Annotated in this window: 53 protein-coding genes (2 of these 53 only partly in view); 21 read left to right on the top strand and 32 right to left on the bottom strand. The window is 64.4% G+C overall.

Annotated elements, in window-relative coordinates; all coding sequences use genetic code 11:
* The 14 genes from EBS11_RS04010 to EBS11_RS04075 all read right to left on the bottom strand — a co-directional run.
* Positions 1–919, bottom strand: the 5' portion of a protein-coding gene (locus EBS11_RS04010; protein ID WP_290600738.1) for a peptidoglycan DD-metalloendopeptidase family protein. The gene continues 2 nt to the left of window position 1, outside the view; only the first 919 of its 921 coding nucleotides appear in the window; its start codon is at positions 917–919; its stop codon straddles the left edge of the window (only 1 of its three bases is visible, at position 1).
* A gap of 42 nt (positions 920–961) precedes the next feature.
* Positions 962–1,852 carry a protein-L-isoaspartate(D-aspartate) O-methyltransferase gene (locus tag EBS11_RS04015; protein ID WP_290600739.1) on the bottom strand — a complete coding sequence of 297 codons (891 nt, stop codon included), beginning with the start codon at positions 1,850–1,852 and terminating at the stop codon, positions 962–964.
* Positions 1,849–2,586 (bottom strand): 5'/3'-nucleotidase SurE, encoded by a 738-nt coding sequence (gene surE / locus EBS11_RS04020; RefSeq protein ID WP_290600740.1) that lies wholly within the window; start codon positions 2,584–2,586, stop codon positions 1,849–1,851. Before surE ends, EBS11_RS04015 begins: the two co-directional genes overlap by 4 nt.
* Positions 2,587–2,680: 94 nt before the next feature.
* Positions 2,681–5,140, bottom strand: coding sequence for a tetratricopeptide repeat protein (locus EBS11_RS04025; RefSeq protein WP_290600741.1), 2,460 nt, complete (start codon positions 5,138–5,140; stop codon positions 2,681–2,683).
* Positions 5,141–5,159: 19 nt separating this feature from the next.
* Positions 5,160–5,765 (bottom strand): toll/interleukin-1 receptor domain-containing protein, encoded by a 606-nt coding sequence (locus tag EBS11_RS04030; protein WP_290600743.1) that lies wholly within the window; start codon positions 5,763–5,765, stop codon positions 5,160–5,162.
* 265 nt (positions 5,766–6,030) lie between these two features.
* A complete protein-coding gene (locus tag EBS11_RS04035) occupies positions 6,031–8,055 on the bottom strand; it encodes an ATP-dependent DNA helicase (RefSeq protein ID WP_290600744.1) in 2,025 nt (674 codons plus the stop codon).
* A 62-nt stretch (positions 8,056–8,117) separates the two neighbouring features.
* The gene (locus EBS11_RS04040) at positions 8,118–8,318 is read right to left on the bottom strand and encodes a DUF465 domain-containing protein (RefSeq protein WP_010399897.1); all 201 of its coding nucleotides are present in this window, start codon (positions 8,316–8,318) and stop codon (positions 8,118–8,120) included.
* Positions 8,319–8,462: 144 nt separating this feature from the next.
* The gene (locus tag EBS11_RS04045) at positions 8,463–9,176 is read right to left on the bottom strand and encodes a hypothetical protein (RefSeq protein WP_290600746.1); all 714 of its coding nucleotides are present in this window, start codon (positions 9,174–9,176) and stop codon (positions 8,463–8,465) included.
* 19 nt (positions 9,177–9,195) lie between these two features.
* Positions 9,196–10,293, bottom strand: a complete 1,098-nt coding sequence (gene zapE, locus EBS11_RS04050) for a cell division protein ZapE (RefSeq protein ID WP_290600747.1) — start codon at positions 10,291–10,293, stop codon at positions 9,196–9,198.
* Between the two features lie 92 nt (positions 10,294–10,385).
* On the bottom strand, positions 10,386–11,816 hold the full coding sequence (gene lpdA / locus EBS11_RS04055; RefSeq protein WP_290600748.1) for a dihydrolipoyl dehydrogenase: 1,431 nt from the start codon (positions 11,814–11,816) through the stop codon (positions 10,386–10,388).
* Positions 11,806–12,177, bottom strand: coding sequence for a PspC domain-containing protein (locus EBS11_RS04060; RefSeq protein ID WP_290600750.1), 372 nt, complete (start codon positions 12,175–12,177; stop codon positions 11,806–11,808). Before EBS11_RS04060 ends, lpdA begins: the two co-directional genes overlap by 11 nt.
* A 93-nt stretch (positions 12,178–12,270) precedes the next feature.
* Positions 12,271–13,527, bottom strand: coding sequence for a 2-oxoglutarate dehydrogenase complex dihydrolipoyllysine-residue succinyltransferase (gene odhB / locus EBS11_RS04065; RefSeq protein WP_290600751.1), 1,257 nt, complete (start codon positions 13,525–13,527; stop codon positions 12,271–12,273).
* Between the two features lie 116 nt (positions 13,528–13,643).
* Entirely contained in the window at positions 13,644–16,496 is a 2,853-nt protein-coding gene (locus EBS11_RS04070; RefSeq protein WP_290600753.1) for a 2-oxoglutarate dehydrogenase E1 component, read from the bottom strand.
* 256 nt (positions 16,497–16,752) lie between these two features.
* The gene (locus EBS11_RS04075; RefSeq protein ID WP_290600754.1) at positions 16,753–17,727 is read right to left on the bottom strand and encodes a LysR family transcriptional regulator; all 975 of its coding nucleotides are present in this window, start codon (positions 17,725–17,727) and stop codon (positions 16,753–16,755) included.
* Between the two features lie 115 nt (positions 17,728–17,842).
* Here EBS11_RS04075 and EBS11_RS04080 point away from each other — a divergent pair, with 115 nt between their 5' ends.
* A complete protein-coding gene (locus tag EBS11_RS04080) occupies positions 17,843–18,298 on the top strand; it encodes a hypothetical protein (protein ID WP_290600756.1) in 456 nt (151 codons plus the stop codon).
* Between the two features lie 12 nt (positions 18,299–18,310).
* Here the strand turns inward: EBS11_RS04080 and EBS11_RS04085 are convergent, their stop codons facing one another.
* From EBS11_RS04085 to EBS11_RS04125, 9 genes are all read right to left on the bottom strand, one after another.
* Positions 18,311–18,850, bottom strand: a complete 540-nt coding sequence (locus EBS11_RS04085; protein WP_290600758.1) for an NAD(P)H-dependent oxidoreductase — start codon at positions 18,848–18,850, stop codon at positions 18,311–18,313.
* A gap of 223 nt (positions 18,851–19,073) precedes the next feature.
* Complete coding sequence (locus tag EBS11_RS04090; protein ID WP_290600759.1) at positions 19,074–19,415, bottom strand: helix-turn-helix domain-containing protein; 342 nt, start codon at positions 19,413–19,415, stop codon at positions 19,074–19,076.
* Positions 19,416–19,568: 153 nt separating this feature from the next.
* A complete protein-coding gene (gltA, locus tag EBS11_RS04095; RefSeq protein WP_092795232.1) occupies positions 19,569–20,873 on the bottom strand; it encodes a citrate synthase in 1,305 nt (434 codons plus the stop codon).
* Between the two features lie 122 nt (positions 20,874–20,995).
* Positions 20,996–21,277, bottom strand: coding sequence for a succinate dehydrogenase assembly factor 2 (locus EBS11_RS04100; protein ID WP_034752073.1), 282 nt, complete (start codon positions 21,275–21,277; stop codon positions 20,996–20,998).
* A gap of 117 nt (positions 21,278–21,394) precedes the next feature.
* Positions 21,395–22,105: a succinate dehydrogenase iron-sulfur subunit gene (locus tag EBS11_RS04105; protein ID WP_034752075.1), complete on the bottom strand. Its 711-nt coding sequence runs from the start codon at positions 22,103–22,105 to the stop codon at positions 21,395–21,397.
* Positions 22,106–22,114: 9 nt separating this feature from the next.
* The gene (sdhA, locus tag EBS11_RS04110; RefSeq protein ID WP_152281129.1) at positions 22,115–23,896 is read right to left on the bottom strand and encodes a succinate dehydrogenase flavoprotein subunit; all 1,782 of its coding nucleotides are present in this window, start codon (positions 23,894–23,896) and stop codon (positions 22,115–22,117) included.
* A gap of 2 nt (positions 23,897–23,898) precedes the next feature.
* Positions 23,899–24,264, bottom strand: coding sequence for a succinate dehydrogenase, hydrophobic membrane anchor protein (gene sdhD, locus EBS11_RS04115; protein WP_102121570.1), 366 nt, complete (start codon positions 24,262–24,264; stop codon positions 23,899–23,901).
* Between the two features lie 2 nt (positions 24,265–24,266).
* Positions 24,267–24,689, bottom strand: coding sequence for a succinate dehydrogenase, cytochrome b556 subunit (gene sdhC / locus EBS11_RS04120; RefSeq protein ID WP_086146039.1), 423 nt, complete (start codon positions 24,687–24,689; stop codon positions 24,267–24,269).
* 305 nt (positions 24,690–24,994) lie between these two features.
* On the bottom strand, positions 24,995–25,879 hold the full coding sequence (locus tag EBS11_RS04125; protein ID WP_290600767.1) for a GntR family transcriptional regulator: 885 nt from the start codon (positions 25,877–25,879) through the stop codon (positions 24,995–24,997).
* Between the two features lie 305 nt (positions 25,880–26,184).
* Between EBS11_RS04125 and EBS11_RS04130 the strand changes: the two genes are divergently transcribed.
* From EBS11_RS04130 to EBS11_RS04150, 5 genes are all read left to right on the top strand, one after another.
* Positions 26,185–27,174, top strand: a complete 990-nt coding sequence (locus EBS11_RS04130) for a malate dehydrogenase (RefSeq protein WP_290600768.1) — start codon at positions 26,185–26,187, stop codon at positions 27,172–27,174.
* 112 nt (positions 27,175–27,286) lie between these two features.
* Entirely contained in the window at positions 27,287–28,285 is a 999-nt protein-coding gene (locus tag EBS11_RS04135; protein WP_290600770.1) for an aldolase/citrate lyase family protein, read from the top strand.
* Positions 28,286–28,298: 13 nt separating this feature from the next.
* On the top strand, positions 28,299–28,862 hold the full coding sequence (locus EBS11_RS04140) for a hypothetical protein (RefSeq protein ID WP_290600772.1): 564 nt from the start codon (positions 28,299–28,301) through the stop codon (positions 28,860–28,862).
* Between the two features lie 88 nt (positions 28,863–28,950).
* Positions 28,951–31,671, top strand: coding sequence for an aconitate hydratase AcnA (gene acnA / locus EBS11_RS04145; RefSeq protein WP_290600774.1), 2,721 nt, complete (start codon positions 28,951–28,953; stop codon positions 31,669–31,671).
* A 213-nt stretch (positions 31,672–31,884) separates the two neighbouring features.
* Complete coding sequence (locus tag EBS11_RS04150; RefSeq protein WP_290600776.1) at positions 31,885–33,138, top strand: DUF2863 family protein; 1,254 nt, start codon at positions 31,885–31,887, stop codon at positions 33,136–33,138.
* A gap of 132 nt (positions 33,139–33,270) precedes the next feature.
* On the opposite strand, the gene EBS11_RS04155 is transcribed toward EBS11_RS04150, so the two are convergent.
* Both EBS11_RS04155 and EBS11_RS04160 read right to left on the bottom strand, forming a co-directional pair.
* The gene (locus EBS11_RS04155) at positions 33,271–33,735 is read right to left on the bottom strand and encodes a CYTH domain-containing protein (protein WP_290600778.1); all 465 of its coding nucleotides are present in this window, start codon (positions 33,733–33,735) and stop codon (positions 33,271–33,273) included.
* Positions 33,736–33,747: 12 nt separating this feature from the next.
* Positions 33,748–34,869 carry a M14-type cytosolic carboxypeptidase gene (locus EBS11_RS04160; protein ID WP_290600780.1) on the bottom strand — a complete coding sequence of 374 codons (1,122 nt, stop codon included), beginning with the start codon at positions 34,867–34,869 and terminating at the stop codon, positions 33,748–33,750.
* 298 nt (positions 34,870–35,167) lie between these two features.
* Here EBS11_RS04160 and EBS11_RS04165 point away from each other — a divergent pair, with 298 nt between their 5' ends.
* The gene (locus EBS11_RS04165) at positions 35,168–35,830 is read left to right on the top strand and encodes a TetR/AcrR family transcriptional regulator (protein WP_290600781.1); all 663 of its coding nucleotides are present in this window, start codon (positions 35,168–35,170) and stop codon (positions 35,828–35,830) included.
* 96 nt (positions 35,831–35,926) lie between these two features.
* Positions 35,927–36,298 (top strand): hypothetical protein, encoded by a 372-nt coding sequence (locus tag EBS11_RS04170; RefSeq protein ID WP_290600782.1) that lies wholly within the window; start codon positions 35,927–35,929, stop codon positions 36,296–36,298.
* 75 nt (positions 36,299–36,373) lie between these two features.
* On the opposite strand, the gene EBS11_RS04175 is transcribed toward EBS11_RS04170, so the two are convergent.
* Positions 36,374–37,870 (bottom strand): succinate CoA transferase, encoded by a 1,497-nt coding sequence (locus EBS11_RS04175; RefSeq protein WP_290600783.1) that lies wholly within the window; start codon positions 37,868–37,870, stop codon positions 36,374–36,376.
* Between the two features lie 161 nt (positions 37,871–38,031).
* On the opposite strand from EBS11_RS04175, the gene EBS11_RS04180 reads away from it, so the two are divergent.
* Positions 38,032–38,925: a LysR substrate-binding domain-containing protein gene (locus tag EBS11_RS04180; protein WP_290600784.1), complete on the top strand. Its 894-nt coding sequence runs from the start codon at positions 38,032–38,034 to the stop codon at positions 38,923–38,925.
* Positions 38,926–38,977: 52 nt separating this feature from the next.
* On the opposite strand, the gene fucP is transcribed toward EBS11_RS04180, so the two are convergent.
* Positions 38,978–40,279: an L-fucose:H+ symporter permease gene (gene fucP, locus EBS11_RS04185; protein WP_290600786.1), complete on the bottom strand. Its 1,302-nt coding sequence runs from the start codon at positions 40,277–40,279 to the stop codon at positions 38,978–38,980.
* Between the two features lie 107 nt (positions 40,280–40,386).
* Here fucP and EBS11_RS04190 point away from each other — a divergent pair, with 107 nt between their 5' ends.
* The 3 genes from EBS11_RS04190 to EBS11_RS04200 all read left to right on the top strand — a co-directional run bounded on the left by EBS11_RS04190 (position 40,387) and on the right by EBS11_RS04200 (position 41,589).
* The gene (locus tag EBS11_RS04190) at positions 40,387–40,620 is read left to right on the top strand and encodes a hypothetical protein (protein WP_290600787.1); all 234 of its coding nucleotides are present in this window, start codon (positions 40,387–40,389) and stop codon (positions 40,618–40,620) included.
* A 153-nt stretch (positions 40,621–40,773) separates the two neighbouring features.
* Complete coding sequence (locus tag EBS11_RS04195) at positions 40,774–40,950, top strand: DUF3563 family protein (RefSeq protein WP_290600862.1); 177 nt, start codon at positions 40,774–40,776, stop codon at positions 40,948–40,950.
* 111 nt (positions 40,951–41,061) lie between these two features.
* A complete protein-coding gene (locus tag EBS11_RS04200) occupies positions 41,062–41,589 on the top strand; it encodes an NADPH-dependent FMN reductase (RefSeq protein WP_290600788.1) in 528 nt (175 codons plus the stop codon).
* 60 nt (positions 41,590–41,649) lie between these two features.
* Here EBS11_RS04200 and EBS11_RS04205 read toward each other — a convergent pair whose 3' ends face one another.
* From EBS11_RS04205 to EBS11_RS04220, 4 genes are all read right to left on the bottom strand, one after another.
* Positions 41,650–43,356, bottom strand: coding sequence for a lactate permease LctP family transporter (locus EBS11_RS04205; protein WP_290600790.1), 1,707 nt, complete (start codon positions 43,354–43,356; stop codon positions 41,650–41,652).
* A gap of 93 nt (positions 43,357–43,449) precedes the next feature.
* The gene (locus EBS11_RS04210) at positions 43,450–44,895 is read right to left on the bottom strand and encodes a LutB/LldF family L-lactate oxidation iron-sulfur protein (RefSeq protein ID WP_290600791.1); all 1,446 of its coding nucleotides are present in this window, start codon (positions 44,893–44,895) and stop codon (positions 43,450–43,452) included.
* Positions 44,892–45,608 carry an LUD domain-containing protein gene (locus EBS11_RS04215; protein WP_290600792.1) on the bottom strand — a complete coding sequence of 239 codons (717 nt, stop codon included), beginning with the start codon at positions 45,606–45,608 and terminating at the stop codon, positions 44,892–44,894. Before EBS11_RS04215 ends, EBS11_RS04210 begins: the two co-directional genes overlap by 4 nt.
* The gene (locus EBS11_RS04220; RefSeq protein ID WP_290600793.1) at positions 45,605–46,408 is read right to left on the bottom strand and encodes a (Fe-S)-binding protein; all 804 of its coding nucleotides are present in this window, start codon (positions 46,406–46,408) and stop codon (positions 45,605–45,607) included. The genes EBS11_RS04215 and EBS11_RS04220 overlap by 4 nt, the downstream gene beginning before the upstream one ends.
* 147 nt (positions 46,409–46,555) lie before the next feature.
* On the opposite strand from EBS11_RS04220, the gene EBS11_RS04225 reads away from it, so the two are divergent.
* The 9 genes from EBS11_RS04225 to EBS11_RS04265 all read left to right on the top strand — a co-directional run bounded on the left by EBS11_RS04225 (position 46,556) and on the right by EBS11_RS04265 (position 55,097).
* Positions 46,556–47,254, top strand: a complete 699-nt coding sequence (locus EBS11_RS04225; RefSeq protein ID WP_290600794.1) for a FadR/GntR family transcriptional regulator — start codon at positions 46,556–46,558, stop codon at positions 47,252–47,254.
* A gap of 96 nt (positions 47,255–47,350) precedes the next feature.
* On the top strand, positions 47,351–47,773 hold the full coding sequence (locus EBS11_RS04230) for a hypothetical protein (RefSeq protein WP_290600795.1): 423 nt from the start codon (positions 47,351–47,353) through the stop codon (positions 47,771–47,773).
* A 258-nt stretch (positions 47,774–48,031) separates the two neighbouring features.
* Positions 48,032–48,814 (top strand): TorF family putative porin, encoded by a 783-nt coding sequence (locus tag EBS11_RS04235; protein WP_290600796.1) that lies wholly within the window; start codon positions 48,032–48,034, stop codon positions 48,812–48,814.
* Positions 48,815–48,871: 57 nt separating this feature from the next.
* Positions 48,872–50,965, top strand: coding sequence for a methyl-accepting chemotaxis protein (locus EBS11_RS04240; protein WP_290600797.1), 2,094 nt, complete (start codon positions 48,872–48,874; stop codon positions 50,963–50,965).
* Between the two features lie 299 nt (positions 50,966–51,264).
* Positions 51,265–51,798, top strand: a complete 534-nt coding sequence (locus tag EBS11_RS04245; RefSeq protein WP_290600798.1) for a hypothetical protein — start codon at positions 51,265–51,267, stop codon at positions 51,796–51,798.
* 144 nt (positions 51,799–51,942) lie between these two features.
* The gene (locus EBS11_RS04250) at positions 51,943–52,971 is read left to right on the top strand and encodes an acyl-CoA dehydrogenase (protein ID WP_290600799.1); all 1,029 of its coding nucleotides are present in this window, start codon (positions 51,943–51,945) and stop codon (positions 52,969–52,971) included.
* A gap of 1 nt (position 52,972) precedes the next feature.
* Positions 52,973–53,743 (top strand): PIG-L family deacetylase, encoded by a 771-nt coding sequence (locus EBS11_RS04255; protein WP_290600800.1) that lies wholly within the window; start codon positions 52,973–52,975, stop codon positions 53,741–53,743.
* A complete protein-coding gene (locus EBS11_RS04260; protein WP_290600801.1) occupies positions 53,740–54,384 on the top strand; it encodes a class I SAM-dependent methyltransferase in 645 nt (214 codons plus the stop codon). The genes EBS11_RS04255 and EBS11_RS04260 overlap by 4 nt, the downstream gene beginning before the upstream one ends.
* The gene (locus EBS11_RS04265) at positions 54,381–55,097 is read left to right on the top strand and encodes a glycosyltransferase family 2 protein (RefSeq protein WP_290600802.1); all 717 of its coding nucleotides are present in this window, start codon (positions 54,381–54,383) and stop codon (positions 55,095–55,097) included. Before EBS11_RS04260 ends, EBS11_RS04265 begins: the two co-directional genes overlap by 4 nt.
* A 188-nt stretch (positions 55,098–55,285) precedes the next feature.
* On the opposite strand, the gene EBS11_RS04270 is transcribed toward EBS11_RS04265, so the two are convergent.
* On the bottom strand, positions 55,286–56,357 hold the 3' portion of the coding sequence (locus EBS11_RS04270) for a S9 family peptidase (protein ID WP_290600804.1). 941 nt of this gene lie beyond the right edge of the window; only the last 1,072 of its 2,013 coding nucleotides appear in the window; its start codon lies beyond the right edge, outside the window — the gene reads right to left on this strand; its stop codon occupies positions 55,286–55,288.

Raw genomic sequence — 56,357 nt, forward strand, 5'->3', positions numbered from 1 at the left:
AACGGTTAGGCAGGAATTTCGAAGGATCGACAGGCTTGCCTTGCTGGCGGATTTCAAAGTGCAGCTTCACGCGGTCGGCATCGGAATCGCCCATCTCGGCGATGGCCTGGCCTTTGTTGACGTTCTGCCCTTCCTTCACCAGGATGCTGCGGTTATGCGCATACGCCGACAGCAAGCTGTTACTGTGCTTCACGATAACAAGATTACCATAACCACGGATTCCGCTCCCGGCATACATGACTTTTCCTGCGCCGGCGGCCACGACCTGCTGGCCCGCCTTGCCGGCGATGTCGACGCCCTTGTTCTTGCCTTCGTCGAAAGTGCCGATGACCTTGCCCTCGGACGGCCACATCCAGCTGATCTTGTCATCGCCAGGCGCCGATGCCGCAGGGGCAGCCGCGGCGGCGGCCGGTGCGGCGGCGACGGCCGCTGCCGGGGCAGGCGCCGCGGCAGGCTTGGCGTCGCCGCTGCCATCGGCGCGCAGCTCGGCCAGGGTGGCATCGGAATACGCGCGCTTCTCGCCGCGCGGTCCCGTCTTCTTCGGCACGACGGGCGCGGCCGGCTTGACTTCCGTCACGGGCGGCATGACGATGGCCGACGTTTGCGCGCCGCCCGCGTCGCCGTTCGGCGGCAGCACGCGCAGCACCTGGTCCACCTTGATGTCGTTCGGATTGCTCAAGTCATTCCACGCCACCAGGTCGCGGTAGTTCTGGCCGTGTTCCAGGGCGATGCGCAGCAGCGTATCGCCGCGCTTGACCGTATAGAAGGCGGGATCGCGGTCGCGCGGGTCGCTGGCGGCGGCGCTGCTGCTCGATGGCTGGCGTTCCACCACCGGCGCCTGCACGCCGGTCGTGCCGCAACCGCTCAACAGGGCGGCCAGCGTGACGCTGCATATCAGTATGTTACTTTTCTTAATCATTCGCATGTAATTGTATGTCCTGCTTGCTAGCTGATCCGGGGATCATATGGTGCCCGGGCGCAAAGGCACGAAATGGCAATCTTCCAGGGTTTGGCTGGTCCATTCCGTTTTCCCCACCCGGGTAATGAGTTGTAAGTGTTGCAATTTAGCACCGACTGGCGCGACCAGACGCCCGCCTGGCGTCAGCTGTTCCAGCAGGGCTTGCGGGACCTCCAGGCCGGCTGCGGCAAGGATGATCCCGTCAAAGGGCGCCGCCTGCGGCAGGCCAAGCATACCATCTCCGTACTGCAAGCGCAGATTCGACACGCGCAGCGGCCGCAGATTGGCCTTCGCCAGCTCGTGCAGGGGCCGGATGCGCTCGATCGAATACACCTCTTTCGCCACCAGCGACAGCACCGTGGCCTGGTAGCCGCAGCCGGTGCCGATTTCCAGCACGCGCTGCAGCGCCCCGCCGTTGCGCATCACCTCGATCATGCGCGCAACGATGTACGGCTGGGAAATGGTCTGGTGGTGGCCGATGGGCAGCGAAGCGTCGATATACGCCTGCGAGGCCAAAGCCTCGTCCATGAACATGTGGCGCGGCACGGCCTGCATGGCGTCGAGCACCACCTGGTCCTTCACGCCCTGCCTGGCGATGCGGGCCACCATGGCGCGCCGCACGGCATCCGACACGAGCGGGTTTTGCCGTGGCGCCGCCGCTATCGCCGGCTGCGCCCGCTCATTGGCGATGGCCTGCGCGCGCGACGGCGCGATGGGCGGCGTGGCAGCATGGTGCGGCACCCCGCCGCGGGCCGCGTTTTGCGCCGCATTCTGCGTGGCCGTCTGCGGCGTGGCAATCCTGGACTGGGCCAGCGACTGTCCCCCGCCCTGCCTGGCGGGCTTGCCGGCCAGCGAATCGAGGGTGAGGGGGAAGGTACGCGGCTTGTCGGTCATGCCAGGCCTTTTGCCAGTGCAGCGAGTTGGGTGGTATGCGTCAGGTCAATCTGCAGCGGGGTAATCGAGACCTGTCCTTGCGCGACCGCATGAAAATCCGTGCCGGGGCCGCCTTCCTTGGCAGCCCCGGCGGGGCCGATCCAGAAGATTTCCCGGCCACGGGGATCGAGCGCGCGGATCACCGGCTCGGCCGAATGGCGCTTGCCCAGGCGCGTGGCCGCCACGCCTTGCATTTGCTCGTAGGGAATCGCCGGGATGTTCACGTTCAGCAGATACGGTTTTTGCAAGGCATCGTAGCGGCGCTCGACGATCTCGCGCGCCACGCGGGCGGCCGCATCCAGGTTGGCCCAGCCGAATTCGGACTGGGAAAAGGCGATGGCGGGAATGCCGAACAGATAGCCTTCCGTCGCGGCGGCCACGGTGCCCGAATACAGGGTGTCGTCGCCCATGTTGGGGCCGTTATTGATGCCGGACACCACCAGGTCGGGACGCTCGATGAGCATGCCCGTCAGCGCCACGTGCACGCAGTCCGTGGGCGTGCCGTTGACAAAATAAAAGCCGTTGGCGGCCTTGTGTACGGACAGGGGCCGGTCCAGGGACAGGGAATTGGAAGCGCCCGAGCGGTTGCTGTCGGGCGCCACCACCACGATTTCGGCGATGGGCGCCAGCGCGTCGGCCAGTGCGGCAAGGCCAGGCGCAAGGTAGCCGTCGTCGTTACTGATAAGAATTCTCATAACGCGATTTTACCTGAAGCATTGCCAACACTGCGCGTGTGGCACGCCCTTCGGCAGCATTTTTTCTGCCGGCGAGCCGGCATGGCGCGCCGCCTCAGCGCTGCTCGATGCGCGCCTCCGACAGCGCCCCCTCCAGCGCCTGCACCTCGTCTTCCTGCAAGGCCAGCAAGGCATCGAGGTCGCCTTGCAATTTGTACATTCTTTTGAGCTGGGCCATGCCCCGCTTGCGCAGCTTGCCCGGCACGCCTGGGCGCAGCAGGCACGATTTCAAATGCTCGGCCAGTTCGCCCGCCTGCGCATACTGCTCGCGCTCTATCATGCCTTGCAACATGCCGATCATGCTGGCCAGGGTGTCCGGTTCCGCCCCGTCGTGGCCGTTGGCGCGGCCCGCGAGTATGGTTTCCTGCAGGTGGCGCGCGCCGTCGAGCACGCTGTCGGCATGTCCCGTGACGGGCGCATTCAGGAGACGGTCACTGCCGCTGAGCACGTCGTCCTCCAGCAGGCGCGCCGCGGCGCTGTCGCCCTGCTGCAGCAGGGTGCCGGCCAGCTGTTTCTTGCTGTGCAGGGTATCGAGGTGGTCCTCGCCCAGCAGGCGCGCATGCACTTCCAGCACCTGCTCCTGCACGCTGCGCGCCGCATCGAGCTCGCCGCGCCGCAGCAGCGCCTCGGCCAGCTTGCGCTGGCTCATCAGGGTTTCCGGATGGTCGAGTCCCTGCGTGCGCTCGCGTGCCGCGACCTGGTCTTCATGCAGCTGGCGCGCGCCGGCCCAGTCACCCTGCCCGGCCATGATGTCGGCCAGCAAGTCGCGCGTGGCCAGGGTCGCCGCGTGGTCCACGCCCAGGCGCCGCCCCTGGGCCTGCAGCACGGCGTCGAGCAGGCGCCGCGCGCCGTCCAGGTCGCCATCGCGCCCCAGCGCCTGCGCCAGGGCCAGCTTGCTGCGCAAGGTGTCACCATGCTCGGCGCCGAGCAGGCGGGCGCGCGCCGCCACCACCCTGACCAGCACCTGCTGCGCCTGCGCCAGACGCCCCATGCGCAACAACGTGGCGGCGCGACTGTCCATCGCTCCCAGGGTCATCGGGTGCTCCTCGCCCAGCAGGCGTGAATAACTGTCCAGCACGTAATCCTGCAGCAGCAGCGCGGCCGCCAGCTCGCCCTGCTGTGCCAGGGTCTGCGCCAGGCACGCCCGCGCGGCCAGGGTATCGGGATGGTCGGCGCCCTGCAACCGTTCGCGCACGTCGGCCACGTCTTCCTCGAGGAAGCGGGCTTCGTCGAGCTTGCCCACCTGGCGCAGCAGGCGCGCCATGCCGCTCTTGCCGGCCAGGCTGTCGGGATGCTCCTCGCCCAGCAGGCGCACGCGGATCTCGACGCTTTGCCGAAAGGCATCGAGGGCCTGCGTGCTGCGGCCATCCTTGCGGTACAGCTCGCCCAAACGGGCCAGGTCGCGCGCCAGCGGCAGGGCCACGGCGCGGCCCGGTTCCAGCTGCAGCGCCTGGCGCGCCTCGCCGATGGCGGCCAGCAAGGCGATTTCGCGGCTCGACTGCCAGGGGAAATAGCCGCCCGTCAGCCAGTGCAGGAAGGCTTCGAAGGTGCGCGTGAGGGAAAAGCGGTCGCCGCCCTGGTCGATGCGCACGGCCAGCTGCTCGCCGTAGGCAAAGGTTTTCGTCTGCTGCAGCTGCACTTCGTCGAAATAGCTGTCGAGGGCGATCTGCGGCAAGCCGTAGGAGGCACGCAGCAGGCGCTCGAACATGGGTTGGAAGCCGGCGATGCCCTTGTGCGCGTCGCCGCGGCGCCACTCGGCGCGCTGCGCCCCGTCGCCCATTTCTATGCGCGAGGGCAAGGGATACACGAGCAGCGGGCGCTGCTCGTCTTCGTGGCTGCGGCGGTATTCGATGGCCCGCGTGACGAGCGCGTCGACGCCTTCCAGGCTTTGCCGGTTCGGCGTGAAGACCACCACCAGCTTTTTCGGCAGCAGGGTGGTGCAGATGCCGGCGCTGTCCGTGCGCCCCGTGCGCGAATCGACCAGCACGTAGCGGAAATGCTGGGCCAGGGTATCGGCGAAGCAGCGGAACAGGGCCGGGCAGGTGTCGAACAGGTGATCCCAGCGCATCTGCGCCAGGCGCTCGCTGTAGCTGGCATCGAAGCGCCCCGCACGCATCAGGTACAGGGGACTGCCCTGGTCGACGCGCACCACGTACTGCTGCCAGTCGATGGCGTCGAGCACGCGCTGCGCCAGGGCCGCGTCGTCCGCGCCCTCGCCCGCGCCGCGCTGGCCGGCCGTCTCCAGGCCGATGCGCTCGAGCTGCTGGCGGCAAGCCTCGAAGAATTCCAGCACGCCCGGGCGTTCCTCGTGCTGCTCGAAATAATGGTGCAGGCCGGGCGCCTCCATGTCCCAGTCCAGCATCAGCACCGGCACGCTGGCGTTTTCGCGCCGCGCCAACAGCACGGCGATATTCGACAGCGCCATGGTGCGGCCCGTGCCGCCCTTGTAGGAATAGAAGGTGACGACTTCGCCAGGGGCGCTCAAAGGCGGCAGGGAGAGGCGTTGGCTTTCCATAACGGTACCTTTAACGTGATTAACGTGGAAAGTGAGGAGGCGGAACGGCGCGCCATTCCGGCGGAATCCCGGGCAGCACGAAGCGGCTGCAATCGTGGCCCGGCGGCGTGGACCGCTTGAGCAGGTGGTAATGCGTGGCGATGCGCTGCACGATGCGGTCGATGTCGGGCAGGTATTGCGGATTCGATTTCAGGTCGCCGCTGGCCAGGGTGTAGCCGGAAAAGTCGACGTACAGGCCCCACTCCGTGATCTGCTGCGGCAAGCCATCGGGATGGCGCGTCATGATGATGGGAATGATCAGATGGCTGGGCAATTCATACCAGGCGCGGCGCTCCTGCTCGATCAGTTGCATGGCAGCAAATTCCCGCCGCGTGTAACCGTGCGCTTCGTATTTCGGCGTGTACAGCACGATCATGCACACGCTCTGGCACATGGCGCGCGCCACGCGCAGGTCGATGTCGTCGCCGCCGCCCAGCTGCTCGCTGTCGATGAACAGGACTTCCTCGCGGTCCAGGTGCGGCTCCAGATAGCAGGCCAGGGCCTCGATGAGGTCATTCTTGAACTTGTTCATGAACGCATATTGGCCGTGTGCATAGCTCAAGAAACAGCCGTAGCGGATATCCATGGCATCCCCCTGTTCCCCGTGCGGCCTGCCACCGCCGCGCCTTGCTCCCACAAGGCATGAGGTCACTGTAAACCGCTGGGCAACGGCCTGTTTGCGCTGGCGCAAAGATGTGTCTGGCGTCCAGGACATTCCCGCTCACGCCAGAATATGGCGCAATCGTGCCGCAAGCTGGCATGGCCGGCGCGCAGGCAGCGCACGGCGCCCGCGCGCCATGCCATTGATTGCAAAGGGGAAATGCCCGGCACGCCAGCGCCGGGCGGGAAGCTTACTGCGCCCGGGCGGGCAGGTTGCGGAAGAATTCCACCACTTCGGCGGTGTCGCGCGTACGCTTGAACGGCGGCAGGCTTTGCCAGATGCGCTTGCCATATGGCTTGGAAATGAGGCGGGGATCGCAGATCATCAGCACGCCGCGGTCGCCCTCGTCACGGATCAGGCGGCCCGCGCCCTGCTTCAGGTTGATGATGGCTTCCGGCAGCGAGTGGTGCATGAAACCGTTCTTGCCCTGCTTTTCCATCACTTCGATGCGCGCCGCCAGCACCGGGTCGTCGGGCGGCGCGAACGGCAGCTTGTCGATGATGACCAGCGACAAGGCATCGCCGCGCACGTCGACGCCTTCCCAGAAGCTCTGGCTGCCGATCAGCACGCCATTGCCGGCCGCGCGGAACTGGTCCAGCAATTCCGTGCGGCCGCGGTCGCCCTGCACGAACAGGGGGAAGTCCAGCCCCCGCTTTTTAAATTCGTCGGCAAGGCGCTCGGCGGCCCGCTTGACGGCGCGCAAGGTGGTGCACAGGAAGAAGGTGCGCCCGCCCGCCGCCTCGATGATGGGCAAGGCGCAGTCGATGACGGCATCCGTGTAGCCCAGCGAATTGGGCTGCGGCAAGTTCTGCGGCACGAACAGCAAGCCCTGCTGCCCATAGTCGAACGGGCTCGGCCACGTATGCGACGGTTCGCCCGTCAAGCCCATCTGTTCCGAAAAATGCTTGAAATCGTTCTTCACGGCCAGGGTCGCCGACGTGAAGATCCAGCTGCGCGGCGTGCCTTCGCGCTGGTTGTTGAAGATGGGCGCGATCGACAATGGCGTTTTATGCAATTGCAGGGAACTGGAAAACGCTTCCACCCAGAACACGGCCTCTTCACCGGCCGCCACCTTGGCTTTCGGGTCGAACTTCCAGCCGCTCAGCTGCTGCGCCAGCTCGACGCCGCGCACGCGGCACTGTTCCAGCGTTTCCGCCCGTTCCGCCTGGGTTTCCAGCACGGCCACCATGCCATCGAGTTCGTCCTTGAGGGTGTCGAGCGCGGGGAAGAAATCGCTGGACGGGGCGATCTGCGGCAGGGACAGGCGCACGATATCCTGCGGGAACGTCAAGCGCAGGTCGCGCGCCGCCTTTTCCACCACCGTGACGGTCTTGGCCCAGTCGATGCCGCGCGCGTGCGCCAGGCCTTCGGCCAGCACGTCGCGGCACAGTTCCAGGATCTGCGACGTCGACACGGTATTGCCAAAGAACAAAGTGGCCGTGTCGGGCAGCTGGTGCGCTTCGTCGAAGATGATGGTGTTAGCCGAGGGCAGCAATTCGGCCACGCCCGTGTCCTTCAGGGCCACGTCGGCGAAGAACAGGTGGTGGTTGACCACCACCACGTCGGCCTGCTGGGCTTCCTTGCGGGCCTTCATGACGAAGCAGTCCTGGTAATACTGGCATTCGGCGCCCATGCAGGTGTCGCGCGTGGACGTCACCAGATTCCAGATCATGGCATTTTCCGGCACCTTGGCCAGTTCCGCCTTGTCGCCGGAGCTGGTCATCTTGATGAAACGCGAGATCTCACGGAGGTGGCCCACGTCGTCGCGCGACGTCATGCGCCCGTTCTGCAAGGTGCGTTCCAGGTGGTAATGGCAGACGTAGTTCGAGCGGCCCTTGAGCAGGGCCACGGAGACGGGCGCCTGCAGCGCGGCGCGCACGGTGGGGATGTCGCGCAGAAACAGCTGATCCTGCAAGTTCTTCGTGCCGGTGGAGACGATGGTCTTGCCGCCCCACATCAGGGCCGGCACCAGGTAGGCAAAGGTCTTGCCCGTGCCCGTGCCCGCCTCGGCGATCAGGGTGGTCTGGCTGTCGATGGCGCTGGCGATGGCTTTTGCCATCTCGGTCTGCGAACGGCGCGGCTTGTAGCTGCCCACGGCGGGACCGAGCGGGCCGCCGGCGCCAAACAGGCGTTCGATGTCGGCATCGTGCTTGCCAGGCGCAGCCTGCGGTTCGGCCGCGGCCTCGGGTGGCTGGCCGTCCTGGCTGGCTGGCATTAAATTGTGATCGGTCAAAATATACTTAAAGTGAAGGCAGGGCTGGACGCTACTGGCGTCCTTCAGGCTGGAACGTCGGGCACGAGTTGCATTTTCAGCAATGTAATGTGATCCTTCAGCTGCAGTTTGCGCTTTTTCAGGCGGCGCAATTGCAGTTCGTCATGGTGGCCATCGAGTATCAGCAACTCGATGACGGCGTCGAGGTCACGGTGTTCCACGTTCAGTTCAATCAGGCGCCGCTCTATATGCTGTGCATCGCTCATGTGTTGCATTCCAGGCAGTGTTGTTCAACAGGCGCGCGCAGCATGCGCAGGCAGCCATCTGCGCCGGGATCACCGGCGAGTGCATAGTTTAACCTGCCGCGCGGCTTAGGGCACGCCATTTCCGGCCTGCCCGCGCGGCGCGGCTCAATTTGCGGGTGGTACGGCCGGGGCTGGCGTGCTGGCCGCTGCCGCCGCGGCCTTGGCGGCCTTGGCATCCGCGTCGGCCTGGCGCTCGGCCAGGCGCTTCGCCACGCGCTTCTGGCGCTCCACGGCCTCGGCCTGCTTGCGCGCAAAGGCCGCTTCGCGGGCCGCCCGGCGCGGCGCCTCGGCCGCGTCGTCGGCGGCCTGTTTTTTCATTTTTGCCGCATACTCGGCCTCGCGCTCGGCCACGCTCTTGCCTTGCGGCTTGGGCGCTACCGGTTCCGGCGCCACCACCTTCACGGGCTTGGGCGTGGCGGCGGCGCGCTGTTCCGCGTCCAGGCGGGCCGTTTCCTGCGTCCTGGCCAGGTCCAGATCGCGCAGGCGCACGGATTCGGCACGCTTGAAATGATTCGCTTCCGCTTCGATGGCGCGCAGGCGCACCAGGGTCAGGCGGCGCTTTTCCTTGGCCTTGTCGAGGCAGTTATTCACGAAAAACTTGCTGTAGCACTCCTGCTCGCGCGCGGCATACTCGTTTTCCGCCGCCTCGCGTTCGCCGGCCGCCTGTTTCAGCTTGGCGTCCGCTTCCTCGACGGAAAGCGTGGCAGGCACTTGCGGCGCGCCCACTTCATCCAGTGCGACGCTGCCCTGGTGGGCACAGGCGGCCAGGGCCAAGGCCAGGCCCGCGCCCGCTGCCAGCTTCCATAATGTTTTTGCCATGATCTTCATTCTTCCTGCCTCAAACGATCGCGTCGGCCGCGCCGCGCTGTTCTTTTTCCATGTATTCGCGCGATTGCATCTCGATGATACGCGAAACGGTACGGTGAAACTCGTTGGCCAGCATGCCGTTCGTGTACAACTGCTCGGGCGGCACTTCGGCCGACATGATCAGCTTGACCTTCTGGTCATAGAAGACGTCGATCAGCCACGTGAAGCGGCGTGCCTCGGACGACTGCGCCGCCGACATGGCCGGTATCCCGGACAATATCACTGTATGGAAGCGGCTGGCGATTTCCAGGTAATCATTTTGCGAGCGGGGGCCGCCGCACAGGGTGGCGAAGTCGAACCAGATGATGCCGCCGGCGCGGCGCAGGCAGTGGATTTCGCGGCTCTCGATGCGGATGCGCGCATCTTCGTCGGCCGTCTCGGCGATGCGCGCGTAGGCGTCGCGCAGGGCCTTGTCGGTGGCCGCGCCCAGCGGCGTGTAGTAGCTTTCCACCTGCTCCAGCGCCCGGCCGCGGTAGTCCACGCCCGCGTCGACGTTCATCACGTCGAGCTTTTCCTTCAACAGCGCGATGGTCGGCAGCATGCGGTCGCGGTGCAGGCCGTCCGGGTACAGCAGGTCGGGGTCGTAATTCGAAGTCATGATGAAGGACACGCCGTTGTCGAACAGGGCCGACAGCAGGTTGTACAGGATCATCGCGTCGGCGATGTCCGAGACGTGGAATTCATCGAAACAGATGAGGCGGTATTTCTTGGCGATGCGCTTGGCCACTTCGTCGAGCGGGTCGGCCACGCCCTTCAATTCATCGAGCTGCTGGTGCACGCCGCGCATGAATTCATGGAAGTGCAGGCGCGTCTTGCGCACCACGGGCACCACCGAATAGAAGCTATCCATCAGGAACGACTTGCCGCGCCCCACCCCGCCCCACATGTACACGCCCTTCGGCACGGCGGGACGGTTGATCAGGCGCTTGAAGGTGCTCGAGCGCGCGCCCTTGTAGGCCACCCACTCGTCATAGCACAGCTGCAGGCGGTCGACCGCGCGCCGCTGGGCGGCATCGGCCTTGAAATCACGCTTCTGCAACGCGTGCTGGTAAAACTCTTCAACGTTCATGGGATTCGATTCAACAGGGATTCTTGACATAGCGCAAACGGGCCGGCAAGGCAGAAACTGCTTTGCCGGCCCGCTGCGAGGTACTGTAGCGCTTAGAAGTTCAGCGTACGCTTGTCTACCGCCAGTGCCGCTTCCTTGGTCGCTTCGGACAGGGATGGGTGAGCGTGGCAGATGCGCGCGATGTCTTCGGCCGACGCCTTGAATTCCATCGCCACGACGGCTTCGGAAATCAGTTCGGACGCCATCGGGCCGACGATGTGCACGCCGAGGATTTCATCGGTGGTCGCATCGGCCAGGAATTTCACCATGCCCGAGGTGTCGCCCAGCGCGCGCGCACGGCCGTTGGCCATGAACGGGAAGGTGCCGGCCTTGTAGGCGATGCCTTCGGCCTTCAGGGTTTGCTCGGTCTTGCCGACCCACGCGATTTCCGGCGAGGTGTAGATGACCCAAGGGATGGTGTTGAAGTTGGTGTGACCGTGCTGGCCGGCGATACGCTCGGCCACGGCAACGCCTTCTTCTTCCGCCTTGTGCGCCAGCATCGGGCCGCGCACGACGTCGCCCACTGCCCACACGTTCGGCAGGTTGGTCTTGCAGTCGCCGTCGACGGCGATGAAGCCGCGTTCGTCCAGCTGCAGGCCGACCTTGTCGGCGCCCAGGCCATTCGTGTTCGGCGTGCGGCCGATCGAGATGATCAGCTTGTCGAACACGGCTTTTTGCGCTTCGCCCTTGGCGTCCACGAATTCCACGGTGACGTCTTTCTTGCCTGGCGTGATCGCGCCGATCTTGCAGCCGAGGTTGATCTTCAAGCCTTGCTTGGTGAACAACTTCGACGCTTCCTTGGCGATCTGCTCGTCCACGGCGCCCAGGAAGACCGGCAGGCCTTCCAGCACGGTGACGTCGGCACCCAGGCGGCGCCAGACGCTGCCCATTTCCAGGCCGATCACGCCGGCACCGATGACGCCCAGCTTGGCTGGAACGGCGTCGATGGCCAGTGCGCCCGTGTTCGACAGGATCAGTTTCTCGTCGAATGGTGCGCCCGGCAGTTCGCGCGCGTTCGAACCCGTGGCGATGACCACGTGCTTGGCGCTCAGGGTTTCGTTGGCTTCGCCCGTCACGCTGATTTCATACGCGCCGGCGGCGGCAGCAGCGAAAGCGGCACGGCCGTGGAAGAAGGCGATCTTGTTCTTCTTGAACAGATACAGGATGCCGTCGTTGTTTTGCTTGACGACGGTGTCCTTGCGCTTGAGCATCTGGCCCAGGTTCAGCTTCAGGCCGGCGACGTCGATGCCGTGCTCGGCAAAGCTGTGGCCCGCGTGTTCGAAATGCTCGGACGATTGCAGCAGCGCTTTCGACGGGATGCAGCCCACGTTGGTGCAGGTACCGCCAGGCGCGGCGCCGCCCTTGGCGTTCGACCACTCGTCGACGCAAGCGACGGAAAAGCCCAGCTGCGCTGCGCGGATGGCGGCGATGTAGCCGCCAGGGCCCGCACCGATGACAACTACGTCAAATTGTTTAGTACTCATGTTTTGTTATTCCAATCTCTTCGTCTGGTACGAAAATCCACAATAGAAGGTAAATCGCCACGCCGAAGCCGAAGGTCAATGTAAACAGGACGAACACCAGGCGCCAGATCCACGACTCCATGCCGGAAGCCTGCCCCAGGCCGCCGCATACGCCGCCAAGCCAGCGGTCGTTGCGCGAACGGCGCAGGCGGTTGAATTCCTGCACCAGGTCGTTCGAAGGCGCGGAGCCGGAGGGGCTGTCCGCCTTGTCCAGGTTGATATTGCTCAAGAGCTTGGCTTTCGCTTGCGCGAATTCCGCCTCGCTCAGGGCGCCCGCCAGGTGCAGCTCGTGCAGACGCTTGATTTCTTCAGAGACGTTCATGGGAATCCTCTTTCATTGAGATCAGCCAGCTGCGTCTTCTGGCAGGGGTAGCAACTACATTGCCCCGGCGGCTACGCCGGGGGACTACGGTGCTTACAGGTCCAGCAGCAGGCGTGCAGGATCTTCCAGCGCTTCTTTCATCGCCACCAGGCCCAGGACGGCTTCGCGGCCGTCGATGATGCGGTGGTCGTAGGACATGGCCAGGTAGTTCATCGGACGCACCACGATCTGGCCGTTTTCGACGACGGCGCGGTCCTTGGTCGCATGCACGCCCAGGATGGCCGATTGTGGCGGGTTGATGATCGGGGTCGACAGCATGGAACCGAAGGTGCCGCCGTTCGAGATCGAGAAGGTACCGCCCGTCAGGTCGTCCAGGGTCAGCTTGCCTTCCTTGGCTTTCGCGCCGAATTCACCGATTTTTTTCTCGATGTCGGCGATCGACAGCTGGTCCGCGTTGCGGATGATAGGCACGACCAGGCCGCGCGGCGAACCGACGGCGATGCCGATGTCGAAGTAGCCGTGGTAGACGATGTCGTTGCCGTCAACGGAAGCGTTGATGATCGGGAACTTTTTCAGGGCGGCGACGGCGGCCTTGACGAAGAAGGACATGAAGCCCAGCTTGACGCCGTGCTCTTTCTCGAACTTGTCCTTGTACTTGTTGCGCAGGTCGATGACCGGCTGCATGTTCACTTCATTGAACGTGGTCAGGATGGCGTTCGTCGATTGCGACTGCAGCAGGCGCTCGGCGATACGTGCGCGCAGGCGGCTCATCGGCACGCGCTCTTCCGGACGGTCGCCCAGGTTGGCGGCGGCAGGTGCGGCCACTTGCTGCAGTGCTGGCTTGGCAGCGGCTGGCGCCAGTGGCGCAACGGCAGGCTTGGCGGAAGCGGCCAGGGCGTCGCCCTTGGTCACGCGGCCATCCTTGCCCGAACCGGCGACGTCGCCAGCGGACAGGCCTTTTTCGGACAGGATCTTGGCGGCGGCAGGCATGGCCACGTCACCCTTGGTGGCAGCGGCAGGTGCCGATGCGGTGGCGGCGTCCTGGGCAGCGGCAGCCAGGGCTGGCGCGGCAACGGCCGACACTTCCATCGGGCTGACCTTGGCCGAACCGTCGGTGTCGATGATGGCGATGACTTCGCCGGCAACGACGGTGGCGCCGTTATCCTTGATGATCTGGATGATCACGCCAGCGGCCGGCGCAGGCAGTTCCAGGACCACTTTGTCGGTTTCGATATCGATCATGTTTTCGTCGCGCGCGACTGGTTCGCCGACTTTCTTGTGCCACGCCAGCAGGGTTGCTTCAGCAACCGATTCCGACAACTGGGGAACTTTGACTTCGATTTGTGCCATGTAAAACTCCGTTTATTTTGTTATTGCGGCGCCGCCCCTGCGTAGCAAGAGCGGCGCTCCGTCATCATCTAGTTGATCAGGCGCAATGCACATCGCACGGCGCCCGTTATCCTTACTTACTTGGTAAGGATAAAGCCCTTCAGCTTCGAGAACGCTGTTTCCAGCAGGTCTTTTTGCTGGGCGTAGTGCTTGTCATAGTAACCGACAGCAGGCGACGCCGAAGCAGGACGGCCGGCGTAGGCCAGACGCTGACCCGATTCCAGGCCTTCGAAGATGTTGTGCTGGATCTGGAACCAAGCGCCCTGGTTTTGCGGCTCGTCCTGTGCCCAGACGACTTCGACCAGGTTCGGGAACTTCTTCAGTTCAGCAGCAAACGACTTGTGCGGGAACGGATACAGCTGTTCCAGGCGCACGATGGCCGTGTCGGTCTGGCCGCGGGTCTTGCGTGCGTTGACCAGGTCGTAGTAGACCTTGCCCGAGCAGGCGATGACGCGCTTGACTTTCTTGGCATCGATTTTCTCGTCGACTTCGCCGATGACGGTCTGGAAACCGCCCTTGGCCAGCTCGGTCAGCGGCGAACCGGCGTCCTTGTTGCGCAGCAGCGACTTCGGCGTCAGGATGACCAGCGGCTTGCGGAACTGGCGCACCATCTGGCGGCGCAGCAGGTGGAAGATCTGCGAAGCCGTCGTCGGCTGCACCACTTGCATGTTGTTGTCTGCGCACAGCTGCAGGAAGCGTTCCGGACGCGCGGACGAGTGCTCGGGACCCTGGCCTTCGTAACCGTGCGGCAGCATCATGACCAGGCCCGAAGCGCGGCCCCACTTCACTTCGCCGGAGCTGATGAACTGGTCGATCACCACTTGCGCGCCGTTGGCGAAGTCGCCGAACTGGGCTTCCCAGATCGTCAGGGTGTTCGGTTCAGCGGTCGAGTAGCCGTATTCGAAGGCCAGTACGGCTTCTTCGGACAGCACCGAGTCGATGACGGTGAACGGTGCCTGGTTGTCCGACACGTTTTGCAGCGGAATGTAGGTACCGGCATCCCAGCGCTCGCGGTTCTGGTCATGCAGCACGGCGTGGCGGTGCACGAAGGTGCCGCGGCCCGCATCCTGGCCCGTCAGACGGATGGCGTAGCCGGACGATACCAGCGAAGCGTAGGCCAGGTGTTCGCCCATGCCCCAGTCCAGGTTCATTTCGCCGCGGCCCATGGTGGCGCGGTCGCCCAGGACCTTCTCGACCAGCGAGTGGACCTTGAACTCTTCCGGCACGGTGGTGATGCGCGCGGCCAGGCGTTTCAGTTCCGTCATCGGCACGGCCGTGTCGGCCGAGTCGGTCCATTTCTTGTTCAGGAACGGCAGCCAGTCGACGGCATACTTGTTCTTGAAGTTCGAGATGACCGGATCGACGGTGTGCTTGCCGGCGTCCATGGCGTCGCGGAAGGCGGCTACCATCTTGTCGCCGCCATCGGCAGGGATCACGCCTTGCGCCACCAGCTTGTCCGCGTACAGCTTGCGGGTGCCCGGATGCTGGCCGATGCGCTTGTACATCAGCGGCTGCGTCAGTGCCGGCGTATCCTGCTCGTTGTGACCCAGCTTGCGGTAGCAGATGATGTCGAGGACGATGTCCTTCTTGAATTCCATGCGGTAGTCGAGCGCGATCTGCGTCGCCAGTACCACGGCTTCCGGATCATCGGCGTTGATGTGCAGGACCGGTGCTTCGATCATCTTGACGACGTCCGAGCAGTACAGGGTCGAGCGCGAGTCGCGCGGGTCCGAGGTGGTGAAACCGATCTGGTTGTTGATCACGATATGCACCGTGCCGCCCGTGCCGTAGCCGCGGGTCTGCGCCAGATTCAGCGTTTCCATGACCACGCCCTGGCCGGCGAAAGCGGCATCGCCGTGCACCAGGATAGGCAGCACTTGCGCTCCGTGCACGTCGCCGCGGCGGTCCATGCGGGCCTTGACGGAACCTTCGACCACAGGGTTGACGATTTCCAGGTGCGACGGGTTGAACGCCAGCGACAGGTGGACCGGGCCGCCTGCGGTGGAGATGTCCGACGAGAAGCCTTGATGGTACTTCACGTCGCCGGCCGGCAGGTCGTCGCCATGCTTGCCTTCGAATTCTTCGAACAGTTCCTGTGGCGCCTTGCCCAGGGTGTTCACCAGCACGTTCAGACGGCCGCGGTGGGCCATGCCGATGACGATTTCCTGCACGCCTTTTTCGCCGGCGCGCTGGATGGTTTCATCCATCGAGGCGATGAAGGTTTCGCCGCCTTCCAGGGAGAAGCGCTTCTGGCCCACGTAACGGGTGTGCAGATAGCGTTCCAGGCCTTCAGCCGCGGTCAGGCGGTCGAGGATGTGGATTTTTTTCTCTGGGGTGAAATTCGGGGTGGAGCGGATCGATTCCAGTTTCTCCTGCAGCCAGCGCTTTTCGGCCGGGTCGGAGATGTACATGAATTCGGCACCGATCGAGCGCGTGTAGGTGTCGCGCAGGTAGTTCAGCAGATCGCGCAGGGTGGCGGTCTCGGGGCCAAAATAGGTGTTGCTGATGTTGAACACGGTGTCCATGTCCGCATCGGTGAAGCCGTAGAAGCTCGGCTCCAGTTCCGGGATCATCGGACGTTCCTGGCGCTGCAGCGGGTCCAGGTTGGCCCAGTGCGTGCCCAGGTAGCGGTAAGCGGCGATCAGCTGGGTAGCGGCGACGCGCTTGCGGCCCATTTCGGCATCGAAGGAAGCGGTGACTGTGCGGATCGGGCCTGCTTTTGCGCGCTCGGCGAACGAGGCGACGACGGAGGCATGCGCCACGTCAGGCTTGTTGGTGCCATCGACGGCAGGCACGTGCTGCATCGCGTCGAAGTAGGAACGCCAGTTATCGGGTACCGAGCCTGGGTTGTTCAGATATGCCTCGTACAGGTCTTCCACGTACGGAGCATTCCCACCAAACAGGTAGGAGTTGGTCGTTAATTGCTGCATATATTGCTCACCTTTCTTCGCGTTTCGCGAGGAATTAGCGGGTTAATCTAACCTTCCGCGACACGGCCTGACCGGTTAGCGGATTGCACATCAAGTTGTGGGGAAGGGCTTTTTTATTGCACCAGCATTCTGCATACCGTCATTTAGAATAGCACGCGGTATTGTAACGCAACAACCGCTAGTTGAATTTTATTTGGCAAGCAAATGTAAGCTGTGTTGTTGATTTTCCCGGGCCGGGAGGGCCGTACTGTTGCGCTTACGCGATTCCGCCCTCGGCCCCGGCGCGGCGCTGGCGCGCAAGTGGTCTGCCTGACAACTGCGGGGCGGCGATGGCCGCCAGCCATTTCGGATCGCGGGCAAACCACTCCACCAGAAAGTCCAGCATGGTGCGCAGCAAGGGCGACATGTGCTGGCGCGACGTATAGATGCCGTAGATGCCCATGTCCTGCGGCGCGTAGGCGGGCAGCAGTTCCACCAGCTGCCCGCTGGCGATCAGCGGCGCGGCCGAATAGCGGGGCTGCATGGCGATGCCCGCCCCCGCCGCCGTCGCCACCAGCAGCACCAGCGACTCATTCGCCGACAGGCGCCCGCTGACGGGCACAGTGAGCACTTCCCCCTGGTGCGTGAACTGCCACAGGCTCTTGCCAAAATACGTATAAGTGAGGCAATTGTGCAGGGCCAGGTCTTCCACCCGGCGCGGCGTACCGTGCGCCGCCAGGTACGATGGTGCGGCGCACACCACCGAGGCGCAGCTGGCCAGCTGGCGCGCGATCAGGTTCGGTTCGAGCGCGTTCGTGATGCGGATCGCCAGGTCGATACGCTGCTCCACCAGGTTGACGGCGCGGTTTTCCATCTGCAGGTCGACGGCGGCGCGGGGATAACGCTGCAGGTAAGCGGTCACTGCGCCTGCCAGCGCCGTCTGCGCCAGCGATTGCGAGCACGTAATGCGCAACAATCCCTGCGGCGTGTCGGCCCCTTCCGGTGCCGCCACGGCCATGGCGTCCGCCACCTCCAGCATCTGCCGGCAGCGCGCCAGGGTGGCGTCGCCCGCATCCGTCAGGCTCAAACGGCGCGTGGTGCGATGCAGCAGGCGCGCCCCCGCCCACTGCTCCATCTCGGCCAGGTAGCGTGTCACCATGGCACGCGACATGTCGAGCGCCTCGCTGGCGGCGACCATGCTGCCGCGCTCGGCGATAGCGACAAACACTTGTGCGGCGGTGATGCGGTCCATGCGGCCCTCCCTTGATTCATCCGATTCATGCAACTAAGTATTGCAATCTACCCTATTTCCCCCGCCTGGTCGAAAGGATACTATGCGGAAAAGTATCTAATAACGAAAGAATAATATGCTTGCTTGCGCCGCCCGCCCTTTCCGCACGCTGGAAACCTTTCATCTGGATGTGCTGGGCCGCGCGCCGTCGACTTCTCTGCTGCTGAGCGGCGTAGCCGATGCCATCCTCGTCAATGCCCAGTTCCTGCGCGACGATGCGGCGCAGTTAGCGCACACCATCGCCGCCAGCGGCAAGCGCCTGACCACCATCTATATCAGCACGGCCGAACCGCAAGCGTATTTTGGCCTGGGCGTGCTGCAGCACGCCTTTCCGCAAGCCCGCATCCTCGCCAGCGGCGCCACGGTCGAGGCGATCCGCCGCCAGGCGGGCGCCAGGGTCGCCCACTGGGGCGGCATCCTCAAGCACAATGCGCCGCGCTGCATCGTCCTGCCCCAGCCTTATGATGACGCCAGCGTGCCGCTGGAAGGCCGGCACGTCGATCTGCGCCAGCTGGAAGCGGCGCTCCAGTAGGACACGCCTGATTTACAGGGCCGACAGGAAACGCTCATAGTCTTGCGCGCTGCGCGCCAGCCGCTCGGCATAGCCCACCTCCTTCGGCCCGTCTTCCGCGCCATAGAAGGCAAAGAAGCGGCGATTGTCGGCACCGATGTACGCCAGGGTGACATCGAACGGCGCCAGCAGCTGCGCCAGGGTGACGTGCCACTTGCCTTCCGGCGTGAAATCCTCCTGGCGGATGCCCGCCGTGACCGCCAGCGCCACCTTGCGGCCCTTGAAGGCGTCGCCGCCCGAGCCGTAGGCCCAGCCGTACGCCAGCACGTCATCGAGCCACTTCTTCAGCAAGGGCGGACAGTTGAACCAGTACACGGGGAACTGCAAGACCACATTGGCGTGCGCTTCCACCAGCGCCTGTTCGCGCGCCACATCGATGTTTCCGTCGGGATAAGCCGCATGCACATTGTGGATGGTGTAGCGGTCGGGATACTGCGCCAGCTCCTGCAGCCAGCGCTTGTTGGCCACCGAGGTGGCGAGGGAGGGATGGAAGACGATAACGAGGGTTTTCATGAGGCTGCTTTCCTGAATATGGGATGGGCGCACCGGGCCCGCATTCGCAGGAAAGCAGGCAAGCCGGTACCCTGCCCCCAGGCGCGCGCTCGCGCCTCCAGAGGCAGAAACAGCATAGCCACAGTGAGTACTTTTCACAAGTACGCACATTTACTACCCATACAGTAAGAAAAGTAAGCAACCTAAAACCAAGAAACCCCTGGCATGCATTCGCGCATGCGGATCAGCCTGGCTGGTGCCGCTCGCCCCATTCGCACAGGGTGTTGAGCACGGGAATCAGCGATGCACCCTTGCTGGAGAGGAAATACTCCACCTTGGGCGGCACCTGCGGGTATTCCTTGCGCACGATCAAGGCATCGGCTTCCAGCTCCTTCAGCACGACGCTGAGGGTCTTGAAGGCGATGCCGCCGAGATGGCGCTTGAGCTCGTTATGCCGCAGCACGGTGTTTCCCGCCAGCGCATACAGGATCAGCATCTTGTATTTGCCGCCGATCAGCGACAGGGTATAGCCGAACCCCGTATCGCCCAGGGCCACGCCGCTGGGCGCGCATGTTTCTTCGTTCATCACGTTCTGCTTCTTGGTTGACCGGGCCCCGAGCATACCAGCCCGGCCGCCTGGCCTGTAACCGGTGATGCCGGCACGCATAAAAAAAGCGAGCCCGCAGGCTCGCTTTCGTGCGCCGGGCCCGCAGGCCCGGCAGGAACACTACGCGCTAACTTAAGCGCGCTTGTCCAGAGGCAGCACTTCGCGGGTCGTCGAACCGACGAACAGCTGACGTGGACGGCCGATTTTTTGCTCTGGATCGGCGATCATTTCGTTCCACTGGGCGATCCAGCCGATGGTGCGGGCCATGGCGAAGATACCGGTGAACAGCGACACGGGGATGCCCAGCGCCGATTGCACGATGCCCGAGTAGAAGTCGACGTTCGGGTACAGTTTGCGCGAGACGAAGTATTCGTCGTTCAGTGCAATCTTTTCCAGTTCCATCGCCAGCTTGAACAATGGGTCGTCTTGCAGGCCCAGTTCGTTCAGCACTTCGTAGCAGGTTTCACGCATCAGCTTGGCGCGCGGGTCGAAGTTCTTGTACACGCGGTGGCCAAAGCCCATCAGCTTGACGCCGGAGTTCTTGTCCTTGACTTGCTCGATGAAGGCAGGGATGTTCTCGACGGTGCCGATTTCCTTCAGCATGTTCAGTGCCGCTTCGTTGGCGCCGCCGTGGGCAGGGCCCCACAGGCAGGCGATGCCGGCAGCGATACAGGCGAACGGGTTGGCGCCCGACGAACCGGCCAGGCGGACGGTCGATGTCGAAGCGTTTTGCTCGTGGTCTGCGTGCAGGATCAGGATGCGGTCCAGGGCGCGCACCAGCACGTCGTTGACCTTGTAGTCTTCGCACGGGTTGGCGAACATCATGTGCATGAAGTTGGCGCTGTACGACAGGTCGTTGCGCGGGTACGTGAACGGCTGGCCGATCGAGTACTTGTAGGTCATGGCGACCAGGGTCGGCATCTTGGCGATCAGGCGGATGGCCGACACTTCGCGGTGACGCGGGTCGTTGATGTCCAGCGAATCATGGTAGAACGACGCCAGCGCGCCGACGGTGCCGACCAGGATCGACATCGGATGCGCGTCGCGGCGGAAGCCACGGAAGAAGAATTGCATCTGCTCGTGCACCATCGTGTGCTTGGTCACGGTGTCGACGAACTTGGCTTTCTGCGCCGCGTTCGGCAGTTCGCCGTTCAGCAGCAGGTAGCACGATTCCATGAAGTCGGCGTTGACGGCCAACTGTTCGATCGGGTAACCGCGGTACAGCAGTTCGCCCTTGTCGCCATCGATGTAGGTGATCGACGAATTGCACGAGGCGGTCGACATAAAGCCTGGGTCGTAGGTGAACTTGCCGCTACCGGCGTACAGTTTGCGGATGTCGATGACGTCCGGGCCAACCGTGCCTTTGTAGATTGGAAATTCAAGCGATGGGCTGCCATCGGAGAACGACAGGGTAGCTTTTGTGTCAGAGATATTCATGGGCTCTTCCTTCTCGGGAGTGAGTCGAAATTAAAATCAAAAATTCTGGCTGCAATTCGCACCGCAATTCGGCAGTGCTACAGCGCGCCACTCGCACCGCTTGCAATATATCGCCCAGGCGTCTAGGCAATGCGCAGTCGTTGCAGCAGTGCGCGCACATGCGGCAGATCGACTTCGCCTTCCGGCTCTTTACGGGCCAGTACCAGATCCATTAACGCATTGTCCGACAAATCCAGCAAACGCGTCAGCGCGTCAACTTCTTCATCGGTCAATTCGGTTTCATACGCATCGAGAAAACGGGTCAGGATAATGTCGTTTTCCAGCAGGCCACGGCGTGAACGCCAGCGCAGGCGGGCGCGGTTGGCCGGGTCGGCCTGATGCGAGGACAAAATTGATTCTGTCATTTGGTTTACCACTTTACGTGTGCCTTGCGGCACGGTGCTGCTTTGCAGGCGCCGCCCGGCAGAAAGGGAGCATACTCCCTTCCCGGAAACGGCGCCCGGCGGACGCGATTTGACGGATCAGATCGCGCGGCGGACCATCAATTCCTTGATCTTGCCAATCGCCTTGTTCGGGTTCAACCCTTTCGGGCAGACGTCGACACAGTTCATGATCGAGTGGCAGCGGAACAGACGGTACGGATCTTCCAGGTTGTCCAGACGCGCGCCCGTGGCTTCGTCGCGCGAATCGGCGATGAAGCGGTAGGCTTGCAGCAGGCCGGCAGGACCGACGAATTTGTCCGGATTCCACCAGAACGACGGGCACGACGTGGAGCAGCAGGCGCACAGGATGCACTCGTACAGGCCATCGAGCTCTTCGCGCTGTTCCGGCGACTGCAGGCGCTCTTTTTCAGGCGGGATCGAGTCGTTGATCAGGAACGGCTTGATCGAATCGTACTGCTTGAAGAATTGCGTCATGTCGACGATCAGGTCGCGGATGACCGGCAGGCCTGGCAGGGGGCGCAGCACGATAGGCTCGCTCAGCTCGTTCAGGTTGGTGGTGCAGGCCAGACCGTTCTTGCCGTTGATGTTCATCGCGTCCGAACCGCACACGCCTTCGCGGCACGAGCGGCGCAGGGCCAGCGAGTCATCGACGTCCGCCTTGATGCGCTGCAGTGCGTCGAGCAGCATCTTGTCGGTATCTTTCAGTTCGACCGTCAGGTCTTGCATGTACGGCTTGGCATCCTGGTCGGGATCGTAGCGGTAGATTTTAAATTTGAGAGTGCGTGCCATGGTATAGCCTTAGAAAGTACGTGGTTTCGGTTTGAAGGTATCTACCGTCAGCGGCTTGGTCACGACTGGCTTGTATTCCAGTCGGTTGCCTTCCGAATACCACAGCGTGTGCTTCATCCAGTTGTCGTCGTCGCGTTGCGGGTGGTCGTCCTGGGCGTGGGCGCCGCGCGATTCCTTGCGGGCTGCTGCCGAGACGATGGTCGCTTTCGCCGTTTCGATCAGGTTGTCCAGTTCCAGCGCTTCCACGCGGGCCGTGTTGAAGACCATCGACTTGTCCTTGAACGAGACGTGCTTGCGGCGCTCGTCCAGCTTCATGATTTCCTCGACGCCCTTGTTCAGCATTTCGTCCGTACGGAACACGCCGCAGTACTTCTGCATCGTGGCACGGATGTCGTTCGCCACGCCTTGCACGGTTTCCGTGCCGGTCGAGTTTTCCAGGCGCTGCAGGCGGCCCATGGCGAAATCGGCGGCGTCGGCTGGCAAAGGCTTGTTTTCCTTGGCTTTCAGGCCGCTGTTGACGATGTGGTTGCCGGCCGCGCGGCCGAAGACCACCAGGTCCAGCAGCGAGTTCGTGCCCAGGCGGTTGGCGCCGTGCACGGAGACGCAGGCGCATTCGCCGATGGCGTACAGGCCGTTGACGACTTTCGCCGAATTATCCGGACCGGTCGGGGTGACGACCTGGCCGTGGATGTTCGTCGGGATACCGCCCATCTGGTAGTGAATCGTCGGCACGACAGGAATCGGTTCCTTGGTGGCGTCGACGTTGGCGAACTTGTGGCCGATTTCCAGGATCGAGGGCAGGCGCTTGGCGATGGTGTCGGCGCCGATATGGCGCAGGTCCAGCATCACGTGGTCCTTGTTCGGACCGCAGCCGCGGCCTTCCTTGATTTCCTGGTCCATCGAACGCGACACGAAGTCGCGCGGCGCCAGATCCTTCAGGGTCGGCGCATAGCGCTCCATGAAGCGTTCGCCTTCGCTATTGATCAGGATGCCGCCTTCGCCGCGCACGCCTTCAGTGATCAATACGCCCGCGCCGGCCACGCCGGTCGGGTGGAACTGCCAGAATTCCATGTCCTGCAGCGGCAGGCCGGCGCGTGCCGCCATGCCCATGCCGTCGCCGGTGTTGATGAAGGCATTCGTCGACGCGGCGAAGATGCGGCCTGCGCCGCCCGTTGCCATGACCGTCGTTTTTGCTTCCAGGATCATGCATTCGCCGGTTTCCATTTCCAGCGCGACAACACCGATCACGTCGCCGTCGGCGTCACGGATCAGGTCGAGTGCCATCCATTCGACGAAGAAATGCGTACGGGCGCGCACGTTGCGCTGGTACAGGGTGTGCAGCAGGGCGTGACCGGTACGGTCGGCGGCCGCGCAGGCGCGCTGCACGGGCTTTTCGCCGAAGTGGGCCGTGTGGCCGCCGAACGGACGCTGGTAGATGGTGCCGTCCGGGTTGCGGTCGAATGGCATGCCGAAGTGTTCCAGCTCGTAGACGACTTTCGGTGCTTCGCGGCACATGAATTCGATGGCATCCTGGTCGCCCAGATAGTCGCCACCCTTGACGGTGTCGAACATGTGCCAGAACCAGTTGTCTTCGGCCATGTTGCCGAGCGACGCGCCGATACCGCCCTGCGCCGCCACGGTGTGCGAGCGGGTCGGGAAAACTTTCGAGAGTACTGCGACGTTCAGGCCGGCTTCAGCCAGCTGCAAGGACGCGCGCATGCCGGAACCGCCGGCGCCAACGATTACCGCATCAAAGCGGCGGGTAGGGATTGCAGATTTATATGCTGCCACGATTACACACTCCAGAGTATCTGTACCGTCCAGCCGGCACAAGCGATCAACCACAGCATGGTGGCAATTTGCAGGGTCAGACGGAGGCCAGCGCTTTTCACGTAGTCCATCCAGATGTCGCGTACGCCGACCCATGCGTGGTAGAACAGCGCCAGGAAGGTCACCAGGCTGAACAATTTAAACCATTGCTGCGCGAACAGACCAGCCCAGCCTTCATAGCTGAAGTTGCTGCCGGTCAGGAAAGAAATCAGCAGGATGGCAACGTAGGCCACCATGACGATGGCGGTGACGCGTTGCGCCAGCCAATCGCGCAAGCCGTAATGGGCACCGACGACGAGGCGTTTCGGTCCGATATTATTGTCTGCCATTATTAAAATACTCCAAACAGTTTCAAAGCGACCAATGCCGTCAACACCAGGCTCACCACCAGCACCGAGCTGGCGGTCTTGCGTGCCGAGTCTTTTTCGATGGCGACGTGCACATCCATGAACAGGTGGCGGATACCGGCGCAGAAGTGGTGCAGGAAGGCCCAGACCAGACCCAGGGTGATCAGCTTGACGAACCAGTGCGAGGCGATGCCCTGGAAGTAGGCGAAGGACATTTCGGAACGCAGGCTCAGTTCCAGCATGTACAGGATGCACGGCAGCAGGGCGAAAATGATGAAACCGCTGATGCGATGCAGGATCGAGACGATGGCGCCGACAGCCATGCGGTAGTTCGACAATTCGGTAACATGGATGTTACGGAATTGCGGCCGTTCTTTTTTTGGTACTTCTCTTACGGCTTCAGACATAACAAAAACCTCCCCTTTGAATTTCAACTAAATATTGAAGCCGCGATTTTCGCCGATTTTCGCAACCCATACCAATATCTATTGTTACATATAACCAAAATGGTTTTTTACTACAAAATACCGCGCTACTTTCCGTAGTTCACGTAATTTAATTACAGAATCGCCGGTAAAGCACAGCCCGCCGGGGCTGGCCATGCTTTACCTGCGCGTTCTGCTGTCTCCCATGCCCGCCTTGCGGCAGGCACGTTCAAGCGATGCACTTCAGCCTTGCAGCCTGTTCGGGCGCCCGCGGGCGCCCCGCTGCTTCAGCTGAGTTCATTCTGATAGTGATGGCGACTCGTCAGGTACAAGCCCCGGCGCAGTTCGACCGGCTTGTCGCCGTAGGTAAACGACACGCGCTCGGAACTGAGCAAGGGCGTGCCGAGGTCGATGTTCAACAGCTGCGCGGCGCCCGCATCGGCGCAGACGGCGCGGATCTGCTCGGACGCGCGGATCATGCGCGTGCCAAATTCCGTTTCAAACAGGCCATACATGGGGCCCTTGTACTCCACCAGGCGCTCGGCCGTGAGTCCCTTGAAGATCAGGCCGGGCAGCCACAGCTCCTCGACAATGGTGGGGATGCCGTCGAAATACTGCACGCGCTTGATGAAGATGACGGCATCGCCGGACTTCAGGTCCATCAGGCGCGCCACGTCGGCCGGCGCGCGCACGCGCTTGACCTCGATAAATTTGCTTTCCGGATAATGCGGCACCCCTTCGTCCGGCACCAGGCGCAGGAAGCGGAAATGCGCGCGCGCCTCGTGGTGGGTGGAGACGAAGGTGCCCTTGCCCTGCCGGCGCATGACGAGGTTCTCGGCGGCCAGTTCATCGATGGCCTTGCGCACCGTGCCCTGGCTGACCTTGAAACGGCCCGCCAGCTCGACTTCGCTGGGTATCAGCTCGCCCGGCTTCCACTCGCCCGACTGCAGGCTCTGCGTGATGAGCGCCTTGATCTGCTGGTACAGGGGACTGAAGGTGGGCGATGCACTGACGACGGGCGCGGCCGCCGCAGTGGTATTGACGCTGGCGGCAGGTGCGGCAGAGGTGCCGGCCGGCGCGGCCGCTGGAGTGGCCGGGGCGCCCGCGGTCGGACTGACCGCCCCGCTTGCAGCAGTGGCATTGTTGGTCAGATTGGACGAGGCGGAATTCATAGTCCGACATTTCAACACAAATCACTGCCCGCGTCCAGTAAAACCCACGTGGTTATCTGTCTTATATAAGACATAAGATATGATTGACAGATGCAGATCGGAGGCCTAAACTGCCCTCGATAAAACTTGTGAGCCAGCGTTTTATGTTGTCGGCCAGCCACTCTGGCCTCGTGCAGCACAAGCGTGACGGCAGCGTACACCAGCAATTCGGTGGCGCGGGCCGGTTTTGGTATCATTATAGTTTTTCCGGATAAGCGTAAGCCCAGCTTCAAGCCCGTTTTCTTTCCCATTTTTGGAGATTCATCATGGCTAAAACCCCAATGCGTGTTGCAGTGACCGGCGCCGCCGGCCAGATCGGCTACGCCCTGTTGTTCCGCATCGCCAATGGCGACATGCTCGGCAAAGACCAGCCTGTCATCTTGCAACTGCTTGAAATCCCGGACGAAAAAGCCCAGAAGGCGCTCAAGGGCGTGATGATGGAAATCGACGACTGCGCCTTCCCGCTGCTGACGGAAATGACGGCCCACTCCGACCCGCTGACCGCATTCAAGGATGTCGACGTCGCCGTGCTGGTGGGCGCGCGTCCACGCGGCCCGGGCATGGAACGCAAGGACCTGCTGGAAGCGAATGCGCAGATCTTCACCGTGCAAGGCAAGGCGCTCGACGCCGTCGCTTCGCGCAACGTCAAAGTGCTGGTCGTCGGCAACCCTGCCAACACCAACGCCTACATCGCCATGAAATCGGCACCATCGCTGCCAGCGAAAAACTTCACCGCCATGCTGCGCCTGGACCACAACCGCGCCCTGTCGCAAGTGGCTGCCAAGACCGGCACCGCCGTGAAAGACATCGAGAAGCTGACCGTGTGGGGCAACCACTCGCCAACCATGTACGCCGACTACCGCTTCGCCACCGTGAACGGCAAGGCTGTCAAGGACCTGATCAACGACCAGGAATGGAACGCCAACGTGTTCCTGCCAACCGTCGGCAAGCGCGGCGCGGCCATCATCGAAGCGCGCGGCCTGTCGTCGGCAGCGTCGGCAGCGAACGCCGCCATCGACCACATCCATGACTGGATGCTGGGCACGAACGGCAAGTGGACCACCATGGGCGTGCCATCGGATGGCTCGTATGGCATTCCTGAAGGTACCGTGTTCGGTTTCCCGGTCACCACCGAGAACGGCGAGTACACCATCGTTCAAGGCCTGGAAATTGATGCATTCTCGCAAGAGCGCATCAACCTGACCCTGAAAGAGCTGACCGAAGAGCGCGAAGGCGTGAAACACCTGCTGGCCTAAGCCCAGTCCAGGCGGCGCGGCGTAGCTTGCGCCGCCCACCGAAGGCCGCCCCGCGCACGTCGCGGCGCGGCTGTTTTATCCAGTAGTTTTTACCTGCAGAAATGCCTTAAGCATGCACCCTTCCGAGGTTTTATTCCAAGGCAAACGCCAGCCGCTGTTGCTCGCCGCTTGCGACCACTACGCCGGCTCTGAAAAGCTGATGCGTAAATCGATTGCTTTGCAACAAGAGCTTGGCCCCCTGTTCGACATCACGTTCGACTGCGAAGACGGCGCCAGCGCCGGCAATGAAGAAGCCCACGCCCACATGATCGCCGGCCTGCTGGCCAGCGAGGAGAACCAGTTCAACCGCATCGGCGTGCGCGTGCACGACGTCGACAGCCCGTTTTTCACGCGCGACGTGGAAATCATCTGCGCCGCCGCCGACCGCCTGGCCTACATCGCCGTGCCCAAGGTGGGCGGCGTGCAGGATGCCATGCTGGCCATCGACCTGATCAACCTGCACGCGCGCCGCGCCGGCCGCGACAACCTGCCCGTGCACATCCTGATCGAAACGCACGGCGCGCTGCGCGACGCCTACGCCATCGCCGCCCTGCCGCAGGTCGAATGCCTGTCGTTCGGCATCATGGATTTCGTTTCCGCCCATTACGGCGCCATTCCCGCTGCCGCCATGCGCACGCCGGGCCAGTTCACGCATCCGCTGGTGGTGCGCGCCAAGCTGGAAGTGGCGGCCGCCTGCCACGCCCACGGCAAGGTACCGTCGCATAACGTGACGACCGACGTGCGCGATTCGGCCGTGGTGGCCAACGATGCCCAGCGCGCGACGGCCGAGTTCGGTTACACGCGCATGTGGAGCATCCACCCGGACCAGATCAAGCCCATCATCAAGGCCTTCACGCCGCGCCTGTCCGAGGTCAATGAGGCCAGCAATATCCTGAATGAGGCGCTGCGCGCCAACTGGGGCCCGATCGCCCAAAATGGCCGCTTGCATGACCGCGCCAGCTACCGATATTATTGGACCGTTTTGCAACGCGCCAAACTGGCGGGCCTGGGCCTGCCCGAGGCGGCCGCTGCATTATTGAATACGCCCTCTTCCAGCATCACTGAAAACTGACAGGAATTACACGATGTCCATCTCCAAACTAGCAATTGCCTGCAGCGTCGCGCTGGGCGCCCTGACACTGACGCTGGCCCCGGCCAGCTTCGCCGCCACGGATACGAAGGAAGCGGCAAACGCCAAGGCGGTCAAGACAGCCAAGGCCAAGCCGAAAGCCAAGGCCACCAAGACCAAGGCTGCCGCCAAGGAAGCCCATCCGCTGGCCATGTCGGTGCTCGACAAGGAAGAAGCGGACGAACCGGATACGGCAGGCTCGGCCTCCACGGATTTCAATTGTGAACTTGGTAATAAAATTACCATCTACACCAATGCGACTGATGACAAACACATCGCCCTGCGCTGGAAGAAGCGCCTGCACCGCCTGAGCCGTGTTGGCACCACCACCGGCGCCAACCGCTTCGAGAACCGCTTGTATGGTCTCGTCTGGATCGGCATCCCGGCCAAGGGCATGCTGCTCGATTCCAAGCAGGGCCGCCAGCTGGCCAATGAATGCAAGGATGCGGAGCAAGCCAAGCCGGCGGCAGTGGTGGAAGCCGCACCATCGCTGGGCGTGCTGCCAGCCGCCGGCGGCTGATGTGCGTAGCAAGGGCCTCTCTGGGGGCCCGGTCATGTTTTGTACCCTGAATAATCAATAAATAGACGATACCCAACAAGGAGAGGTCATGTCCCGCAACACTCTGAACACGCTCAAGGACTTTAATATTTCGGACAGCAAGAAGGGCAAGCTGTATTCCCTGCCTGCGCTGGAAAAAAGCCTGGGCATCAATGTCTCCCGCCTGCCAGTGTCGATTCGTATCGTGCTCGAATCGGTACTGCGCAACTGCGACGGCAAAAAAGTCACCGAAGAACACGTCAAGCAATTGGCGAGCTGGGGCCCGACCGCCGAGCGCACCGACGAGATCCCGTTCGTAGTGGCGCGCGTCGTGCTGCAGGACTTCACCGGCGTACCGCTGCTGGCCGACCTGGCCGCCATGCGCAACGTGGCCGCCAAGATGGGCATCAACGCCAAGAAGATCGAACCGCTGGTACCGGTCGACCTGGTGGTCGACCACTCGGTGACCATCGATCACTACCGCGAAAAGAAAGCCCTGGACCTGAACATGAAACTGGAATTCTCGCGTAACAACGAGCGCTACCAGTTCATGAAATGGGGCATGCAAGCCTTCGACACCTTCGGCGTCGTGCCACCAGGCTTCGGCATCGTTCACCAGGTCAACCTGGAATACCTGGCACGCGGCGTGCACACCACCGGCAAGAAAGCCGGCGACGTGTACTACCCTGACACCCTGGTCGGCACCGACTCGCACACCACCATGATCAACGGCATCGGCGTGGTCGGCTGGGGCGTGGGCGGCATCGAGGCGGAAGCCGGCATGCTGGGCCAACCGGTCTACTTCCTGACGCCTGACGTCATCGGCGTGAACCTGTCGGGCGCGCTGCGCGAAGGCTGCACCGCCACCGACCTGGTGCTGACCATCACCGAACTGCTGCGCAAGGAAAAAGTCGTCGGCAAGTTCGTCGAATTCTTCGGCGAAGGCACGGAATCGCTGACCCTGACGGACCGCGCGACGATCGCCAACATGGCACCGGAATACGGCGCGACCATGGGCTTCTTCCCTGTCGACGAAGCGACCATCGATTACTTCAAGGGCACCGGCCGCAGCAAGGCTGAAATCGCCGCGTTCGAAGGCTACTTCAAGGCGCAAAACCTGTTCGGCGTGCCAAAAGCGGGCGAGATCGACTACACCCGCGTGGTGGAACTGGACCTGGCATCGGTCGCCCCGTCGCTGGCCGGCCCGAAACGCCCGCAAGACCGTATCGAAATCGGCAACGTCAAGGCCAACTTCGCGGAACTGTTCGCCAAGCCAACCTCGGAAAACGGCTTCAACAAGAACCCGGCCGACCTGGCTGCCGTGTATGAAACGACGAATGGCGTGAAAGTATCGAACGGCGACGTGCTGATCGCCGCCATCACCTCGTGCACCAACACCTCGAACCCGAGCGTGATGCTGGCTGCCGGCCTGCTGGCCAAGAAAGCCGTGGAAGCGGGCCTGAAGGTCGCGCCGCACATCAAGACCTCGCTGGCTCCTGGCTCGCGCGTCGTCACCGAGTACCTGACCGCCGCCGGCCTGCTGCCATACCTGGAAAAACTGGGCTTCGGCGTGACCGCCTACGGCTGCACCACCTGTATCGGCAATGCCGGCGACCTGACGCCGGAACTGAACGCCGCCATCGCCACCAACGACATCGTCGCGTCGGCCGTGCTGTCGGGCAACCGTAACTTCGAAGCGCGTATTCACCCGAACATCCGCTCGAACTTCCTCGCTTCGCCACCGCTGGTCGTCGCCTACGCCATCGCCGGCAACATGACGCGCGACCTGATGACCGAGCCAGTCGGCAAGGGCAAGGGCGGCAAGGACATCTACCTGGGCGACATCTGGCCTTCGTCGGCTGAAGTGTCGGCCATGATGAAGTTCGCCATGAACGCCAAGGTGTTCAAGGATAACTATGCGGACGTCAAGGGCGCGCCAGGCAAGCTGTGGGAAAAAGTCACCACCGTGTCCGGTCAAGTCTACAACTGGCCGAAATCGACCTACATCGCGGAACCACCGTTCTTCGACAACTTCTCGATGACGCCAGCGGCCGTGGCCACCGGCATCGAAGGCGCGCGCGCGCTGGGCGTGTTCGGCGATTCCATCACCACCGACCACATCTCGCCAGCCGGCTCGATCCAGGAAAACGGTCCTGCAGGCAAGTGGCTGAAGGAAAACGGCGTCCTGAAAGCGGACTTCAACTCCTACGGCTCGCGTCGCGGCAACCATGAAATCATGATGCGCGGCACGTTCGCCAACGTGCGCATCAAGAACCGCATGATCCCTGCCAAGGCAGACGGCTCCGCGGTCGAAGGCGGCATCACGATCCACCAGCCTTCCGGCGAAGAAATGTCGATCTACGACGCAGCCATGAAGTACGTTGCCGAAGGCACGCCAACCATGGTCTTCGGCGGCGAAGAGTACGGTACGGGCTCGTCGCGCGACTGGGCGGCAAAAGGTACGCAACTGCTGGGCGTGAAAGCCGTGATTACCCGTTCGTTCGAACGCATCCACCGCTCGAACCTGGTGGGCATGGGCGTGCTGCCGCTGCAATTCATCGGCGACGACAGCGTGCAGACGCTGGGCATCACCGGCAAGGAAACCTTCGACCTGAAAGGCCTCGAAGGCGAAATCAAGCCACAGCAACTGGCGACCCTGGTGATCCACCGCGCCGACGGCAGCTCGCAAGAAGTCAAAGTGCTGCTGCGCATCGATACGCCGATCGAAGTCGACTACTACAAGCACGGCGGTATCCTGCCATTCGTGCTGCGCCAGCTGCTGGCCGAGTAATCGTCCCAGCCGTGAGGTAAGATAAAAGCGCCGGTTCCGACCGGCGCTTTTTTTCGTCCCGGCCAGCCGTTTTTACTTGAAATTGCGGCAATCGGCATGATCTACAGCCAGCTTACGTATTGCGTGTGGCCGAATCCTCTACAATACGGTTATAAGGGTTTATCATTGTTTGACTGATCCATTTTTTCCACTTTCCGAGACTCTTATCCCGCTATGCGTCGTCCTTCCAAAGATTCATCCCATAAACTGACTGCCGACAGCCAGCGCCTGGTCACCTTTGCCCAGGCGATCGTACAGGCAGCCAGCCGTCTCGAAGAGCGGTCCTGGGAACACAGCCTGGATACGCAGCTCCAGAAATTACTCAAAACCGGCCACCAGGACACCATCGACAACACCCTGGGCAGCCTGTTCAAGGAAGACTTGAACGCCTACGACGTGCTGATGGACTGCGTTGAAGCCGTCAGCGAATCGACCGTCATCACGCATGAAGACGTGCGCTACGACGCCCTGCTGGTCGCCGTGCCCATCCTCGCGTGGACGCGCTTTTCCATCGCCTCCGGCCCCATGGCCGGCGACGCCCACGGTGTCTTGTCGGCGCACTTTGCCGCCCACCTGCTGGCCGACGGCACGAAGATGGCCATGGCACCGACCCTGTACTCGATCGACCAGTTGCCACGCAGCCACGTCGAAACCTATGCCAAGACACAAAAGCTGGCGCAAGCCGCGCTGAAGGGCACGGCCGTCAAGCCCTCAGGCAAAGACGCGGAAACGGCGCCCTTCCTGGCCGACACGCGCTACCTGCTGGTGGCCGTGGTGGCGCCGACCGGCGCACCGCTGTTCCGCTGGCAGGCGCCGGCCAGCCAGCTCGACTTCATCGCCGAGCGCAGCGCCGCCCTGGAACAATGGCGCACGCAGGCCACGCCGACCATCGCCCGCCTGCTGCCCGGCTGCGGCCTGGAACTGCTGCTGCCGGAAGCGTACTACGTGGCTTGCCGCGAAGCGGACAAGCTGATCCGCCCCGTCTCCGTGCGCGCCGCCGTGCACTACCTGACGCACACCCTGGCCATCGAGCCATCGGAGCTGCGCGCCGTCATCGCCGGCTTCGGCGAGGAAGCTGCCGACGGCCAGGTGGACGAATACCGCATCGCCTTCACGCTGCGCCAGGCACCGGACGTCATCTATGGCATCGTCTGGCCTTTGTACGGCCAGGAAGACGAGGATGGCACGCCGATCGAAGGCCTGATCCAGGTCGGCATCGCCGCGCTGGACAAGCAGAAGACGCCCGTCGATGAGATTATCGAGCACCTGAACGCGGCCGGCGTGACGCAGATCAAACGCCATGCGGAACGCTTCGTCGGCGAATACTGCGACGACTGCGGCGCACCCCTGTTTGCCGATCCCGTCGGCGAGCTGGCGCATGCGGAAATGCCGGAAGATACGCCGCAAGGCACGGAACATTTCCATTGATGTGATGACACGCTCTTCAAACCTGATACGGTTTGAAGAGGTGTCGATACGTTGATGACAAGACGTTCAAAAACGAAAAAGGCGAAACCGAGGTTTCGCCTTTTTCATTTCAACAAGCTTTTTGACGCCTCTTCACCACTGTGAAAACGGGTGGCGGATCAGATTCGCGTTGTAGTAGCGCGCGTCGCCCGACACTTCCGCGCCGACCCATTCCGGCTTCTCGAATAGCTGGTCTTCCGAGGCCAGTTCGATCTCGGCCACCACCAGGCCGGCATTAGCGCCCAGGAACTCGTCGACTTCCCATACCATGCCCGCGTGTTCGATGCGGTGGCGGACCTTTTCGATCAGCGGCTGTTCGCACAGGCCGTCGAGCAGCTCGACGGCATCGGCCAGCGGGATCGGATACTCCCACTCGCCGCGCGAGGCGCCCACGTTGGCGCCCTTGATGGTCAGCATCGCCTGTTCGCCTTCGATGCGCACGCGCACCACGCGCTCGCGCGCCGACGACAGATAGCCCTGGCGCAGCAGCACCGCCTGCCCCAGGCCGCGCCAGGCGTCGCCGGCCAGCAGGAATTTACGCTCGATCTCGATACCCATGAACAACGCCGATCAGTCCAGCGACAGCAGGATAGGCTGCAGCATGGCCGCGCCCAGGGCCGCGCTGCGCGCGCCATTCCAGCCGACGGCCGGATCCGGCAAGTCGGCGTTTTCCTTGAACGGCATTTCCAGGGTCAGCGCCAGGCAGCCGAAGTGGTGGCCGATGTATTTCGACGCGAGGGTCAGCATGTCCGACTTGTACTTGCTGGCTGCGTAGCCGAACTTGTCCTGGAAGTCGGGGCTGGCCTGCTTGTAGCGCTCGATGAAGGCCTTCTGGTGTGCCGCTTGCTCTGGCGTAAAGTTTTCCAGCATTTCGTTGCCGGCCACAAAGTTGTACGGCAGCGCTTCATCGCCGTGGATGTCGAAGAACATGTCGACGCCCGTTTCGTGGATCTTGTTTTTCACGCACAGTACTTCCGGGCTGGACGCCAGCGATGGCGTCATCCATTCGCGGTTCAGGTTGGCGCCAGCCGCATTCGTGCGCAGGTTGCCGCGGATGGAGCCGTCCGGATTCATGTTCGGCACGATGTGGAACACGGCGCGCTGCAGCAGCTTGCGCGCGATCGGGTTGGCGTCGTCCAGCAGGGAGTCGATCAAACCTTCGACGAACCATTCGGCCATCGATTCACCCGGATGCTGGCGCGCGATGACCCAGATCTTCTTTTCCGCCTGCGGGTTGCCGATGGTCACCATGTTCATGTCGCGGCCGTCGACCGTGCTGCCCAGGTCGGACACGCGCGCCAGCGGATGCTCGGCCACTTCGCCCAGCAGGCGCAGGTGGCGTTCCCACGAATACGGCTCGAAATAAGCGTAGTAGACGCTGTCGAGTTCCGGCGTGTGCGAAATCGTCATGACCTGGCCATCAAACGAGGTCGGCACGCGGAACCAGTTTTCGCTGTCATAGCTGGCCACGGCCTGGTAGCCTTCATAGCCGGCCGGATAGGTGGCCTGGCCCGCGTTCAGGAAGCGCATGGTGCACGCCTGGCCACGGGCGCCCTGCAGGCGGAAGTGGAACCACTGGTGGATGTCGGCGTGGCTGTCCTTGCGCAAGTTCAGGTCGATGGCGCCGGCACTGGTGGCGCTCACCACATCGATGGCGCCCGAGTCGAAGTTCTGGCTGATTTTAATGGTCATGTATTGATTCCGTCCTAGGTAAGTGTTCCGGCGCCGCCTCGTGGGCGAGCGCCGTTGCGCTAAACGCAGTGTAAGCTATCCCGCTATTTTCCGCCCTTTGGCCCCGTTCGCAAAGCCTGGCAGCCAGATTTGTGCACCAATCCGGGGCATCGATGGCAAAGCACCGGGCAAAAGCACGAAAAATCGGCCAGCTGTCGCATCTACTGGACAAAAATCTGATTTGTAACAATGCCAGACACATTGGCAATGCACGGCAGCCCTATAATTCTTGCTTTCATAGAGTCGCCAGGAAAGAGTCGTGGACAAGAAGTTAACTAATATTCAGGAAAGAAAGTTACGCGAGGCTCAGGCGCGGCGCGAGCACATCATCGACGTCGTCAAGGATCTCATCAAGAAGGGCGGCGCGCGCGCCGTCTCCATCCGCAAGGTGGCCGAAGCGGCCGGATTTTCCACCACCGTCGTGTACGCGCTGTTCCGCGACAAGGCCACCCTGATCGCCCAGGCCATGGACAAGGACTTGCTGGAACTGGTACGCGCCATGCGCGATGCCTGCGCCGGCAGCACCGACCCGTGGGAACGCATCAGCCTCGTCGGGCGCGCCTACATCGAGTATGGTTTCCAGCACCCCGACGAGTACTCGCTGATCTTCATGGAGTTGCGCCCACACGCGGAAATCGACGCCGTCGAAGTCGAGCACGGCAATATCGAGCAAGACCCGTATGCCTACGCGCTGCACCTGTTCGGCGAGCTGGCGCAGGCAGGCCAGGTGCGCCACGACGAGGCCGCCCTGCATGCCATGACGCAGATTTTCTGGCAATCGCTGCACGGCCTCGTGTCGCTGCGCATCGTCATGGATGCGGGCGACCCGTGGACGCCGCACCCGGAAATGAACGCGCATATTGACGACTTGCTGGCCGTCGTCACGGCAGGCATCCGCCTGCGCTTTGCGCCGGCTGCCTGACGTTTGATCCAGCGCAAACCGCACCGGCGGAAAAGGCGGACAGTGGAGTGAAGCCGCCTGCGCTGGTGCAGCACGGCTGGCGCGAAGGAGCGTGAGATGAACGAAGCCTATGCCACGGACCGGCTTGACAAACAGCAAAGCGCGCACAATGCTGTCCGTATGGAAGCGCGGCTGACAAAACTGGAAACGGACCGGGAACATGACCGGCAATGGTTCAAGACGCTCGAACAGCGTCTTGGCGATGGCCTCGACAACGTGCGCACGGAGTTGCGCGACGAATCGCAGCTGCTGCGCGCCGACCTGACGCAGTTTCGCGGCGACCTGCGCGGCGACTGCCACGTCCTGCGCACGGAACTGGGCGACATCCGCAAGCACATGCACACCCACTTCCTGTGGTTCATGGGCATCCAGGCCACCACCACGTTTGCCCTGCTGGGCCTGGGCGCCAAGGCGCTGCACATGTACTAAGAAAACGCAAAAGGGCAGGCACGGTACCGCACCGCCCTGCCCTCGCCCTGCCTCGCATTTATCGATGCAGACCCGTTATCCCGCTGCCAGCATGCTCTGCGTTTCCTGGTAGCGCGTATGCCACGCCAGCGCCTCTTGCAGGATATGCGGCGTGTGCCCGCCGCGCTGGCATGCTGCATCGTAATACGCACGCAGTTGGGCGCGGTAATCGGGATGGGTGCAGCGCTTGATGATCAAGGGCGCCCGCTCGCGCGGCGCCAGTCCGCGCAAGTCCGCATACCCCCATTCCGTCACCAGCACGTCGACGTCGTGCTCCGTATGGTCCACATGCGACACCATCGGCACGACGCTGGAAATGCGCCCGCTCTTGGCCGCCGATTTCGACACGAACATCGACACTTGCCCGTTGCGCGCAAAGTCGCCCGAGCCGCCGATGCCGTTCATCATGTGCGTGCCGCACACGTGCGTGGAATTGACGTTGCCGTAGATATCGAACTCGAGCGCCGTGTTCAGGGCGATGATGCCCAGGCGGCGCACGATTTCCGGGTGGTTGCTGATCTCTTGCGGGCGCAGCACGATCTTCGAGCGGTAGTGGTCGATATTGTCCATCAGCTTCTGGTGCACGGGCGCCGACAGGGTGATCGACGAGGCCGAGGCGAACGCCAGCTGGCCCGAATCGAGCAGCTCGATGGCGCTGTCCTGCAGCACTTCCGAATACATCGTCATGTTGCGGAAAGGCGAACCGATCAGGCCGTGCAGCACGGCGTTGGCGATGGTGCCGATGCCCGCCTGCAGGGGCAGCAATTCCGGCCCCATGCGCCCGGCCGCCACTTCGCCCTCCAGGAAGGCGATCACGTGACCGGCGATGGCCTGCGTTTCCGCATCGGGCGGCAAGGCGTTCGACGGGCTGTCGGGACTGTCCGTGATGACGATGGCGGCGATGCGGGCCGGGTCGATGGCGATGGCCGTGCTGCCCAGGCGCTGGTCGACGCGCGTGAGGGGAATCGGTTCCCGGCCCGGCAGGGTTTGCGGAATATAAATGTCGTGCAAGCCTTCCAGCGCCAGCGGCGTGGACAGGTTGATTTCGATGATGACTTGCGTGGCCTGCTGGGCAAAGGCGGCGGAGTTGCCCACCGACATGGTCGGGATGATGGCGCCCGCGGCCGTGATGGCCGTCGCTTCGATGACGGCGATATCGACGGCCGCCAGGTTGCCCGAACGCAGCTGCTCGGCCGTTTCCGACAGATGCTGGTCGATGAACATGACGTCACCGTTGTTGATCTTGCCGCGCAAGACGGGATCGACCTGGAACGGCATGCGGCGCGCCAGCACGCCCGCCTCGGCCATCAGGCCGTCGCTGCCATTGCCCAGCGAGGCGCCCGTGATCAGGGTCAGGCTCAATGGATCTTGCAGGGCGCGCTCGGCCAGGGCGCGCGGCAGGGCCTTGGCGTCGCCGGCACGGGTAAAGCCGCTCATGCCGACACGCATGCCGTTGTGGAACAATTTGGCTGCCTCATCGGCGCTCATGATTTTGCTGAGCAAGCCTGGGTGGCGGATACGGTCCTCGTACATCGTGATGCTCCTGATCTTCTTAATATTCTCAAACTGGATGGCTGTCATACACCAGCCCCATAAGTGGATTCAGTATAAAATCCCGGCTATATGCATGGCATGAATTAATTTCGCTACATCCAGTCGATATTTTCATGTTTTGCCAACGCCGAGCACCCATCTTGGATATCCGTTCCCTGCGCTATTTCGTGGAAACCGTGCGCCTGTCGAGCTTTACGCAGGCGGCCGAATCGCTGCACCTGACCCAGTCCACCATCAGCAAGATGGTGCGCCAGCTGGAAGACGAGGTGGGCGCCCAACTGCTCGTGCGCGACGGGCGCAAGCTGACCCTGACGGACACGGGCCGCATCGTCTACCAGCACGGCCAGGAAATGCTGGCCAATATGCGCCAGCTGACGCTGGAAGTGCGCGATACGCAGGCGCTGCAGCGCGGCAGCCTGACGGTGGGCATCCCGCCCATGATCAATGTCTTGTTTACGCCCGTGTTGAAGGCCTTCCGCGCGCGCCACCCGAACATCAGCCTGACCCTGCAGGAAGACACGGGCCAGCAGATCGAGCGCAAGGTGGCGGGGGGCGAGCTGGAAATCGGCATGACCGTGCTGCCGGCCGACCCGGAGCTCGATCTCGTGACGGTGGCCGTCGCCAGCTACCCGATCTGGGCGCTGGCCGAGCCGGGCACGTTCCAGAAAAACCGCACGACCCTGCCCTTCAAGGCGCTGGCCGGGCTGCCGCTGGTGCTGCTGAAAGACGAGTTTGCCCTCACGCGCAGCCTGCGCCAGCATTTCGCGCAGGCGGGTTTCACGCCGACGATCGCCGCGCAGAGCGGACAATGGGACTGGCTGGTGGCGATGGCCTCGGCCGGCCTGGGCGTGGCCCTGCTGCCGGAGCCGTTCATCCACCGGCTGGCCGGCGAGCCGCTGGAGGCGGTACGCATCGTCGAGCCGGAAGTGGCGTGGCAGGTGGCGCATATCTGGAGCGGGCGCTACCTGTCGCATGCGGCGCGCGCCTGGCTCGAAGTGTGCCAGGACGTGCTGGGCACGCCGTTCGCGCACTGACGTAAAAAAGGGTGGCCGAGGCCACCCTTTTGCTTGATCGCGACAGCGCGGCTTATTTGGCGTCGTCGTTGTACATGCTGGCGTACTTCCAGCCGAAGTACAAAATAAACGTGTAGCACAGGGCCGGCACGAGGAAGGACAGCTGCAGGTTGATGTGGTCGGCCAGGAAGCCCTGGATGAACGGCACGATGGCGCCGCCGACGATGGCCATGCACAGGATGCCCGAGCCCTGGCCCGTCTGCGCGCCCAGCTTGTTCAAGGCCATGCTGAAGATGGTCGGGAACATGATGGAATTGAACAGGCCGACGGCGATCAGCGACCACATGGCCGTGTGGCCACTGGAGAACACGGCGACGAGGATCAGCGCGATGACGACGGCGGCATTGAAGGCCAGGGTCTTGCCCGGGCTGACATAGCGCATGACGGCAAAGCCGACGAAGCGGCCCAGCATGGCGCCCCCCCAGTAATAGCTGACGAAATAGGCGGCATCGGCGTGGCTCAGGCCCGCGATATGGCTCTCGCCCATGAAGTTGATCAGGAAGCTGCCGATGCTCACTTCACCGCCCACGTACAGGAAGATGGCCAGGGCGCCCAGCACCAGGTGGCGGTGCGACCAGATCGACACCTTGTGCGCGGCCTGCGCCAGGCTGGCCGCATCGTCCGCATGCGAAATCTTCGGCAATTTTGCCAGCGCGAACAGCACGGCCAGGATCACCAGGGTGGCGGCCAGCGCCAGGTAAGGGCCCTGCACGGCGGCCGCTTCCTTGGCGCGGTAGGCCAACTGTTCGGCGGCCGGCAGCAGGTCGAACTGCTGCACCGTCAGGACCGTACCCGACAGGATCAGCATGCCGCCCAGCGCCGGCGCCACGGTGGTGCCCAGCGCATTGAAGGCCTGCGTCAGGGTCAGGCGGCTCGACGCCGTCTGCGGGTCGCCCAGTTCCGTCACGTAGGGATTGGCGGCCACCTGCAGCACGGTGATGCCGGCCGCGAGGATGAAAAAGGACAGCAGGAACAGCGCGTAGCTGCCCGTGGAGGCGGGATAGAACATGGCGCAGCCGGCGGCGGCGATCAGCAGGCCCGCGACGACGCCGCGCTGGTAGCCGATGCGCTTGATCAGCATGCCGGCCGGCAGGGAAACGATGGCGTAGGCGCCAAAGAAGCAGAACTGCACCAGCATCGCCTGGACGTAGGTCAGGGTGTAGATCGAGCGCAGATGGGGAATCAGCACATCATTGAGCGAGGTCAACAACCCCCACATGAAAAACAGCACCGTGACAATGATCAGGGCGCCCGTATTGTTTTGCGTGCCGGCCCGTGCGGACTGTACGCCCTGGCCTTGCTTTACGTATTCCATACCTTCTCCATTTTTCAAATCCAAGTTTTGTCTTGCCAGGCAGGCAGCGCTGCCATCGAGGCGGCACCGGAACGCGCAAGCACTTGCGCCAGACATCAGCGCAGGCCATGACTGCCATCAATAATGCGCAGCAGGCATGGCGCCATGCCTGGCGCGACAGGCGCACGGCCGGGCATTTCTCGCCGGAACGTAGTTTTTGCGTACAGCACGGCTGCGGGCCGCGTCTGAAAACAACGTCCTGGCAAAAACGTCTTGTAGTAAAACTACGGTACGGCGCCCGCATTATGCCCGAAAGCCCCGCAATGCGCAGCTTTCGCGCCTGTTATTTCAAAAATGAATAGCTGACATTTGAAATCAAAAGTAGCCTTATATCTTGGGATTGGTATACTTATGTTGCAGTGCAGCATATCGCGGCACGCCACTCACAGGAGTTTGCCATGTCTACCGCATTTACCTATCACACCACGCAAAACAACAATATCGTCGCCACCCTCGTGCACGCCGCGAAACGCCTCGGCACATGGCTGGCGCAAAACAGCGACCACCGCGAACGCGCCTATGAAGAAGCCTACCTGGCCGAATCGACCGACCGCTACGACCTGGAATACCGCATGCGCGAACTGGCCCGCGCCAACCCCCAACCGAGCTGGATGAGCGGCCTGAGCCGTTAAGAGTGCCGCAGTACCCGGCCACTCATCGCAGCCCGTCACCGGCTGTTGCAATATCGATAGCGCCATCCTGCTCGCCTTGCGCTTGAGCACGGGATGGGCTATACAGGCGGGATGCACACACCTCTCTCCATCCTCGCCATCGCCGGCAGCCTGCGCGCCGCCTCCCTGAACACCGCCCTGCTGCGCGCCATCGCCAAGCTTGCCCCGGCGTCATTCGACATCCGCATCTATCAGGGGCTCGGTACCCTGCCGCTGTTCAATCCCGACCTCGACGCCGACAGCCTGCCTGGCGTGACGGCCCTGCGCGACGCCATCCTGGCGGCCGACGTGCTGATGCTGGCCAGCCCCGAATACGCGCACGGCGTGAGCGGCCCCATGAAAAATGCGCTGGACTGGATGGTGGGAAATGAATCGTTCATCGACAAGCCGCTGGTGCTGCTGAACGCCTCGCCGCGCGCCACGCATGCGCAGGCGGCCCTGCGCGAAACGGTGGGCACCATGTCGGCACGCCTGATCGACGACGCCTGCATCAGCCTGCCCCTGCTGGGATCGGGACTCGATGCGGAAGGCATCGCCGCCGACCCGGCATTGCGCCAGGCCATCCTCGGCATGCTGCAGTGCGTCAGGTCATTTTCATGACCCTCTGCACGTTTTACGGAAAAATCATCTAGTTTTACTACGTACTTCTACGCACTGGCCTCAGTGCGGAATCATGCCCGTCAACAAGTACGCCTGCAGCATGGTGATCACGCCGATGATGATGGCAAACAGCAGGCTGTGCTTCAGGGTGAAGCGGAACAGGTCCGACTCCTTGCCCACCAGGCCCGTCGCCGCGCAGGCGACGGCGATCGACTGGGGCGAGATCATCTTCGCCGTCACGCCGCCCGTCGTATTGGCCGCCACCAGCAGGGTGTCGGACACGCCGATCTGGTGCGCCGTCGTGTTTTGCAGGGAGCAGAACAAGGCGTTCGACGAAGTGTCGGACCCCGTCAGGAAGACGCCCAGCCAGCCGAGGAACGGCGAAAAGAACGGGAAGGCGGCGCCGCTGCCGGCCAGCAGCAGGGCCAGGGTGGACGACATGCCCGAGTAATTGGCCACGAAGGCGAACGCCAGCACGAGGCCGATCGACAGCACGGGACGGCGCAATTCCACCACGGTTTCCACGAAGGCCTTCCAGCCGTCGCGCGGCTTCATGCGCAGCATCAGCATCGACAGCACGGCCGTCAGCAGGATCGCCGTGCCCACGGCCGACAGCAGGTCGAGCTTGAACACGGCCTCATACGCCTTCGGCGCGGCCACGATGGGCATGGTCTTGATCACCAGCTGGTCCAGATAGGGTACGTGGATCTTGATGACCAGGCTGGACAACGCGCCGCCGGCCGCAAACAGGGCCTTGAAGCCGGGCAGGCTCCACACGGTGACGATGGCCGTCAGCAGGCCGAACGGCGCCCAGGCGCGCATGGTCTGCGCCGTCGTGTACGGCGAGGCGGCGCGACTGCCGCCGCCGCGCACGGTCCCATTGCCACTGCCGCCGCCAAAACCGGACAGCGCGGCCGTCCCGCCGCCGACGGCATGGGCCACTTTCGCATTCTTCGGCTGCCACACCTTCAGGAACAGGGTCAGCGACACCAGGCTGACGAGAGCCGAGGTGATGTCCGGCAGCTCGGGGCCGATATGGTTGGACGTGAAGTACTGGGTCACGGCAAAGCTGAAACCCGTCACCAGCGCGGCCGGCCACACTTCGCGCACGCCCCGAAAACCGTCCATCATGAACACCAGCCAGAACGGCACCAGCAGCGACAGCAGGGGCAGCTGGCGGCCCGCCATGGCGCCGATCAGGAACGGGTCGATGCCCGTCACCTGCCCCGCCACGATGATGGGGATGCCCATGGCGCCGAAGGCCACGGGCGCCGTATTGGCGATCAGGCACAGGCCCGCCGCATACAGGGGGTTGAAGCCCAGACCCACCAGCAGCGCCGAGGTGATGGCCACGGGCGCGCCGAAACCGGCCGCCCCTTCCAGGAAGGCGCCGAAGGCAAAACCGATCAGCAGCACCTGCAGGCGCTGGTCGTCCGTGACCGACAGCACGGAAGCGCGGATGATCTCGATCTGCCCCGTCTTGACGACAATTTTATACAGGAAGACGGCCGTGACGATGATCCAGGCGATGGGCCACAGGCCATACGCGAAGCCGTAGCCGGCCGCCGCCAGCGCCTGCGGCACGGGCATGCCATACGCGAAGATGGCCACGGCCAGCGCCAGCGCCAGGGTGACGGCGGCCGCCACGTGGCCCTTGATGCGCAGCGCCGCCAGGGCGATGAAGAAGAAAATGATGGGAACGGCTGCCGCCAGCGACGACAGCCACAAGCTGCCGAGCGGTGTGTAAAGTTGGGTCCAGGTGTGCATGTCGGGTCTCCTCCGGTGGATGCGGGTTGAGTGAAAAAACGGCTTTTGATGTAATTGTGTGCAGCGTGTTTTTTACGGGCTTGCGGGGCCTGGCTATTCCGCCTGCCCCCTTGCATCGAGCAGGTCGGCCAGGCTGCGCGGCGCCGGGACGAGGGGCTTGCGGTGCTGCGTCCAGCCCAGCTGCCTGCCCGGCGTGAGCGCGCGCAGCCGCGTGGCGGCCCAGCGGAACAGGCGGTAGCTGGCGGGGCGCGCAAAGGCGCCGCTCCAGAAGCGCCAGACCAGGCTTTCGCCGCGGCTGAATTTGGCGCCCTGCCCGCGCAGCGGATGCGCCACCTGTTCCTGCGGATTGCGGTTCGCTTCCGTGCGCAGGCGCACCAGCAATTGCGGGATCGGGATGCGCACGGGGCACACTTCGCCGCAGGCGCCGCACAGGCTCGACGCCGTCGCCAGGTCGGCCGTCGCATCGAGCCCCAGCAGGTGGGGCGAGATGATCTTGCCGATCGGCCCCGGATACGTGGTGCCATAGGCGTGGCCGCCGATGCGCGTGTAGACGGGGCAGTGGTTCATGCAGGCGCCGCAGCGGATGCATTGCAGGGTGGCGCGCAGCTGCTCGTCCGCGTAGGCCTGGCTGCGGCCGTTGTCGAGCAGGACCAGGTGCACCTCGCGCGGGCCATCCATTTCCCCATCACGGCGCGGGCCGGAAATCAGGTTGAAATACGTGGTGATGGCCTGCCCCGTGGCCGAACGCGTGAGCAAACTGGCCAGCGGCACGATGTGCTCCAGCTTGGCCACCACTTTTTCCATGCCCATGATGGCGATGTGCACCTCCGGCACGGACGTCGTCAGCCGGCCATTGCCCTCGTTTTCCACCAGCCACAGGGTGCCCGTGTCGGCCGCCGCGAAGTTCACGCCGGACAGACCGATGTCCGCCTCGACGAAGGCCTGGCGCAGCGCGCGCCGCCCCGTCCGGATCAGGCTGTCGACGTCTTCCGTGTAGGGCGCGTCGGGGATGTGCTCGGCGAACAGGCCGGCGATGTCCGCCTTCGTCTTGTGTATGGCCGGCATGACGATGTGCGACGGCTTTTCGCCGGCCAGCTGCACGATGTATTCGCCCATGTCCGACTCCAGGCAGGACATGCCGCGCGCTTCCAGGTAGTGATTGAGCTCGATTTCCTCGCTGGCCATCGACTTGCCCTTGATGAAGCGCGTCGCCTGCTTGCTCCTCGCGATGGCGTGGATGATGGCGTTGGCCTGCTCGCCATCCTCGGCCCAGTGCACCTGCACGCCGGCCGCCGTCAGCCTGTCTTCCAGCTGTACCAGCAAGTCGGGCAGGCGCGCCAGCGCGTGCCGGCGCACGGCTTCGCCGATGTCGCGCAGGCGTTCCAGCTCGTCGCCGTCGGGGAACTGGGCGCTGCGCTTGTCCTGCAAAAAATCCATGGCGCCGCGAAAGCTCTGGCGCAGTTTCGGGTCGTCCAGCGCGGCGCGGGCGCGCGCATGGAAGTCCGCCGGCTTGACGAATTGCATGGGCTTGGCGTTCATGGCCGGCCTCCTTCCTGGGCAGTCAAATCATCGACGAGCAGCACCCACAGCCAGCGCGGGCCGTGCGCGCCATAGGCCAGCGTCTGCTGGATATCCGACGTTTTCGAAGGACCCGATACCAGCACCAGATTCGATGGCATGCCATCGGCCCAGCGCTCGGCGCGCGCCGCCGCGTGCAGGTCCACGTGCAGGGTGCTCGCATACACGAGGCAGACGTGCAGGGGCGGTGCCAGCGACACCGTGCGCGGTGCGGCCGCGTCGGGCGCGATGACGAGGGTGCCCGTGGCGGCGATGCCGGAACGGGCGACCGTGAAGCCCGCGTCGATGGTGTCGAACAATTCGCCCTTCCACTGGGCCAGCGGACGCCCGAACGCCAGCGCCTCCACGCCAGCCGGCAAGGTGGCGCGCAAGGCCTGTCCCTCGGCGCTGGCGGTATCGAACAGCAGGCGACGCACGCCGTGCGCGCCGAGGCGCTGCGCCAGCAGGGCGGGCCAGGCGTCGCCAGACACGCAGTCAACTTCCGCATGCGCGGCGCGCAAGGCGGCCTGCATGGCCGCCATCCTGTCTCGCGCCGGCAGCGGTGCCGCGGCGCGGCGCGCCTGGTAGTGGCGGTCGATGGCGGCATCGATGGCATCCACCGCCTCTGGGGCGGAAGGCTTTGCCGCGCGCAGGCGTCCCAGCATGCGTTCGCGGGCGCTCAAGGCGGCGCTCATGCCGCACCTCCCGTGCGGCGCCACAGGAAGCTGGCCAGGTGCTCGACGGGCAGCGGCGCGCCCTGGTGCCGGGCCGCATGGCCGATATTGAGCAGGCAGCCGCAGTCGGCCGAGACGAGCCGGTCGCAGCCCGTGGCGCAGGCTGAGGCGATCTTGTCGCTGACCATGGCGCCGGAAATATCCGGGTGTTTCAGTGAAAACGTGCCGCCGAAGCCGCAGCATTCCGATTCGCGCTGGTGCTCGATGCGCGTCACGCCGGGCAAGGCGTCGACCAGGGCCACGCCGTGCCCCCGCGTGCCCATTTCGCGGCGCGCGCCGCACGAGGTATGCAGCACCACGCTTTCATCCGCCTGGGCGGAAGCGGCCATGCCGGCCAGGTCGAGCTGCAGCACGCAGACGAGAAATTCGCTCAGCTCATACACGCGTTCGGCCAGCTCGACCGCCCTGGGGCCGGCCACGGGGTCGTCCTGAAACAGCTGCGGCCAGTGGTGGCGCATCATGCCGGCGCAGGAACCGGACGGCACGATCACGGGCCAGGGCTGCGCAAACAGGTCGAGCTGGGCGCGGGCCACGGCGCGCGCCTGTTCGGGATTGCCGCTGCTGTAGGCGGGCTGGCCGCAGCAGCTCTGGCCGCGTGGGTAATGCACCAGCAAGCCTTCCCGCTCCAGCAGGCGCACGGCATCGAGTCCCGCCTGCGGCACGAACAGGTCGACCAGGCAGGTGGCGAACAGGTACACCTGAAGCGGTGCGGGTGGATAGCGGCGCGGTATGTGGCGTGGCTGGCGCGGGTCTGGCTGCATGACGGTGTCTCCCGGCGCCCTGCGTGCTGCTGCGGCGCCGCTGTGTGTTGTTAAGAATGACTGGTTCACGCATAATTCCAGCTTCCGGGAGGCACTTCAAATTGCTCGGACCACTTTAAAACAACAGGCGGGACGATGGCGACAGGCATGCAAACGCGGGGCAGGGTCGAGACGGTGATGCGCAGGCTGGAAACGGCCTTGCTGGACGGCAGCCTGCCGGCGGGCGCGCAGCTGCCGGCCGAGCGCCTGCTGGCGCAGCAATACGGGGTGTCGCGCAATACCGTGCGCGAAGCGGTGCAGCGCCTGGCCGCGCGCGGCCTCGTGCGCAGCCGGCGCGGGGCCGGCGTGTTTGTCACGGATCAATTACGTACGGGCATGGCCTCGCCGTGGAGCCAGCTGGTGGCCGACCACCCCGCCCTGCGCGACGACATCCTGGAATTTCGCCGCGTGCTGGAAGGGGCGACGGCCTACTTTGCCGCGCAGCGGGCCAGCGCGGGCGAGCGCGCGCAAATCATGGATCTGCTGGTGGAACTGGAGCGCACGCGCGCGGACGACGACAAGCACGGCGAGGCACAGGCCGATGCGCGCCTGCATGAAACCATCGCGCAAGCGTCGCACAACACCATGTTCCTGCACTTGCACACCAGCATCATCGGCATGCTGCGCGAACACATCACGCTCAACGGCACGGGCTTGCGCCAGCAGGACGACGCCACTTCGCTGCAACTGCTGTCGCAGCACCGCACGCTGTGCGAAGCCATCTGCGCGCAGCAGCCGGAAGAGGCGCGCACGGCCATGCAAAGCCATATCGACTTCGTGCGCGCGCGCGTGGCCCACGACGACTGAGGCCACTGGTAGGACCAATGACAGCCGCACCGACGGCGGGCCACGGCGGCGGCGAAAACTGCTACCATCGCGCGCCGCCATTGATTTCATCCTGCCATGACCGTCCTGAGCCATACCCACCCGCTGGTCATCCAGCTGGAAAATACCTTGCTGCCCCTGTTCCGCGCGGAGCTGCCACAGCTCACCGCAGGCGCGCCGCAGTTGCTGGCCTCCGTGTTCGCCTTTTCCAGCGGCACGGCCGAAGCCTTCCTCGCGTACCACTTCGGCATTTCCTGCCTTCTTGACAATGTTCCCGACGACCAGCCGGAAGAAGTCGCCCTGATCGTCAGCGTTGCCGGCCTCGACGCCAGCGCCCGGCTGGACGCCAAAGTGGTGTGGGGCCAGCCTTCGGGCGCCGTGGAAGCGCAGGCGGACCTGGTGGAAGCGGACCTGGCCGTCCTGCTCGCCGCCCTGCCCGGCCTGCTGGCTGCCTTGCGCCAGGCCGCCTGCCGAGGCGCGCCGATTGTGACAAGCGCATGAAAAAGTGCAACTAAACAACAACTTACAATTTCCGTGTCGCAACTTTATTGACTTGCGCTAGTCCCAGCCTCTATCCTTTCAGTTACGTTTGGTGAGAATGTGTGCATGTTCTCGCGGCCGCCTGCCGGCCGCCTGGCGTGCATGACGGCATCACCTTCCGGCCCCGACCCAAGTCCTTTCCGCCGTTGCAACCATCAGGACAGCGCGCTGCGACAGCCGCTGCCAGCAAATACGGAGCCGACTGCCATGCGACCGATCATGTATCCCCTTTTCATTACCCTGCTGGGCTGCGCTGCGCTGGCCGCCCCGGCCGCGCACGCGCAAACGGCGCCAGCCGGCGATGCCGCCGCCACCGTCAGCGCCAATGCCACCCTCGCCTCGCAATACATCTCGCGCGGCTTTCGCCAGACCTGGGGCAAGCCCGCCCTGCAGGCGGGCCTGGACTATGCGCAGCCCGGCGGCTGGTCGCTGGGCACGTGGGCGTCCACCGTCAGCGACCGCTACATCCAGGATGCCACCGTCGAGTGGGATATCTACGGCGGCTACAGCGGCACGGTAGGCGAGCTGGGCTACAGCGTGCTGGCGTATTACTACAAGTATCCGGGCGCCGTCTACCGCGCCACGGGCGTCAGGTACGACTATGGCGAGCTGTCGCTGGGCCTCAGCTACAAGATGCTGTACGCCAAGTACAACCGCACGGTCACGCCGGACTTCTTCGGCATCGTCAATGCGCGCGGCACGGGCTACCTGGACGTGGGCGCGAATGTCGACCTGGGCCATGCCTGGACCTTGAACTTGCACGCCGGAAATGGCCGGGTGGCGGGCGCCGGCAACGCCATGTGGAACTGGCGCGACGCCAAGGCCGGCGTCACGCGCACCTTCGACGGCGGCTGGAGCCTGAGCGGCGCCGTGACGCGCGCCTGGGGCGCCACCGACGCCTACGACCATTACACGCTGGGCATCCCGAATGCCGCGGGGCAGTTCGACACCTCGAACCCGGCCGCGGCCACCTTCGTGCTGGCCGTCAGCAAGACTTTCTGAGCACGCTAGCCGCGCCGCCCATGACACCGATATCCCTCCCTACCAAGGAACAGCATCATGCAACTCTCACTGAACAGTAAAATCTGCGTCGCCGCCACCGCGCTGGCCGTCCTCAGCCTGGGCGTCACGGCCGCCGTGATCGGCTACAAGAGCAGCGCCAGCGCCGAGGCGGCCGCCCTGGACCTGGCGCGCACGTCGGCGCGCGAAGTGGCCGGCGCCCTGCAGGCGCGCATCGCCAGCAACCTGTCCAGCGTCTCCAGCCTGGCCGGCGCCATGCGCGGCACGAAAAGCGCGAACCTGCCCCTGCAGCGCGAGCAGATCAACGAACTGACGAAGGCCACCCTGACCAGCTCGGAAGACTTGCTCGGTTCGGCCGTGACCTGGGAGCCGAACGCGCTCGACGGCAAGGATGCGGAATTCGCCAACCAGAAGCCGAATTACGACGCCAGCGGCCGCTTCATGCCCTACTGGACGCGGGGCGCCGGCGGCAAGCTGCAGGTCGAACCCATCGTCTTCGACCCGAAACCGGGCGCCAACGACTGGTATGACGTGCCCAAGCGCACGGGCAAGACGTATTTTACGGAACCGTACATCTACCCCGTCGACGGCAAGAATGTGCTGATGGCCTCGCTGGTCGCGCCCATCATGATCGACGGCAGCTTCAAGGGCACGGCCAGCGCCGACTTCATGCTCACGCGCCTGGCGACGATCCTCGCCGGCCTGAAAGTCATCGAGGGCGGCAAGCTGGCCCTGATCTCGAACGGCGGCCTGTACGCCAGCCACCCCGTGCCCGAGCGCCTGGGCAAGAAGGCCGACGACGTGCCGGCCGCAGGCCTGGAAAAGGTGCGCCAGGGCCAGCCGTATGAATACGAGGATGACAAGGGCTACATCCACCTGCTGCAGCCGCTGCAGATCCACCCCGACATCGCGCCATGGAGCGTGGAGCTGAACTTCCCGAAAAGCGTGGCCACCGCCTCGGCCCGCGAACTGATGACCTACACCCTCATCGTCGCCCTGCTGTGCGCGGCGGCCACGGCCGGCATCCTGATCCTCGTCGTCAACCAGCTGACGCGCCCCCTGCGCACCCTGGGCCGCACCATGACGGACCTGTCCAGCGGCGACGCGGACCTGCGCGTCAAGCTGGAAGTCAAGGGCACGGACGAGCTGGCCGTCATCGGCAAGGGTTTCAACCAGTTCGTGGAAAAGATCCACGCCGTGCTGCTGCAAGTGCAGGCCAGCGCCGACAACGTGGCACGGGCCAGCGCGGAAATTGCGCAAGGCAATAACGACCTGTCGGCCCGCACGGAACAGCAAGCCAGTTCCCTGGAAGAAACGGCCGCCTCCGTGGAAGAACTGACGGGCACGGTGAAGGAAAACGCCGACCATGCGCGCCAGGCGAACCAGCTGGCCGCCTCCGCCTCGAGCGTGGCCCAGAAGAGCGGCGAAGTGGTGGGCAAGGTGATCGAAACCATGACCTCGATCAATGACTCGTCGAACAAGATCGTCGACATCATCAGCGTCATCGACGGCATCGCCTTCCAGACGAATATCCTGGCCCTGAACGCGGCCGTGGAAGCGGCGCGCGCGGGCGAACAGGGACGCGGCTTCGCCGTCGTCGCGACGGAAGTGCGCAACCTGGCGCAGCGCTCGGCCGCTGCGGCCAAGGAAATCAAGCTGCTGATCGACGACTCCGTCGGCAAGGTGGCGGCCGGCAGCAAGCTCGTCGATGAAGCGGGCGCCACCATGGAACAGGTGGTCGACAGCGTGCGCAAGGTTACCGCCATCATAGCCGACATCAGCGTCGCCACCACCGAGCAAAGCGACGGCATCGCCCAGGTCAACCAGGCGCTGGCGCAGATGGATGGCGTGACGCAGCAAAACGCCGCCCTCGTCGAGGAAGCGGCGGCGGCCGCCGAAAGCCTGCAAGACCAGGCCAGCCACCTGGCGGACGTGGTCAGCGTGTTCAAGCTGGGCGAACAGGCGCGCCAGGTGGCCGCGCCCGCGGTGGCGCCAGTGGCGCCCGCCGCGCCGCCGCGCATGCAGCCGGTAAAAACACCCGCCGCCGGCAAGCGCCTGGCCGCCGCCAGGCCAGCCGCCGCCGAACGCGCGCCGGCCAAGACGCCGGCCGGCGACGACTGGGAAGAGTTCTAAACCGCGCGCCTGCCGCGCGAGGCCGGCGGCAGGCGCGGCCAGCCTGGCTGCCCCCGCCCCGATGGCCGGCAAGGCGGCATACGGGCAATGCCAAAAAAATATTGATTAGAATCAAGCCGCGAAGACATTCGGTGAGAATTGCGCCCCATCCCTCCTTCTATACTGGGCCCGCGCCTACGGCACGCATGCTTGCCGACATAAAGGGATGTGGCATGAAAAAAACAGTGGCAATATTGTTGACTTCCGGCAGCGCACTCCTGGCTGGCTGCGGCGGTGAGGGCAGCGAAGCACGCAATTCCATGGCAGGCACGATCAGCAATGCGCCCGCCCTGGCGGCCTATGTGGGCACCTGGCAAACCCCATGCGACGGCCATGAGCGCCAGGTCCTGGTCGTCGCGCTGCAAGCCGATGGCAGCGGCGCACTCGAACTGACGCCCGCCACCGAGACCTACCTCAAGGCCGGCTGCAGCGGCCCCGTGCTGGCCACGGAAACCCTGAGCGCGAAGATCGGCGCGGTGCCGGACGGCGTGGCCGACATCGTGATCAAGTTGAGCGGCAGCGACGTCGCAGCCAGCGTGCGCATCGACAAGCTCACCCTGTCCATCCCCGCCTACACCTTCAACGTGGCGGGGCCGGGCGTGGAATACGTGATACATAATGACCAACAGCAACGGTGCACCGACCATGAAAGCGGCTCCACCTGCGTCGACGACGATGGCATGCACAAGGCATACACCATCGCCGGCGGCATGGTGTTGAGCAATAACAAGCTCTACACCGTCGTCTGGAACGGCAGCGACTACGTGCCCGACACATTGTATGTAAAACAGTAAGCGCCGCCACTGCCGCAGGATCGCCCGGCCCTGCGGCCTCCTCTCGCGTCCCCGGCATTCGCCATTCTTGCATCGCGAATGTGCAGAAGCGAACATACATTGCAAAAGTAGAAAGCTATCCTGTTGAAAAAACAGGAGCTCGCCATGTCGTCCACCGCCTTTTCCCTGCCGTCCAGCCTCGCCCTGAACGCCCTGCTGCGGCCGCACGAGGATGATTTCTCCCCTGCCGCTGGCTTGCGGCGCCTGCTCGACGCGGGGCTGGACCGCTTGCCGCTGCCCGGCCATGGCGCCACCCTGCAGCGCTGGCAGGCGCTGGCCGCCGTGGCCGCCATCGACCTCTCCCTGCTCAAGCTGTACGAAGGCCATACCGATGCGCTGGCCATCCTGGCGGAAATCGACGGTCCCGGCGCGCCAGCCGGTAGCAGCTGGGGCGTCTGGTGCGCGGAAATGCCCGGCGCGCGCGTGAAGCTGCAGCAGATGGCCGACGGGCGCTACCTGCTCGATGGACGCAAGGCCTGGTGTTCCGGGGCAAGTAGCCTCAGCCATGCCTTGATCAGCTGCTGGAATGACGATGGCCAGGCTTGCCTGGCCTCCGTGGCCTTGGCGCAGCCCGGCGTGCACGTCACGGACGAAGGCTGGCACGCGGTGGGCATGGCGGCCTGCGCCAGCGTCGACGTGACGTTTTCCGCCGCGCGCGTCTTTCCCGTCGGCGCGCCGGGCGCCTACCTGGAGCGGCCCGGCTTCTGGCACGGCGGCGCCGGCATCGCGGCCGCCTGGTATGGCGCCGCCTGCGCCATCGCCAGCCACCTGCATGCGCGCGCCCAGCACGCCGCCCCCGATCCCGTGCGCCTGGCGCAACTGGGCCAGATCGACTGCGCGCTGCGCGCCGCCGGCGCCCTGCTGCGCGAAGGCGCGGCGGAAATCGACCGCCATCCGCAGCGCGATGCCATGGGCCTGGCCCTGCGCCTGCGCCTGGCGGTGGAAGACGCGGCGACCCTGGTGCTGCACCTGGCCACGCGCGCCCTGGGCGCCGGTCCGCTGTGCCGTGATGCGCGCTTTGCCCGCCTGGCGGCCGACCTGCCCGTGTTCCTGCGCCAGAGCCATGCCGAACGCGACCAGGCCGTGCTGGGCGGCATCGTCGCCGGTGCCGAAGACCATCCCTGGGCGCTCTGACATGTTCGCCCATCCCGACGCGCATGCGCGCACCCTCGAAGGCAGCGGCACGCCGGACCACGTCTGGCGCGCCTGGGCCGGCATGCACGACGTGCCCCTCATCGGCGCGGACGAACTGGTGCCGCCGGGGACGCGCGCCGTCATCGTCGCGCCCCATCCCGACGATGAAATCCTCGCCTGCGGCGGCCTGCTGCAGCTGCTGGCGGCGCAGGGCAGCGAGCTGCTGCTCGTCGCCGTCACGGACGGCGACGCCAGCCATCCCGGCTCGCCGCTGTGGCCGCGGGAGCGCCTGCGCCGCGTGCGTCCGCAGGAATCCGCGCGGGCGCTGCAAGCGCTGGGACTGGCGGCGCCGGCCTGGCTGCGCCTGGGCCTGCCCGATGGCGGCGTGGCGGGCATGACGCCGCAGCTGAGCGCCACCCTGGCCGCGCAGCTGCGTCACGGCGACCGGGTGCTGACCACCTGGCGCCTGGACGGCCACCCGGACCATGAAGCGTGCGGCTGGGCCTGCGCTTCGGCATGCTCGGCCAGCGGCGCCGCCCTGGTGGAAATGCCCGTCTGGGGCTGGCACTGGGCCGCGCCGGGCGATGCCCGCATCCCGTGGCACCGCGCGCGCCGCCTGCCGCTGTCGGCGGACGGGCTGCGGCGCAAGCGCGATGCCTTGCGCTGCTTCGCCAGCCAGATGCAGGACGACCCGTCGACGGGCCAGCCCGCCATCGTGGCCGGCGACGCCCTGGAGCGGCTGCTGCACGCCTGGGAGGTATATTTTTTATGAACGCGGCGGCCACCCCGGACGACCAGCGCGGCGCCTATTTCGAGCAGCTGTATTGCCAGGATGCCGATCCGTGGCTGGTGCGCCAGCGCTGGTATGAGGAGCGCAAGCGCGCCCTGTTGCTGGCCAGCCTGCCGCAGCGGCGCTACCGCCACGCGTATGAACCGGGCTGCGGCAACGGCGAGCTGACGGTGGAGCTGGCGCGCCGCTGCGACCGCGTGCTGGCCGCCGACCTGTCGGCCGAAGCGTTGCGGCTGGCGCGCCAGCGCCTGCTCGATGCGGCATGCGAGGCCAACGTCAGCCTCGTGCAGCACCGCCTGCCGCAGGACTGGCCGCGCATCGCGCCCGGCGCAGAAAAATTCGACCTGGTCGTCCTCAGCGAGCTTGCGTATTACCTGTCGCCGCAGGAGCTGGCCCGCGTGGTCGAGCACAGCGTCGCCAGCCTGGCGCCGGGCGGCAGCATCGTCCTGTGCCACTGGCGTGCGCCGTTCGCGCAGCGCATTCTCTCGACCGTGCGCGCGCATGCCGCCTTCCAGGATGCGCCCGGCCTGCACCGCGTGCTGCGGCACGAGGAGACCGACTTCCTGCTGGGAATCTGGTCGAACGATGCGCGCTCGGTGGCGCAGCGCGAGGGCTTCGCATGATCGGCGTGGTGGTGCCCGTGCATGACGAGGAAGCCTGCCTGGGCGCCTGCCTCGACGCCCTGCGCGCCGCCGCCACCTGCCCCCGCCTGCGGGGCGAAGCGGTGTGCATCGTCATCGTCCTTGACGCCTGCCGCGACCAGTCGCAGCGCATCGTGCTGGCGCACGCCATGCAGGCGGACCTGCGCTGGCGCCTCGACTGCATCGCCATCGAGGCGCACAACGTGGGCGCCGCGCGCGCCGCCGGCGCCCGGCTGCTGCTGCAGCGGGGCGCACGCTGGCTGGCCTTCACCGATGCCGACACGCGCGTCTCGCCCACCTGGCTGAGCACCCAGCTGGCACTGGACGCCGATGCCGTCTGCGGCACGGTGGCGGTGGAGGACTGGTCGCCCCACGGTAGCAGGGCCGGCGCCCTGCGCGCGCATTTCGCGCAGACATACACGGACGCGGACGGCCACCGGCATGTCCACGGCGCCAATTTCGGCGTGCGCGCCAGCGCCTACCTGCGCGCCGGCGGCTTCGCGCCCCTGGCCTGCAGCGAAGACGTGGCCATGGTGGCCGCGCTGCAGGCCACTGGCGCGCACATCGCCTGGAGCGCCGCGCCGCGCGTCGTCACCAGCGCGCGCCGCCAGGCCCGGGCGCGGGGCGGTTTTGGCGATACCTTGCTGCAGGTGGTGGCGGCGCTGGACGCTGCCCCGCACCTGACGCTGACGTAGGCATCAGGCAAAAAAAAATCGCCGGAGCGGAAGTGCTTCCCGGTCCGGCGGTCCGCCCTGGCCTGCTGCCATGCCGCCTGCTGCTGCAGCATGGCCGTCGGACCAGATACCGGCAGTATCCGGGCGTTGCCGGCCGGGCCCGGTTCACGGCTCAGGTCCGGTCCGTACAAGCCCGTGCAACGTCACCTCTAGCGCATGGCCTCCGCCAGTCCCGGGGCAAACTCGGCGCCATGCTTGACTTGCGCGGTGGACGCCTTCAAGGTGGTGCCGATCGGTTCGGCGCGGCCATCGAGGCATTTGCCGAGGAAGTTTTCCGTCACCGCATTGAAGGCGATGTTGTTGACGGGCCGGGCGAAACCATGGCCTTCGTCGGGGAACAGCACGTAGGTGACGGGAATATTCTTGGCCGCCATGGCTGCCACGATCTGGTCCGACTCGGCCACGTTGACGCGCGGGTCATTCGCTCCCTGGCCGATCAGCAGCGGGCGCTGGATGTTCTGCGCGAAGTTCAGCGGCGAGCGCTCCTTCAGCAGCGCCTTGCCCTCTTCCGTGGTCGGATCGCCCATGCGCTTGTAGAACTGCTGCTTGCCCGCTTCCCAGTAGGGCGGGATGGTTTGCAGCAAGGTGAACAGGTTGGACGGGCCGACGATATCGACGCCGCAGGCGAAGGTGGTGGGCGTGAACGCCATGCCGGCCAGGGTGGCGTAGCCGCCGTACGAGCCGCCCATGATGGCCACCTTGTCGGCCGTCGTCACGCCGCTCTTCACGGCCCATTGCACCGCGTCGAGCAGGTCGTCATGCATCTTGCGGCCCCACTGCAGGTCGCCGGCCGAGATGAACTGCTTGCCGAAACCCGTCGACCCCCGGTAGTTCACCGACAGCACGGCGTAGCCCCGGTTGGCCAGCCACTGGTGATAACCGTTGTAGCCGTAGGTGTCGCGCGCCCAGGGGCCGCCGTGCACCAGCAGCACCATCGGCACGGCGCGGGTGGCCTTGCCGCTGGCGTTCGCCTTCGATGCCTGCGGCAGGGTCAGGTAGGACACCAGCGTCAGGCCATCGCGCGCCTTGATTTCCTGCGGATACATGGGCACCAGCGGCGCGCCGACCAGTTCCGGCCGCGTGACGTACAGCTGCGTGAGCTTCTTGCTCTTGCGGTCATACAGCCAGCTTGACGCAGGCGCCGTGACGGCGTCGACGCCGACGAGCCACTTGTCGTCCGCTTCCGTGCGCGACGTCACGTTGAACTGGCCCTTGGTATGC

Origin of the sequence: Janthinobacterium sp. (assembly GCF_009923995.1) — a bacterium.
GTDB lineage: Bacteria > Pseudomonadota > Gammaproteobacteria > Burkholderiales > Burkholderiaceae_D > Janthinobacterium.

What these genes read in the sequence shown, in the direction of transcription:
- EBS11_RS04080 (WP_290600756.1), top strand. Translation starts at nt 17,843, where the DNA reads ATGCTTGCTTGCGCCGCCCGCCCTTTCCGCACGCTGGAAACCTTTCAT.
- EBS11_RS04250 (WP_290600799.1), top strand. Translation starts at nt 51,943, where the DNA reads ATGTCGTCCACCGCCTTTTCCCTGCCGTCCAGCCTCGCCCTGAACGCC.
- EBS11_RS04150 (WP_290600776.1), top strand. Translation starts at nt 31,885, where the DNA reads ATGCGTCGTCCTTCCAAAGATTCATCCCATAAACTGACTGCCGACAGC.
- EBS11_RS04220 (WP_290600793.1), bottom strand. Translation starts at nt 46,408, where the DNA reads ATGCAGCCAGACCCGCGCCAGCCACGCCACATACCGCGCCGCTATCCA.
- zapE (WP_290600747.1), bottom strand. Translation starts at nt 10,293, where the DNA reads ATGAACGTTGAAGAGTTTTACCAGCACGCGTTGCAGAAGCGTGATTTC.
- EBS11_RS04200 (WP_290600788.1), top strand. Translation starts at nt 41,062, where the DNA reads ATGCACACACCTCTCTCCATCCTCGCCATCGCCGGCAGCCTGCGCGCC.
- EBS11_RS04155 (WP_290600778.1), bottom strand. Translation starts at nt 33,735, where the DNA reads ATGGGTATCGAGATCGAGCGTAAATTCCTGCTGGCCGGCGACGCCTGG.
- EBS11_RS04255 (WP_290600800.1), top strand. Translation starts at nt 52,973, where the DNA reads ATGTTCGCCCATCCCGACGCGCATGCGCGCACCCTCGAAGGCAGCGGC.
- EBS11_RS04015 (WP_290600739.1), bottom strand. Translation starts at nt 1,852, where the DNA reads ATGACCGACAAGCCGCGTACCTTCCCCCTCACCCTCGATTCGCTGGCC.
- EBS11_RS04170 (WP_290600782.1), top strand. Translation starts at nt 35,927, where the DNA reads ATGAACGAAGCCTATGCCACGGACCGGCTTGACAAACAGCAAAGCGCG.
- EBS11_RS04070 (WP_290600753.1), bottom strand. Translation starts at nt 16,496, where the DNA reads ATGCAGCAATTAACGACCAACTCCTACCTGTTTGGTGGGAATGCTCCG.
- surE (WP_290600740.1), bottom strand. Translation starts at nt 2,586, where the DNA reads ATGAGAATTCTTATCAGTAACGACGACGGCTACCTTGCGCCTGGCCTT.
- EBS11_RS04130 (WP_290600768.1), top strand. Translation starts at nt 26,185, where the DNA reads ATGGCTAAAACCCCAATGCGTGTTGCAGTGACCGGCGCCGCCGGCCAG.
- EBS11_RS04265 (WP_290600802.1), top strand. Translation starts at nt 54,381, where the DNA reads ATGATCGGCGTGGTGGTGCCCGTGCATGACGAGGAAGCCTGCCTGGGC.
- EBS11_RS04230 (WP_290600795.1), top strand. Translation starts at nt 47,351, where the DNA reads ATGACCGTCCTGAGCCATACCCACCCGCTGGTCATCCAGCTGGAAAAT.
- lpdA (WP_290600748.1), bottom strand. Translation starts at nt 11,816, where the DNA reads ATGAGTACTAAACAATTTGACGTAGTTGTCATCGGTGCGGGCCCTGGC.
- gltA (WP_092795232.1), bottom strand. Translation starts at nt 20,873, where the DNA reads ATGAATATCTCTGACACAAAAGCTACCCTGTCGTTCTCCGATGGCAGC.
- EBS11_RS04075 (WP_290600754.1), bottom strand. Translation starts at nt 17,727, where the DNA reads ATGGACCGCATCACCGCCGCACAAGTGTTTGTCGCTATCGCCGAGCGC.
- EBS11_RS04260 (WP_290600801.1), top strand. Translation starts at nt 53,740, where the DNA reads ATGAACGCGGCGGCCACCCCGGACGACCAGCGCGGCGCCTATTTCGAG.
- EBS11_RS04045 (WP_290600746.1), bottom strand. Translation starts at nt 9,176, where the DNA reads ATGGCAAAAACATTATGGAAGCTGGCAGCGGGCGCGGGCCTGGCCTTG.
- EBS11_RS04215 (WP_290600792.1), bottom strand. Translation starts at nt 45,608, where the DNA reads ATGAGCGCCGCCTTGAGCGCCCGCGAACGCATGCTGGGACGCCTGCGC.
- EBS11_RS04040 (WP_010399897.1), bottom strand. Translation starts at nt 8,318, where the DNA reads ATGAGCGATGCACAGCATATAGAGCGGCGCCTGATTGAACTGAACGTG.
- EBS11_RS04030 (WP_290600743.1), bottom strand. Translation starts at nt 5,765, where the DNA reads ATGGATATCCGCTACGGCTGTTTCTTGAGCTATGCACACGGCCAATAT.
- EBS11_RS04245 (WP_290600798.1), top strand. Translation starts at nt 51,265, where the DNA reads ATGGCAGGCACGATCAGCAATGCGCCCGCCCTGGCGGCCTATGTGGGC.
- sdhD (WP_102121570.1), bottom strand. Translation starts at nt 24,264, where the DNA reads ATGGCAGACAATAATATCGGACCGAAACGCCTCGTCGTCGGTGCCCAT.
- EBS11_RS04105 (WP_034752075.1), bottom strand. Translation starts at nt 22,105, where the DNA reads ATGGCACGCACTCTCAAATTTAAAATCTACCGCTACGATCCCGACCAG.
- odhB (WP_290600751.1), bottom strand. Translation starts at nt 13,527, where the DNA reads ATGGCACAAATCGAAGTCAAAGTTCCCCAGTTGTCGGAATCGGTTGCT.
- EBS11_RS04090 (WP_290600759.1), bottom strand. Translation starts at nt 19,415, where the DNA reads ATGAACGAAGAAACATGCGCGCCCAGCGGCGTGGCCCTGGGCGATACG.
- EBS11_RS04160 (WP_290600780.1), bottom strand. Translation starts at nt 34,869, where the DNA reads ATGACCATTAAAATCAGCCAGAACTTCGACTCGGGCGCCATCGATGTG.
- EBS11_RS04025 (WP_290600741.1), bottom strand. Translation starts at nt 5,140, where the DNA reads ATGGAAAGCCAACGCCTCTCCCTGCCGCCTTTGAGCGCCCCTGGCGAA.
- sdhC (WP_086146039.1), bottom strand. Translation starts at nt 24,689, where the DNA reads ATGTCTGAAGCCGTAAGAGAAGTACCAAAAAAAGAACGGCCGCAATTC.
- EBS11_RS04205 (WP_290600790.1), bottom strand. Translation starts at nt 43,356, where the DNA reads ATGCACACCTGGACCCAACTTTACACACCGCTCGGCAGCTTGTGGCTG.
- EBS11_RS04135 (WP_290600770.1), top strand. Translation starts at nt 27,287, where the DNA reads ATGCACCCTTCCGAGGTTTTATTCCAAGGCAAACGCCAGCCGCTGTTG.
- EBS11_RS04190 (WP_290600787.1), top strand. Translation starts at nt 40,387, where the DNA reads ATGACTGCCATCAATAATGCGCAGCAGGCATGGCGCCATGCCTGGCGC.
- EBS11_RS04210 (WP_290600791.1), bottom strand. Translation starts at nt 44,895, where the DNA reads ATGAACGCCAAGCCCATGCAATTCGTCAAGCCGGCGGACTTCCATGCG.
- EBS11_RS04240 (WP_290600797.1), top strand. Translation starts at nt 48,872, where the DNA reads ATGCAACTCTCACTGAACAGTAAAATCTGCGTCGCCGCCACCGCGCTG.
- EBS11_RS04140 (WP_290600772.1), top strand. Translation starts at nt 28,299, where the DNA reads ATGTCCATCTCCAAACTAGCAATTGCCTGCAGCGTCGCGCTGGGCGCC.
- EBS11_RS04035 (WP_290600744.1), bottom strand. Translation starts at nt 8,055, where the DNA reads ATGCCAGCCAGCCAGGACGGCCAGCCACCCGAGGCCGCGGCCGAACCG.
- EBS11_RS04175 (WP_290600783.1), bottom strand. Translation starts at nt 37,870, where the DNA reads ATGTACGAGGACCGTATCCGCCACCCAGGCTTGCTCAGCAAAATCATG.
- EBS11_RS04225 (WP_290600794.1), top strand. Translation starts at nt 46,556, where the DNA reads ATGCAAACGCGGGGCAGGGTCGAGACGGTGATGCGCAGGCTGGAAACG.
- EBS11_RS04085 (WP_290600758.1), bottom strand. Translation starts at nt 18,850, where the DNA reads ATGAAAACCCTCGTTATCGTCTTCCATCCCTCCCTCGCCACCTCGGTG.
- fucP (WP_290600786.1), bottom strand. Translation starts at nt 40,279, where the DNA reads ATGGAATACGTAAAGCAAGGCCAGGGCGTACAGTCCGCACGGGCCGGC.
- EBS11_RS04100 (WP_034752073.1), bottom strand. Translation starts at nt 21,277, where the DNA reads ATGACAGAATCAATTTTGTCCTCGCATCAGGCCGACCCGGCCAACCGC.
- EBS11_RS04060 (WP_290600750.1), bottom strand. Translation starts at nt 12,177, where the DNA reads ATGAACGTCTCTGAAGAAATCAAGCGTCTGCACGAGCTGCACCTGGCG.
- EBS11_RS04235 (WP_290600796.1), top strand. Translation starts at nt 48,032, where the DNA reads ATGTATCCCCTTTTCATTACCCTGCTGGGCTGCGCTGCGCTGGCCGCC.
- acnA (WP_290600774.1), top strand. Translation starts at nt 28,951, where the DNA reads ATGTCCCGCAACACTCTGAACACGCTCAAGGACTTTAATATTTCGGAC.
- EBS11_RS04125 (WP_290600767.1), bottom strand. Translation starts at nt 25,879, where the DNA reads ATGAATTCCGCCTCGTCCAATCTGACCAACAATGCCACTGCTGCAAGC.